Origin of the sequence: Leisingera sp. ANG-S5 (genome assembly GCF_000813925.1) — a bacterium.
GTDB lineage: Bacteria > Pseudomonadota > Alphaproteobacteria > Rhodobacterales > Rhodobacteraceae > Leisingera.
The window spans coordinates 1-57671 of the sequence record NZ_JWLH01000006.1; the positions used below are offsets into that span (position 1 = coordinate 1).

50 protein-coding genes (1 of these 50 running past the window's edge) are annotated in these 57671 nt (G+C 63.9%); 32 read left to right on the forward strand and 18 right to left on the reverse strand.

The window, feature by feature from the left end:
• Positions 1-137: 137 nt before the first annotated feature.
• From RA25_RS11520 to RA25_RS11545, 6 genes are all read left to right on the forward strand, one after another.
• The gene (locus tag RA25_RS11520; protein ID WP_052254223.1) at positions 138-1082 is read left to right on the forward strand and encodes a CheB methylesterase domain-containing protein; all 945 of its coding nucleotides are present in this window, start codon (positions 138-140) and stop codon (positions 1080-1082) included.
• A gap of 24 nt (positions 1083-1106) precedes the next feature.
• Positions 1107-1676 carry a chemotaxis protein CheD gene (locus tag RA25_RS11525; protein WP_019294499.1) on the forward strand — a complete coding sequence of 190 codons (570 nt, stop codon included), beginning with the start codon at positions 1107-1109 and terminating at the stop codon, positions 1674-1676.
• A 105-nt stretch (positions 1677-1781) separates the two neighbouring features.
• Entirely contained in the window at positions 1782-2585 is an 804-nt protein-coding gene (modA, locus tag RA25_RS11530; RefSeq protein ID WP_039172426.1) for a molybdate ABC transporter substrate-binding protein, read from the forward strand.
• Positions 2582-3286, forward strand: a complete 705-nt coding sequence (gene modB / locus RA25_RS11535; RefSeq protein ID WP_039152384.1) for a molybdate ABC transporter permease subunit — start codon at positions 2582-2584, stop codon at positions 3284-3286. Before modA ends, modB begins: the two co-directional genes overlap by 4 nt.
• Complete coding sequence (gene modC / locus RA25_RS11540) at positions 3286-4374, forward strand: molybdenum ABC transporter ATP-binding protein (RefSeq protein WP_019294502.1); 1089 nt, start codon at positions 3286-3288, stop codon at positions 4372-4374. The genes modB and modC overlap by 1 nt, the downstream gene beginning before the upstream one ends.
• Before the next feature lie 125 nt (positions 4375-4499).
• Positions 4500-5330, forward strand: coding sequence for a bifunctional allantoicase/(S)-ureidoglycine aminohydrolase (locus RA25_RS11545; RefSeq protein WP_039152381.1), 831 nt, complete (start codon positions 4500-4502; stop codon positions 5328-5330).
• Positions 5331-5402: 72 nt separating this feature from the next.
• On the opposite strand, the gene RA25_RS11550 is transcribed toward RA25_RS11545, so the two are convergent.
• Positions 5403-5771 carry a winged helix-turn-helix transcriptional regulator gene (locus RA25_RS11550; protein ID WP_039172429.1) on the reverse strand — a complete coding sequence of 123 codons (369 nt, stop codon included), beginning with the start codon at positions 5769-5771 and terminating at the stop codon, positions 5403-5405.
• Positions 5772-5981: 210 nt separating this feature from the next.
• Here RA25_RS11550 and RA25_RS22355 point away from each other — a divergent pair, with 210 nt between their 5' ends.
• Complete coding sequence (locus tag RA25_RS22355; RefSeq protein WP_241477400.1) at positions 5982-7145, forward strand: glutathione S-transferase N-terminal domain-containing protein; 1164 nt, start codon at positions 5982-5984, stop codon at positions 7143-7145.
• 13 nt (positions 7146-7158) lie between these two features.
• Here RA25_RS22355 and bhcR read toward each other — a convergent pair whose 3' ends face one another.
• Positions 7159-7974 (reverse strand): HTH-type transcriptional regulator BhcR, encoded by an 816-nt coding sequence (bhcR, locus tag RA25_RS11560; protein WP_019294506.1) that lies wholly within the window; start codon positions 7972-7974, stop codon positions 7159-7161.
• Positions 7975-8172: 198 nt separating this feature from the next.
• Here bhcR and bhcA point away from each other — a divergent pair, with 198 nt between their 5' ends.
• From bhcA to RA25_RS11585, 5 genes are all read left to right on the forward strand, one after another.
• Positions 8173-9363, forward strand: a complete 1191-nt coding sequence (gene bhcA / locus RA25_RS11565) for an L-aspartate--glyoxylate aminotransferase BhcA (RefSeq protein WP_039152395.1) — start codon at positions 8173-8175, stop codon at positions 9361-9363.
• Positions 9363-10331: a beta-hydroxyaspartate dehydratase BhcB gene (bhcB, locus tag RA25_RS11570; RefSeq protein WP_039172432.1), complete on the forward strand. Its 969-nt coding sequence runs from the start codon at positions 9363-9365 to the stop codon at positions 10329-10331. Before bhcA ends, bhcB begins: the two co-directional genes overlap by 1 nt.
• Before the next feature lie 16 nt (positions 10332-10347).
• The gene (gene bhcC / locus RA25_RS11575; RefSeq protein ID WP_039152374.1) at positions 10348-11511 is read left to right on the forward strand and encodes a 3-hydroxy-D-aspartate aldolase BhcC; all 1164 of its coding nucleotides are present in this window, start codon (positions 10348-10350) and stop codon (positions 11509-11511) included.
• A 72-nt stretch (positions 11512-11583) separates the two neighbouring features.
• Positions 11584-12549: an iminosuccinate reductase BhcD gene (gene bhcD / locus RA25_RS11580; protein WP_039152371.1), complete on the forward strand. Its 966-nt coding sequence runs from the start codon at positions 11584-11586 to the stop codon at positions 12547-12549.
• A gap of 95 nt (positions 12550-12644) precedes the next feature.
• A complete protein-coding gene (locus RA25_RS11585; RefSeq protein ID WP_039152369.1) occupies positions 12645-13157 on the forward strand; it encodes an AmiS/UreI family transporter in 513 nt (170 codons plus the stop codon).
• A 62-nt stretch (positions 13158-13219) separates the two neighbouring features.
• Here RA25_RS11585 and RA25_RS11590 read toward each other — a convergent pair whose 3' ends face one another.
• From RA25_RS11590 to puuE, 3 genes are all read right to left on the reverse strand, one after another.
• Complete coding sequence (locus RA25_RS11590; protein WP_039172434.1) at positions 13220-14656, reverse strand: uracil-xanthine permease family protein; 1437 nt, start codon at positions 14654-14656, stop codon at positions 13220-13222.
• 70 nt (positions 14657-14726) lie between these two features.
• Complete coding sequence (locus tag RA25_RS11595; protein ID WP_039172437.1) at positions 14727-15218, reverse strand: ureidoglycolate lyase; 492 nt, start codon at positions 15216-15218, stop codon at positions 14727-14729.
• On the reverse strand, positions 15215-16630 hold the full coding sequence (gene puuE / locus RA25_RS11600; protein ID WP_039152363.1) for an allantoinase PuuE: 1416 nt from the start codon (positions 16628-16630) through the stop codon (positions 15215-15217). The genes RA25_RS11595 and puuE overlap by 4 nt, the downstream gene beginning before the upstream one ends.
• 149 nt (positions 16631-16779) lie before the next feature.
• Here puuE and uraH point away from each other — a divergent pair, with 149 nt between their 5' ends.
• A complete protein-coding gene (gene uraH, locus RA25_RS11605) occupies positions 16780-17136 on the forward strand; it encodes a hydroxyisourate hydrolase (protein ID WP_027233834.1) in 357 nt (118 codons plus the stop codon).
• A gap of 79 nt (positions 17137-17215) precedes the next feature.
• On the opposite strand, the gene RA25_RS11610 is transcribed toward uraH, so the two are convergent.
• Positions 17216-18124, reverse strand: a complete 909-nt coding sequence (locus RA25_RS11610) for a LysR family transcriptional regulator (protein WP_039172440.1) — start codon at positions 18122-18124, stop codon at positions 17216-17218.
• A 104-nt stretch (positions 18125-18228) separates the two neighbouring features.
• Here RA25_RS11610 and RA25_RS11615 point away from each other — a divergent pair, with 104 nt between their 5' ends.
• Together RA25_RS11615 and RA25_RS11620 are read left to right on the forward strand one after the other, a co-directional pair.
• Positions 18229-19488: a urate hydroxylase PuuD gene (locus RA25_RS11615; protein ID WP_039152354.1), complete on the forward strand. Its 1260-nt coding sequence runs from the start codon at positions 18229-18231 to the stop codon at positions 19486-19488.
• A gap of 362 nt (positions 19489-19850) precedes the next feature.
• A complete protein-coding gene (locus tag RA25_RS11620; protein ID WP_019294497.1) occupies positions 19851-20054 on the forward strand; it encodes a hypothetical protein in 204 nt (67 codons plus the stop codon).
• 58 nt (positions 20055-20112) lie between these two features.
• Here RA25_RS11620 and RA25_RS11625 read toward each other — a convergent pair whose 3' ends face one another.
• The gene (locus RA25_RS11625; RefSeq protein WP_039152352.1) at positions 20113-21030 is read right to left on the reverse strand and encodes a LysR family transcriptional regulator; all 918 of its coding nucleotides are present in this window, start codon (positions 21028-21030) and stop codon (positions 20113-20115) included.
• Positions 21031-21237: 207 nt separating this feature from the next.
• On the opposite strand from RA25_RS11625, the gene xdhA reads away from it, so the two are divergent.
• The 6 genes from xdhA (at position 21238) to RA25_RS11655 (ending at position 31644) form a co-directional block, all read left to right on the forward strand.
• Complete coding sequence (gene xdhA, locus RA25_RS11630) at positions 21238-22701, forward strand: xanthine dehydrogenase small subunit (protein WP_039172443.1); 1464 nt, start codon at positions 21238-21240, stop codon at positions 22699-22701.
• 12 nt (positions 22702-22713) lie between these two features.
• The gene (xdhB, locus tag RA25_RS11635) at positions 22714-25032 is read left to right on the forward strand and encodes a xanthine dehydrogenase molybdopterin binding subunit (RefSeq protein WP_039172447.1); all 2319 of its coding nucleotides are present in this window, start codon (positions 22714-22716) and stop codon (positions 25030-25032) included.
• Between the two features lie 3 nt (positions 25033-25035).
• Positions 25036-25929 (forward strand): xanthine dehydrogenase accessory protein XdhC, encoded by an 894-nt coding sequence (xdhC, locus tag RA25_RS11640; RefSeq protein ID WP_039152347.1) that lies wholly within the window; start codon positions 25036-25038, stop codon positions 25927-25929.
• A 31-nt stretch (positions 25930-25960) separates the two neighbouring features.
• The gene (locus RA25_RS11645) at positions 25961-27556 is read left to right on the forward strand and encodes a xanthine/uracil/vitamin C permease (protein ID WP_039172450.1); all 1596 of its coding nucleotides are present in this window, start codon (positions 25961-25963) and stop codon (positions 27554-27556) included.
• 74 nt (positions 27557-27630) lie between these two features.
• Positions 27631-28929: a guanine deaminase gene (gene guaD / locus RA25_RS11650; protein WP_039172534.1), complete on the forward strand. Its 1299-nt coding sequence runs from the start codon at positions 27631-27633 to the stop codon at positions 28927-28929.
• 177 nt (positions 28930-29106) lie between these two features.
• Entirely contained in the window at positions 29107-31644 is a 2538-nt protein-coding gene (locus RA25_RS11655; protein WP_039172453.1) for an AMP-binding protein, read from the forward strand.
• Here RA25_RS11655 and RA25_RS11660 read toward each other — a convergent pair.
• From RA25_RS11660 to RA25_RS11670, 3 genes are all read right to left on the reverse strand, one after another.
• Positions 31641-32849 (reverse strand): pyridoxal phosphate-dependent aminotransferase, encoded by a 1209-nt coding sequence (locus RA25_RS11660; protein ID WP_039172457.1) that lies wholly within the window; start codon positions 32847-32849, stop codon positions 31641-31643. The genes RA25_RS11655 and RA25_RS11660 overlap by 4 nt on opposite strands.
• Positions 32850-32991: 142 nt before the next feature.
• A complete protein-coding gene (locus tag RA25_RS11665) occupies positions 32992-33879 on the reverse strand; it encodes a LysR substrate-binding domain-containing protein (protein WP_039172460.1) in 888 nt (295 codons plus the stop codon).
• Between the two features lies 1 nt (position 33880).
• Positions 33881-34786 (reverse strand): LysR substrate-binding domain-containing protein, encoded by a 906-nt coding sequence (locus RA25_RS11670; RefSeq protein WP_082023063.1) that lies wholly within the window; start codon positions 34784-34786, stop codon positions 33881-33883.
• 138 nt (positions 34787-34924) lie between these two features.
• Between RA25_RS11670 and amaB the strand changes: the two genes are divergently transcribed.
• Entirely contained in the window at positions 34925-36427 is a 1503-nt protein-coding gene (gene amaB / locus RA25_RS11675; protein ID WP_039172462.1) for an L-piperidine-6-carboxylate dehydrogenase, read from the forward strand.
• Positions 36417-37688: an NAD(P)/FAD-dependent oxidoreductase gene (locus RA25_RS11680; protein WP_039172465.1), complete on the forward strand. Its 1272-nt coding sequence runs from the start codon at positions 36417-36419 to the stop codon at positions 37686-37688. The genes amaB and RA25_RS11680 overlap by 11 nt, the downstream gene beginning before the upstream one ends.
• A 182-nt stretch (positions 37689-37870) precedes the next feature.
• On the opposite strand, the gene RA25_RS11685 is transcribed toward RA25_RS11680, so the two are convergent.
• The gene (locus tag RA25_RS11685; protein WP_241477401.1) at positions 37871-39040 is read right to left on the reverse strand and encodes a zinc ABC transporter substrate-binding protein; all 1170 of its coding nucleotides are present in this window, start codon (positions 39038-39040) and stop codon (positions 37871-37873) included.
• Positions 39041-39141: 101 nt separating this feature from the next.
• Here RA25_RS11685 and RA25_RS11690 point away from each other — a divergent pair, with 101 nt between their 5' ends.
• Genes RA25_RS11690 through RA25_RS11700 form a run of 3 tightly spaced genes read left to right on the forward strand, consistent with a single transcriptional unit; the run spans position 39142 to position 41182 of the window.
• Positions 39142-39624 (forward strand): Fur family transcriptional regulator, encoded by a 483-nt coding sequence (locus RA25_RS11690; protein ID WP_039152333.1) that lies wholly within the window; start codon positions 39142-39144, stop codon positions 39622-39624.
• Positions 39621-40379 (forward strand): ATP-binding cassette domain-containing protein, encoded by a 759-nt coding sequence (locus RA25_RS11695; protein ID WP_039172471.1) that lies wholly within the window; start codon positions 39621-39623, stop codon positions 40377-40379. Before RA25_RS11690 ends, RA25_RS11695 begins: the two co-directional genes overlap by 4 nt.
• Entirely contained in the window at positions 40376-41182 is an 807-nt protein-coding gene (locus RA25_RS11700; protein ID WP_039172474.1) for a metal ABC transporter permease, read from the forward strand. Before RA25_RS11695 ends, RA25_RS11700 begins: the two co-directional genes overlap by 4 nt.
• A 77-nt stretch (positions 41183-41259) precedes the next feature.
• Here RA25_RS11700 and RA25_RS11705 read toward each other — a convergent pair whose 3' ends face one another.
• Positions 41260-43545, reverse strand: a complete 2286-nt coding sequence (locus RA25_RS11705) for a response regulator (RefSeq protein WP_039172478.1) — start codon at positions 43543-43545, stop codon at positions 41260-41262.
• Positions 43546-43562: 17 nt separating this feature from the next.
• Positions 43563-44459 carry a PhnD/SsuA/transferrin family substrate-binding protein gene (locus tag RA25_RS11710; protein WP_039152388.1) on the reverse strand — a complete coding sequence of 299 codons (897 nt, stop codon included), beginning with the start codon at positions 44457-44459 and terminating at the stop codon, positions 43563-43565.
• Positions 44460-44707: 248 nt separating this feature from the next.
• Between RA25_RS11710 and RA25_RS11715 the strand changes: the two genes are divergently transcribed.
• Complete coding sequence (locus tag RA25_RS11715) at positions 44708-48727, forward strand: PEP/pyruvate-binding domain-containing protein (RefSeq protein ID WP_039172482.1); 4020 nt, start codon at positions 44708-44710, stop codon at positions 48725-48727.
• Here the strand turns inward: RA25_RS11715 and RA25_RS22995 are convergent.
• A complete protein-coding gene (locus RA25_RS22995; RefSeq protein ID WP_156131910.1) occupies positions 48708-48884 on the reverse strand; it encodes a hypothetical protein in 177 nt (58 codons plus the stop codon). The genes RA25_RS11715 and RA25_RS22995 overlap by 20 nt on opposite strands.
• Here RA25_RS22995 and RA25_RS11720 point away from each other — a divergent pair.
• The 3 genes from RA25_RS11720 to RA25_RS11730 are packed head-to-tail and all read left to right on the forward strand — an operon-like array spanning position 48874 to position 50366.
• Positions 48874-49110: a type II toxin-antitoxin system ParD family antitoxin gene (locus tag RA25_RS11720; RefSeq protein ID WP_039172485.1), complete on the forward strand. Its 237-nt coding sequence runs from the start codon at positions 48874-48876 to the stop codon at positions 49108-49110. The genes RA25_RS22995 and RA25_RS11720 overlap by 11 nt on opposite strands.
• Positions 49103-49405 carry a type II toxin-antitoxin system RelE/ParE family toxin gene (locus RA25_RS11725; RefSeq protein WP_019294475.1) on the forward strand — a complete coding sequence of 101 codons (303 nt, stop codon included), beginning with the start codon at positions 49103-49105 and terminating at the stop codon, positions 49403-49405. The genes RA25_RS11720 and RA25_RS11725 overlap by 8 nt, the downstream gene beginning before the upstream one ends.
• Before the next feature lie 49 nt (positions 49406-49454).
• Positions 49455-50366 (forward strand): MurR/RpiR family transcriptional regulator, encoded by a 912-nt coding sequence (locus RA25_RS11730; RefSeq protein ID WP_039172487.1) that lies wholly within the window; start codon positions 49455-49457, stop codon positions 50364-50366.
• 299 nt (positions 50367-50665) lie between these two features.
• On the opposite strand, the gene RA25_RS11735 is transcribed toward RA25_RS11730, so the two are convergent.
• The 3 genes from RA25_RS11735 to RA25_RS11745 form a co-directional block, all read right to left on the reverse strand.
• The gene (locus RA25_RS11735; RefSeq protein ID WP_039172489.1) at positions 50666-51100 is read right to left on the reverse strand and encodes a GFA family protein; all 435 of its coding nucleotides are present in this window, start codon (positions 51098-51100) and stop codon (positions 50666-50668) included.
• Positions 51101-51164: 64 nt separating this feature from the next.
• Complete coding sequence (tviB, locus tag RA25_RS11740; protein ID WP_039172492.1) at positions 51165-52439, reverse strand: Vi polysaccharide biosynthesis UDP-N-acetylglucosamine C-6 dehydrogenase TviB; 1275 nt, start codon at positions 52437-52439, stop codon at positions 51165-51167.
• 105 nt (positions 52440-52544) lie between these two features.
• The gene (locus RA25_RS11745; RefSeq protein WP_039172496.1) at positions 52545-53228 is read right to left on the reverse strand and encodes a hypothetical protein; all 684 of its coding nucleotides are present in this window, start codon (positions 53226-53228) and stop codon (positions 52545-52547) included.
• A gap of 553 nt (positions 53229-53781) precedes the next feature.
• On the opposite strand from RA25_RS11745, the gene RA25_RS11750 reads away from it, so the two are divergent.
• Together RA25_RS11750 and RA25_RS11755 are read left to right on the forward strand one after the other, a co-directional pair.
• Positions 53782-55086 (forward strand): AAA family ATPase, encoded by a 1305-nt coding sequence (locus RA25_RS11750; RefSeq protein WP_019294470.1) that lies wholly within the window; start codon positions 53782-53784, stop codon positions 55084-55086.
• Positions 55083-56210: a ParB/RepB/Spo0J family partition protein gene (locus RA25_RS11755; protein ID WP_039172499.1), complete on the forward strand. Its 1128-nt coding sequence runs from the start codon at positions 55083-55085 to the stop codon at positions 56208-56210. Before RA25_RS11750 ends, RA25_RS11755 begins: the two co-directional genes overlap by 4 nt.
• Before the next feature lie 708 nt (positions 56211-56918).
• On the opposite strand, the gene RA25_RS11760 is transcribed toward RA25_RS11755, so the two are convergent.
• Positions 56919-57671 carry the 3' portion of an OmpA family protein gene (locus RA25_RS11760; RefSeq protein ID WP_039172503.1) on the reverse strand. Its footprint extends 288 nt past the window's final position, so the window shows 753 of its 1041 coding nt (coding positions 289-1041); its start codon lies off the right edge, out of view; its stop codon occupies positions 56919-56921.

The window sequence follows — 57671 nt, forward strand, 5'->3', positions numbered from 1 at the left end:
TGCGGCGCCTTCAGACTATGGCAACCTGTGCCTGCAATTCTTAGGGCACTGCAACTTGACTGGGGAACCCATTGTCTTCGCGTAACTTATTGATCATTACCACGGACCGTAACTTTGCCCGCACGTTGCAGGGCTATATGGAGTCCGCCTATCCCGGCATGAAAGTGCTTTTGGCCAACAACCTGATGATGGCTTACAATCAGGCGGAGGCCGCACAGCCGGTGTTTGCCTTCGTTGAGGACGGGTTCACCAAGCTGCCTGAGTTTGAGATGATGATGGCGCTGTTTTCCGCCATGGACACCCGCTGGGTCTCCGTGATGGACACTCAGGGCGCCACGCCGGCCCGCAAGTCCTCACCGCTGCTTGATGTCGGCGCCGGTATCTTCGAGCTGACCAAATCAGACCACCCAAGCCAGTTTGCGCAGTATTTCGATATGATGCTCAACGCGCCGCGCCGCAGCCCCCGGGCTGCCGCAGGTGCCTCGGCCGCCCGGCCGGCCGCTGCTGCTGGCGGCAGCAAGAAACTTATCCTGATCGGATCCTCAACGGGTGGCGTGGAGGCGCTGCGCAGCGTGCTGGTCGGCTTCCCCTTCGACTGCCCTCCGACCCTGATTGTGCAGCACACCGGCAAGAATTTCGGCTCCGGGCTGGTGTCACTGCTGGACCGCATCTGCCCTGCCCGCGTGCGCCCGGCAGAAGACGGCACCACGCTGGAGCCGGGCCATGTTTACATCGCCGCAGGCCAGCGCCGCCACATGGGGATCACCAGCCGCAAGCCGCTGCGCCTGCGGATGAAGGAAGGCCCCGATATTTCCGGCCACACACCCTCTGTTGACGCTCTGTTCACCTCTGCCGTGCCATATGGAAAGGACGTTGTAGCCACCATCCTGACCGGCATGGGCCAGGATGGGGCCAGGGGGCTCCTGGAACTGCGCAAGGCCGGCGCCAAGACCTTTGCCCAGGATGAGAAATCCTCAGTGGTCTACGGCATGCCACGGGTGGCCTGGGAAATGGGGGCTGCCCAGCAGCAGGTGCCTCTGGCCCGGATGGCCAATACACTACTACAGGCCAGCAAGGTCTGATCGAACCGCAGGAAGGACCTGACTTTGACTACTGTTTTCGCCAATTCGAAATCCGTTACGGTTCTGCAGGGGGAATACCGGGTGAGCACGGATCAGAAGATCATGTTCTCCACGGTCCTTGGCTCATGCATCGCGGCCTGCATTTACGATCCGGAAAATGGTGTGGGCGGGATGAATCATTTCCTGCTCGCCAACGCCCGCCAGGGCGGGGCGGCCAACGCCCGCTACGGCATCCACGCAATGGAGCTGCTGATCAACGGCATCCTCAAGAAAGGTGCCAGCCGCTCCAACCTGAAAGCCAAGGTGTTCGGCGGCGCCAAAATGTCGGCAAACCTGTCGGATATCGGGGCTGCAAATGCCGATTTCGTGCAGCGGTTCCTGCGCGACGAAGGCATTCCCGTGATTTCTTCCAGCGTCGGAGGCACTTCGGCACGCCGGGTACGGTTCCACGCCTGTTCCGGCGCAGCCCAGCAGACACATGTCAAGGACGACCGCAAACTCGGCGAACTGGAACAGCGCGCCGCCGCACGTCCGGCTCCGGTCCCTGCACCGGCAGCGGCAGGCGCTGGCGCTGGCGTGGTGGATCTGTTCTGACCGGCCGCCACCTTCGGCACGCCGCCTAGTCTGCAAGGCCGCTGAGCACAGTGCGTGAAATACCGTTTGCCCGCACCGGCCGGCACAGGTAGTCCCTTAGGGGTCATGAGCGCATACCTGGCTTCATTCTTGAATTCATTGGCTTCGCCGGTTTTCTGGCGGAGCCTTGCTGCAGCAGGGGCGCTGATCTCCGGCTTGGCCGGGCAGCTGCAGGCCGAAGTCACCGTGTTTGCGGCCGCCAGCGCCAAAACCGCGCTGGATGAGGCAGCGGCATCCTACCGGGACAGCACCGGTCAAAACGTAACACTCTCATATGCAGGCTCTCCAGCCCTGGCCCGGCAGATCCAGCTGGGCGCACCGGCAGACCTGTTCATCTCAGCCAACCCCGGTTGGATGGACGTGCTTCAGCAAGAAGGCCTGATCGACGAAACCTCACGTCTGGACTTGCTTGCGAACAGTCTGGTTTTGATCGCGCATGGACCAGGTGCTCTGCCGCTGGACTTAGAGGCCGCGGATCTGGCAGGCCGGCTTGGCGAAAGCCGCCTGGCCATGGCGCTGGTGGATGCGGTGCCTGCAGGCCTCTACGGCAAGGCAGCGCTGATGGCACTGGGGCAATGGAATGAGCTTGCCCCCAAGGTGGCTCAGACCGCCAATGTGCGCGCCGCGCTGGCGCTTGTTGCCTCCGGTGAGGCGTCAATGGGTGTTGTCTATGCCACCGATGCCAAAGCGGAAGATGGAGTCACGGTGATTGCAGCCTTTCCGGCAGACAGCCATCCTCCGGTCATCTACCCGGCTGCTGTCGTCACCGGCGGCAATATGGCTGAGGCAAAGGCGTTTCTGGATTTTCTTAACGGCCCCGCGGCCCGGAGCATTTTTCTGCATCACGGTTTTGGAGAACCCGAAGAGTGAGCGCTGAATCTGCATGGCTGGGTCCCGAGGAATGGCAAGCGGTGATGCTGTCGCTTCAGGTCTCGATCTGGGCAACGCTGGCGGCACTTCCGCCGGCGGTCTTCACCGCCTACGCGCTGGCACGCTGGCAGTTTCCAGGTAAGCAGATCGTCAACAGCCTGGTGCACCTGCCGCTGATCCTGCCTCCGGTGGTCACCGGCTACCTGCTGCTCATGCTGTTCGGCACAAAAGGACCGGTTGGCGGCGCATTGCAGCAGATCGGCATCGTCTTTGCCTTCCGCTGGACCGGGGCAGCGCTGGCCGCCGGTATCATGGCCTTTCCGCTGATGGTGCGGGCCATCCGCCTGTCGGTGGAGGCGGTGGACCCCAAGCTGGAACAGGCCGCCGCCACCCTGGGCGCATCGCGCATCATGTGTTTTGCTACCATCACCCTGCCGATGATCCTGCCCGGGCTGATTGCCGGCGTGGTGCTGGGCTTTGCCAAGGCCATGGGCGAATTCGGCGCCACCATCACCTTTGTCTCCAGCATTCCCGGACAGACCCAGACGCTGCCTTCGGCGATCTACACCTTCCTGCAGGTGCCCGGCGGCGAGACCGCGGCGCTGCGGCTGACCCTGGTGTCGATTGCAATCGCCTTGACCGCGCTGCTGCTGTCGGAACTGCTGGCGCGCCGGGCGGCTGACCGGGCCGGGGGGCGCTGATGCTGACCGTTTCGCTGCAACATGCGCTGCCAGGGTTCGGGTTGGACGTGCAGTTTGAGGCGCCGCCAGGGGTCACCGTGCTGTTTGGCCGCTCCGGCACCGGCAAAACGACGGTGATCCAGGCGGTGGCCGGGCTGCTGCGGCCGGATCAGGGCCGGGTGGCGCTGCAGGGCGAGGTGCTGTGCGACACCAGCCGGGGGCAATGGCTGCCGCCGCACAAGCGCCGGATGGGCTGTGTCTTTCAAGAGGGGCGGCTGTTCCCGCATCTGACGGTGCGCCAGAACCTGGCTTTCGGCCAATGGTTCGCGCCCCGGAATGCAAAGCGAGAAAACCTGGACCGGGTGGTGGAGCTCTTGGGCATCGGCCCGCTTCTGCAGCGCCGGCCCGGACATTTGTCAGGCGGCGAAAAGCAGCGCGTTGCCATTGGCCGGGCGCTGCTATCCGCGCCGCGGATGATCCTGGCGGATGAACCGCTGTCGGCTCTGGATGAGGCCCGCAAGGCAGAGATCCTGCCCTATTTCGAGCGGCTGAGGGACGAGATCGGCATTCCGATGCTCTACGTCAGCCATTCGGCGGCTGAAGTCGCCCGGCTGGCGACCACCGTGGTTGTGCTGCAGGACGGCCAGGTTCAGCGGCAAGGCTCCGCGGCAGAGGTTCTGGGTGATCCCGCGGTTATGCCCGCAGGCGTCCGCGCGGCAGGCGCATTGCTGCAGGCACGGGTGGCGCGGCATCACGGCGACGGGCTGACAGAGCTGGATGCAGGCGGCGTGCCGCTGTACCTGCCGCAGATCGCCAGGGCGCCCGGCAGCATGGTCCGGGTGCGGGTTTCGGCGCATGAGGTGATCCTGTCGCGCCAGCGCCCCGAAGGGCTGTCGGCGCTTAACATCCTGCCGGGCACTGTGGAACATGTCCGCACCGGCGGCGGGCCCGGCGCTATGGTCTCGCTGACCACGCCGGCGGGCCGGGTTCTGGCCCGTGTCACCCGACGCTCCGCCCAGGCCCTGGGATTGGAGCCTGGTGCAGAATGCCATGCAGTGGTCAAAACCGTCTCCATTGCGCCGGAAGATATCGGCGGCGGCGGTGGATAGGGCCGCCAGTCACGTCTTCAAAAATACCAAGACAATCCTTCAGGTATTCTTGATACGGAAATAAGTTCGGTTGCGCCGGACAGGCGGGTATCAATGGAGCAGCACTTCAGCAGGAAAGGCAGCCGATGACCAAACGATCCTATTACGCTCCGGAAGGCGGGCTGCCGCCGCAGACCCAGCTGCTGACCGACCGCGCCATGTTCACCGAGGCTTATGCGGTGATCCCCAAGGGCACCATGAGCGATATCGTGGCCAGCCTGCTGCCGTTCTGGGACAAGGCGCGCTTCTGGGTGCTGTCGCGGCCCCTGTCCGGATTTGCCGAGACCTTTTCGCAGTATATCGCCGAGGTGCAGCCCGGCGGCGGCAGCGACCGTCCGGAAACGGAAGCAGGCACCGAGGCGGTGCTGTTCGTGGTGCAAGGATCAATGACCCTGACCATCGACGGAACCGCGCATGAAATGGAGGAGGGCGGCTATGCCTTCCTGCCGCCGCAAGCGGTCTGGAGCCTGCGCAATAACGGTGACGCACCGGTCCGCTTCCACTGGATCCGCAAGGCTTATCAGCCGGTTGCAGGGCTGGACGCGCCTGAGGCCTTTGTCACCAGCGACAAACACGTCGACCCGACCCCGATGCCGGAAACCGAGGGCAAGTGGGCGACCACCCGTTTCGTGGACCCCAACGACCTGCGCCACGACATGCATGTGACCATCGTCACCTTCGAGCCCGGCGCGGTGATCCCCTTTGCCGAGACCCATGTGATGGAGCATGGCCTCTATGTACTGGAGGGCAAGGCGGTCTACCGGCTGAACCAGGACTGGGTCGAGGTCGAGGCCGGCGATTACATGTGGCTGCGCGCCTTCTGCCCGCAAGCCTGTTATGCAGGCGGCCCGGGCAAGTTCCGCTACCTGCTCTACAAGGACGTGAACCGTCACATGCCGCTGGCGCCGCTGCGCTGACGGGCAGGTCAGGGGAACACAAGCCGTTTTCCGGCATCGGGCTGCTCATACTCAGGCTGGCTGACTCTCAGGTCAGCTGGCCTGTTCGCTGTTATGAAGCACCCACCATTTATGCATTGCATGGAACATATCCGTTAGCGCTATCGCCTTGGCGGTTGCCGTATACTCCACCCTCGGCGGAACCTCGGGAAAGATCTCCCGGCTGACAAGGCCGTCTTTCTCCAGCGCCCTCAGCTGGCTGGTGAGCATGGTCTGGGTGATGCCTTCAACGTCACGCCTCAGCTCGCCAAACCGTTTGGTTCCCTGAAAAATCAGCACTTGAAGGATGATCAGCTTCCACTTGCCGCCAATGAGCTGTGCGATGTCCGGCATCGGACAGCGCTTGCCAAATGCCCCGCCAGATTGCGTCGTCTGGAAATTTTTCGGCGGCTCGGCATTCATTGCAAATCCTCCATGGTACAAAAATCATACTAACATGAATTCGGGGAGTTTCGCAGAAAATCAGAGTTGAGGATGCTATTCAGCCGGTACTTGTTATTGGAAGCAGCCGGGCAATAGTATCATTTACCTGACTAAGTAAGAAAATTCTGCCTACTTTTCAATTAATTACCAACCTCTATCCTCCTCAGAGACACCTGAAGGAGGTTCAGCATGACACTCACTATTCACACAATCAGCGGCGCACCTCGCGCCTGGCGTGTTCTCGCGGGCCTGGCACTCAAGGGGCTGAGCTGGGAGCAGAACGTGCTGTCAGCGTCAGACGGCGAGCACAAGAAGGAACCCTTCCTTTCGCTCAATCCGCGCGGCACGGTCCCGGTGCTGGAAGCAGGCGGCTGCGTCATACGGGATTCCATCGCGGCTCTTGCCTGGCTCGACAGGGCCTTTCCGAAGCGTCCGCTGTTTGGCGCAACCCCGGAAGAAGCCGCAGAAATCTGGCAGATCACGATGGAGGCCAGCAGCTATCTGAGGGATGCCTGCCATTCGGTGCTGGCGCCTGTGCTGGTTCAGCGTATCTCTCCGGCCTCCGGCAGCCCTGAAGAAGCCGCGCTGAAGACCGCGGCGGAGACCCTGCACCAGGAATGCCGCTGGCTGGAGGGGCTGCTGGACAGCAGACCTTATCTGGCCGGGAATGCCCCCAGCGCGTCTGACGCAGTGGCATTTCCGGAAATCCGCCTGATCCAAAGGGCGGTCGAAACGCGCCATGAGGTGATGGACAGGCTCGGGTTCGGCTTTCCTCCGGATCTCTACCCCCGTCTGGCGGACTGGAAGGACCGGATGAGCGTGCTGCCCGGCATGGCCGAAACCCTTCCGCTGCACTGGGACGAGCATACCAGACGCCCAGCTGCACGGAATTACAAGCGCAGCATCTCTACCGCAGCCACACCGGACCAGGCATTTCACGCTCTAACCCAAGGGTTCGGGGATTGGTGGACGGAGCCGGATAATCCCATTCTGCAGCCCGGCGACCGCGCCAAATTCACCTTCCCTCCGGGACGCTCCTTCTGGATCTTTGAGGCCAAGCGCCTTGTTCCCGGCGAACTTGTCGAGCTCGAATGCGTCGAGGCGCTGCATCTGCACGAAGGGCAGCCCAGCGAAATCGAAACCGAATGGCTCGGCACGCGCGCTATTTGGCGGATTTCTCCGGATCCGCAGGGCTGCCGCATCCGGTTTGAGCATGAAGGCCTCAGGCCCAGCCTGCTCTGCTATGATGTATGCGAGGCTGGCTGGGACCATTTCTTCGCTTCCAGCCTGAAGGCCTATCTCGACACCGGTCAGGGCAGGCCGCACCGCACCGCGGAGGAATTGCAGCACTAGGCGCAGGGGGGCGTCAGGCGGCCGGCGCCCCCATTCCTTGCGACAGTTTCTGCGCGGCGTCCTTGACCAGGGTGCCGATGCCATAGATGCCGCCGTCCGGCATCCGTGCGGTGGGGCCGGAGATCGAAATTCCAGCCAGGACCTCGCCCTGCATGCCAAAAACGGGCGCCGCGACGCAACGCATGCCCGGCGCCTTTTCCTCATCGTCGAATGACCAGCCGCGGTTGCGGATTTGCGCCAGGTCTGCGCGCAAAGTCTCTGCCGAGGTCAGGGTTTTCTCCGTAAACCGCTCCAGCGTGCGCCCGCGCAGGAAACGGGCCAGCTGATCCTCACCGAAACAGCTGAGCAGCGCCTTGCCGATGCCGGAAGCATGCATGGGAGAAGTGGTTCCAGGCGGAAAGAAAGCCCGGATCGATTCATGGGTTTCCACCTGGCTCACGAACATCACATCGCCGCCGCGTTCGATGCCGAGGTTAGAGGTCTCGCCGGTAGCCTCCATCAGCTCCCGCATCACCGGCCGCGCCCGTTCGATCACACTGGAGCGGCGCAGGAAGGCGGAGCCGAGACGGAACGCCATCGCGCCGATGTGCCAGGTCTGCGACTGCGGCTCCATCTCGACAATCCGGCGCGCCTCCAGCGTTGCCAGCACCCGGTACATAGTGGCCGCCGACTGATCGAGCGCGGAGGAAAGCTCCGTCAGCGTCATGCCACTGGCGCCAGCTAGCGCGTCCAGCACATCCAGCGCCCGGTCCAGCGATTGGATCGTGGCCGGCTGACTGGCGGAATCAAAGCTTTTGGGGCGGCCCTTGCGGCGCGGCGGCTGGGACATTTTCAGGTCTTTCTTGGCAATTCAAGCAGCTGCTTATCGATAAAACTGAAAATACCTTCTGTACAGTGAAAAAACTAAACCCATTGAAAATATGGATAAATAACTCGTTTCTCCCATTTTTGAAATCTTTTTTCAAAAAAGTATCCCTGCGGGCAGCTGCCCCTTACATTGGAGGAAATCGCCACAGGAGGGCACGACATGAGCTTTCAAAACCCAGTTTTCATTCCCGGTCCGACCAATATGCCCGAAGCACTCCGCAAGGCAGTGGACATGCCGACGCTGGACCACCGCTCGCCGCTGTTCGGCCAGATCCTGCACCCGGCACTGGCCGGTGTGAAGAAGGTTCTGAAAAGCGAAACCGCCGAGATCTTCGTCTTCCCGTCGACCGGCACCGGAGGCTGGGAAACCGCGATCACCAACACGCTGAATTCGGGCGACAAGATCCTGGCGGCGCGCAACGGCATGTTCAGCCACCGCTGGATCGACATGTGCCAGCGTCACGGTCTGGACGTCCAGGTTGTTGAAACCCCCTGGGGCGAGGGCCTGCCCGCGGACCGGTATGAGGAAATCCTGACCGCTGACACTTCCCACCAGATCAAGGCCGTCCTGGCAACCCACAACGAGACCGCAACCGGCGTCAAATCCGACATCGCCGCCGTCCGCCGCGCGCTGGACGCCGCGGGCCACCCGGCGCTGCTGTTTGTCGACGGTGTGTCCTCCATCGCCTCGATGGACTTCCGGATGGACGAATGGGGCGTCGATATTGCCGTCACCGGCTCGCAAAAGGGTTTCATGCTGCCGCCGGGCCTGGCCATCGTTGGCTTCTCGCCCAAGGCCATGAAAGCTGCCGAGACCGCGACCCTGCCGCGCACCTTCTTTGATATCAAGGACATGGCCAACGGCTATGCCAACAGCGCCTATCCCTACACGCCTTCTGTCGGCCTTCTGAACGGTCTGAACATGGCCTGTGGTATGCTGCTGGACGAAGGGCTGGAGAATGTATTTGCCCGCCACCACCGGATTGCCGAGGGCGTCCGCGCCGCGGTCCGCGCCTGGGGGCTGGAACTGTGCGCCGTGTCGCCGGACGTCTACTCCGACAGCGTCAGCGCCATCCGCACGCCGGACGGCTTTGACGCCAACAAGTTCGTCAGCCTGGCGGCCGAGAAATACGGCGTCGCCTTTGGCACCGGCCTGGGCGAAGTCGCGGGCAAGGTGTTCCGCATCGGCCACCTGGGCAGCCTGACCGATGTGATGGCCCTGTCGGGGATTGCCACCGCCGAAATGGTTATGGCCGACCTCGGCCTCAACATCCAGCTGGGCTCCGGCGTGGCAGCGGCGCAGGACTACTACCGCGGCAACACCGCCTCCAGCACCAAGGCTGCCGCCTGATGAAGGATACCGCGATGTATATCCCGACCTATGAGGACATGCTGGCTGCGCACGTTCGCATCCAGCCCCATATCCGCCGCACCCCGGTGCGCACCTCTGCTTATCTGAATGAACTGACCGGGGCCGAGCTGTTCTTCAAGTGCGAGAACTTCCAGGAGCCGGGCGCCTTCAAGGTGCGCGGCGCCACCAACGCGGTGTTCGGGCTGGATGAGGCGCAGGCCGCCAAGGGCGTCGCCACGCACTCCTCGGGCAACCATGCCTCCTGCCTGTCTTATGCGGCAATGCTGCGCGGCATCCCGTGCAACGTGGTCATGCCGCGCACCGCGCCGCAGGCCAAGAAGGACACCGTGCGCCGCTATGGCGGCAAGATCACCGAATGCGAGCCTTCGACCAGCTCGCGCGAGGAGACCTTTGCCAAGGTGCAGGCCGAGACCGGCGGCGACTTCGTGCATCCTTACAACGACCCGCGCGTGATTGCGGGGCAGGGCACCTGTGCCAAGGAGTTTGTGGAGCAGACCGACGGTCTCGACATGGTGGTGGCCCCGATCGGCGGCGGCGGCATGATTTCGGGCACCTGCCTGACGCTGTCGACGCTGGCACCGGAAACCCAGGTGATCGCGGCAGAGCCGGAGCAGGCCGATGACGCCTACCGCAGCTTCAAGGCGGGCTACATCATCGCCGACGATGCGCCCAAAACCATCGCCGACGGGTTGCTGGTACCGCTGAAGGATCTGACCTGGCACTTTGTCAGCAACCACGTCAGCGAGATCTACACCGCGTCGGATGCGGAAATCATCGATGCGATGAAGCTGATCTGGAAGCACCTGCGCATCGTGATGGAGCCGTCCTCCGCGGTGCCGCTCGCCACCATTCTGAAAAACAAAGACGCCTTCGCGGGTAAACGCGTGGGCCTGATCGTCACCGGCGGCAATGTCGACCTCGACAAGCTGCCCTGGATGAACAGCTAAACTGGGGAATTAAACCATGAACGCACAGACCAAATTTGAAGAGCTTGAAGTCGGCTATGACGTCCCGGCGATCCCGGGCATGGACGAAGCTGACATCCAGACCCCGGCGCTGGTCCTCGACCTGGACGCGCTGGAGCGCAACATCAAGAAGATGGGCGACTATGCCAAGGCACACGGCATGCGCCACCGGGTGCACGGCAAGATGCACAAGTCGGTGGATGTGGCCAAGCTGCAGGAACGCCTTGGCGGCGCCGTTGGCGTCTGCTGCCAGAAGGTGTCGGAGGCTGAGGTCTTTGCCCGCGGCGGCATCAAGGACGTGCTGGTCTCCAACCAGGTGCGCGACCCGCAAAAGATCGACCGCCTGGCCCGCCTGCCCAAACTGGGCGCCCGCACCATCGTCTGCGTCGATGATCTGGACAACGTGGCCGACCTGTCGGCAGCAGCACAAAAGCACGGCACCGAGCTGGAAGTCTTTGTCGAGATCGACTGCGGCGCAGGCCGCTGCGGCGTGACCACCACCGAAGCCGTGGTTGAGATTGCCAAAGCGGTGAACGCGGCAGAGAACCTCAAGTTCTCCGGCATCCAGGCCTATCAGGGCGCTATGCAGCACATGGACAGCTACGAGGACCGCAAAGCCAAGCTGGACATCGCCATCGCGCAGGTTGCCGATGCGGTCGAAGGCTTAAAGAAGGAAGGCATCGAGTGCGAGCTGGTCTCCGGCGGCGGCACCGGCTCCTACTACTTCGAATCGAACTCCGGCGTGTACAACGAACTGCAGTGCGGCTCCTACGCCTTCATGGACGCCGATTACGGCCGCATCCTGGACAAGGACGGCAACCGGATCGACCAGGGCGAGTGGGAAAACGCCTTCTTCCTGCTGACCCAGGTGATGAGCCACGCCAAGGCCGACAAGGCCATCGTGGATGCCGGCCTCAAGGCGCAATCGGTCGACAGCGGCCTGCCCTTCATCTTTGGCCGCGACGACGTGGAATACATCAAATGCTCGGACGAGCACGGTGTGGTCTCTGATCCCTCCGGCGCGCTGAAAGTGGGCGACAAGCTGCGGCTGGTGCCCGGCCACTGCGACCCGACCGCCAACGTGCATGACTGGTACGTCGGTGTCCGGAACGGCAAGGTCGAAACCGTCTGGCCCGTCTCGGCCCGCGGCAAGGCCTACTAAGCAAACGATCCCCGAACTGGCGGAGGTGCGCATGCCGCCCTCCGCCGGCTTTTTTGTTGAGGAGAAACAGACATGTATATCGTTCCGGAAAAGGCGATTGCGGATCTTGTGACCCGCGAAGCCTCGTTCGATGCGGTCGAGAAGGTCTTTGCCGCGATGGCCGCAGGCGATGCCTACAACTTCCCCGTGGTGCGCGAGGCGATCGGCCACGAGGACGCGCTCTACGGCTTCAAGGGCGGCTTTGACCGCGCGGGCCTGACGCTGGGCCTCAAGGCCGGCGGCTACTGGCCGAACAACCTGGAAAAGCGCGGGCTGATCAACCACCAGTCCACCGTCTTCCTGTTCGACCCGGACACCGGCAAGGTGAAGGCGATGGTGGGCGGCAACCTCTTGACTGCGCTGCGCACCGCAGCGGCGTCCTCGGTGTCGATCAAGCATCTGGCCCGCCAGGACGCCAAGGTGATCGGCATGATCGGCGCCGGCCACCAGGCCACCTTCCAACTGCGCGCCGCCCTGGAGCAGCGCCAGTTCGAGAAGGTTATCGGCTGGAACTACCACCCGGAAATGCTGCCCAACATCGAAAAGGTCGCCGCGGAAGCAGGCCTACCGTTTGAAGCAGTGGACCTCCCCGGCATGACAGAGGCGGATGTGATCATCTCCATCACCTCGGCCTTTGCACCGTCCCTGATGGCAGATCACGTCAGCCCCGGCACCCATATCGCATGCATGGGCACCGACACCAAGGGCAAGCAGGAGGTCGAGGCCGAACTTCTGGTCAAGGCATCCGTGTTTACCGACGAAGTGGCGCAATCCATCTCCATCGGCGAGGCGCAGCACGCGGTGGCGCAGGGCCTGATCCAGGAGTCTGATGTTGCCCAGATCGGCGCGGTCATCAACGGCACCAATCCGGGCCGCACCTCGGACGATCAGATCACCCTGTTCGATGGCACCGGCGTCGGCCTGCAGGATCTGGCCGTCGCGGCCTCTGTTGTGGAAGTGGCGGTTGAAAAGGGCATCGCCATCGAGGTCGATTTCTAAGCCCCGGCCAGAAACACATTCTGCAAATATCCGCATAGCGGAACGGCAGGAGAGAGGTGTACCTCTCTCCTGTTTTCTTTTGGGGGACTGAAAAAATGTTTCTGGGATTGAGCCTGCTGGTGGTCGGCGTGGTGCTGTGCCTGAACGGCATCTGGCAGATGGGCCGGATACAGGACCGCGAGATTATCCTGATCAACGCAGTCGCCGCGCTGGTGTTCTTTGCCGTGGTGCTGCTGATCGCGCTGGCGGCGCGGCAACCTGCGGACCTGCTGGATGCGGGCATGACGCTGTTGTTCGGCTCCACCTATCTGTGGGTGGCCTACAACCGCACTTTCGCCTCCAGCGGCGAGGGGTTGGGATGGTTCAGCGGCTTTGTGGCCCTCACCGCCGCGCCGATGGTGCTGCGGGTACTGGCGCAGGCGGACGGTCTGTTCGATGTCTGGCTGGCAGGTTGCTGGGCGGCATGGTCCGGGCTGTGGTTCCTCTATTTCCTGAACCTTGCCCTCAAACGCGGCAGCCCCCGGCTAACTGCCATTGCAACGCTGTTGTGCGGCATCTTCACCGGCTGGCTGCCGGGTCTGGCAGTGCTGCACGGGCTGGCTGGCTGAAACGAAAAGAACCGGCCCATTGCGGGCCGGCTCGTATTGTCATTTCATTGCATCTGCCTGCGTCAGGCGTGGTCCTCATGCGGCAATGACCCGCGGCCGTGGCCGCTCATCCCGCCGGAGACTTCCTCGGTGGCCTCCCCCGCCAGTTCCTGCGGCAGCACCAGATTCAACACGATGGCAATCAGCGCTGCAGGCAGCAGACCGCTGGTCAGCAGGATGCGTGCGGTGTCCGGCATGTGCTGTAGCGCGCCCGGTTCCAGCTGCAGGCCCAGGCCGATGGACAGGGAGATCGCAAAGATCACCATGTTGCGGCGGTTCCAGTCCACGTCCGACAGCATCGAAACGCCTGCCGCAACCACCATGCCGAACATCACGATCACACCGCCGCCCAGCACCTCGATCGGCACCGTGCGGATCACCGCGCCCACCTTGGGGATCAGCCCGCACACGATCAGGAAGATGGCACCGCAGGTCACCACGTGGCGGCTCATCACCCCGGTCATCGCGATCAGGCCGACGTTCTGGGAAAACGACGTGTTGGGGAAGGCGCCGAAGAATCCCGCCACAGCTGTACCCACACCATCGGCATAGGTCGCACCTGCGATCTCCTCCTCGGTGGCCTCGCGGCCCGCGCCGCCCTTGGTCACGCCGGAAACGTCACCGACGGTCTCAACCGCGGAAACAAAGCTCATCAGGCAGAAGCCGATGATTGCTGCGGCGGAGAACTCAATCCCGTATTTGAACGGCTGCGGCAGGGCAAAGGCAGCGGCCCGCTCCCAAGAGCCGGAAACGGCTTCAAACGTCAGCATGCCCGTCATCAGCGCATAGATGTAGCCGACGATCAGGCCCAGCAGCACGGCAGAGACAGACAGCATCCCCTTGGTGAAGAACTTGAGGCCAAGGGTGACGAAAATCACTACCAGCGCCGCCGACCAGTTCAGCAAGGAACCGTACTCCGGCGTGCCGATGGCCGGAACACCGCCCGCGGCGTACTGGATGCCGACCTTCACCAGCGCCAAACCGATCATGGTGACCACCAGTCCGGTAACCAGCGGCGGCAGCGCAAAGCGGATCTTGCCGATCACCGTGCCAAGCAGCCCGTGGAAGATACCGCCGACAATGACACCGGTAAACAGGGCCGCCAGCCCGTCCACGCCCTTGCCCGCAACCAGCGGGATCATGATTGGCAGAAAGGCAAAAGACGTGCCCTGTACAATCGGCAGCGCCGAGCCGATGGGCCCAAGGGTGATAGTCTGCAGCAGAGTGGCGATGCCAGCAAACAGCATCGACATCTGGATCAGATAGAGCAGTTCGGGGAAATCGGGCGAATTGGAACCGAAGCCGAAACCGGCTGCACCAGCCACGATAATGGCAGGCGTCACGTTTGAAACGAACATCGCCAGCACATGCTGGATGCCCAGCGGCACCGCCTTGTGCAAGGGCGGCGTATAGTTGGGGTCACGCAGCTGTGCTGGCGTCCCGATGGAAGTGTCAGCCATGAATGTCTCCTGTCGGTCATGGGGATCTCGCCGCTTCTTGTTTTTGTTGGCGGCTTTCTGGGGTTAGCGGTCAGTCTGCGACCACGGTAAAAGGCTCCTTGAACCAGTGTTCTTCGAGGTTGGGGGAGGTGCCGATCCGGTCGACAACAATGTATTGGCCGGGCGCGCCAAGGGGCGCGAGCACCCCGTGCCAGGTGCCCCGGTGCAGGTTGATGGACTGGCCCGGCTGGCTGATGAAGGCCTGCAGGTTGACCGGCACGCCGCAGTTGTCATCGGCCACCACAACCAGCATCGGCACGCCGCTCACTGGCACAAAGGCCTGGCTGCCCTCCGGGTGGCGTTCCACCATGTCCACCTTGTGCGGCAGATGGCGGGCCTTGGCGTCAAACAGGCTGATCCCGGCCCGTCCGTCCGGACCGAAATCCAGCGCCGCGCGGTCGTGGTGACGCCCGCACATGCCCTGATTGATGATCTTGTCCGGCGCGCCCGCAACCTCGATCACATCGCCATAGGGTGCAAAAGCCGCTGCGGTCAGCGGCTTCGCTATCAGCCGCCCGCTCACGGCAGCAGGTCCTGCAGCCGGAACTGGGCGATGCGCTCGACCTGGCGGCAAGCCTCATCGAACTCGGTGGCCCGGTCATTGTGGATACGCCGGTGGAAGGCCTCCATGATCGACGCCTTGTTGTGGTCGCGCACCGCAATGATGAAGGGGAAGCCGTGCTTTTCCACATACTCGGTGTTGAGCCGGGTGAAGGTCTCGCGCTCCTCATCAGTCAGCATGTCGAGACCAGCACTGGACTGTTCCGAGGTGCTCTCCGCGGTCAGCCGTCCTGCCGCAGCCAGCTTGCCCGCCAGATCAGGGTGCGCGGTCAGCACGCCCAGGCGCTCGTCCTCAGATGCGGTGCGGAAAATCCGGCACAGCGCGTTGTGGACGCCGGCGGCGCAGTCATGCGCGGGCCCCAGCTCCAGATCAAAGGCACGGTCGGCGATCCAGGGCGAATGCTCGAAGATCGAGCCGAACTTGGCGACAAACGCCTCGCGCTCCATTTGGCTGGGGCGCTCGCGCTTCACCGGCGGGTGGGTTTCTGCCCAATGCTCAGCAATGTCGATGCGGCGCGGGCACCAGACACCCTCGAAGCCCTGGATATAGTCGATGAACCGCTTGAGCCCGGCGATCTTGCCCGGACGGCCCACCAGACGGCAGTGCAGGCCGATGGTCATCATCTTCGCAGCACCCGCCTCGCCCTCGGCATAGATCACGTCAAAGGCATCCTTCAGATACTGGAAGAAATGCTCGCCCGTGATCCAGCCCGGCGAATTGGAAAACCGCATATCGTTGGCTTCCAGCGTGTAGGGAATGATCAGCTGATCACGGCCGCCGGACTCCAGCCAATAGGGCAGGTCGTCGTCATAGGTGTCGGAGATGTAGTCAAACCCGCCTTCCTCGGCCACCAGCCGCACCGTATTGGCGCTGCAGCGCCCGGTGTACCAGCCGCGCGGGCGGGTGCCGGTGACCTCAGTGTGCAGGCGCACCGCCTCGGCAATCGCCGCGCGTTCCTCCTCCTCGGCCATGTCCTTGTGCTCGACCCATTTCAGGCCGTGGCTGGCGATCTCCCAGTCCGCGTCCTTCATCGCCTGCACCTGTTCCGGGCTGCGGGCCAGGGCGGTGGCAACGCCATAGATGGTCAGCGGAATGCCCGCGCCGGTGAACAGCCGGTGCAGCCGCCAGAACCCGGCGCGCGACCCGTATTCATAGATCGACTCCATGTTCCAGTGGCGCTGGCCGGGCCATTGCGCGGCACCTGGAATGTCGGACAAGAAAGCTTCCGAGGCCGCATCCCCGTGCAGGATGCAGTTCTCGCCGCCTTCTTCGTAGTTCAGAACAAATTGCACGGCGGCTTTGGCCCCATTGGGCCACTGCGGGTCGGGTGCGGCAGCACCGTATCCGCGCAAGTCACGGGGATAGCGCGTCACGTCAGGTCTCCTGTCTTTTTATTATGTATAGAACAGATAATCCGCTTCGGCTTTCAGTATATTTTTGAAAGAACTTTTTGACTCTTCCTTCTGTATGCATTGGCCTGATGCGCGCATACCTAGGGAAACGGAATTGAAAGGAGGCTGGCATGGCCGGATTTCTGACCACCCATGTGCTGGACACCGCCCGCGGCTGCCCGGCGGAAGGGCTGAAGATCGATCTCTACCGGATCGAAGGCAAAGAGCGCATCCATCTGCGCAGCCTGACCACCAATGATGACGGGCGCACAGATGAGCAGATCCTGCCTGCAGGCGAATTTGCCACCGGCACCTATGAACTGGTGTTCCACGCCGGCGGCTATCTGCGCGCCACCGGCCAGGCCGGCGCCGACCCGCTGTTCCTGGACGAGGTGCCGCTGCGCTTTGGCATGAGCGAGGCTGACAGCCACTACCACGTGCCGCTCTTGCTGTCGCCCTACGGCTACTCCACCTACCGCGGCAGCTGAGCCGCACGCCCCAAGATACCTCTCCTCCCGCTTGGCATCTGCCGGCGGTTCCCGTCCCAGGCAACTGGGGCGGGCTTTTTCATTCTGAGGGGGGGGGCGCCTGAATGTGGTCCACCATGAAATCCATGAACAGCCGCACCTTGGGGTCCTGGTGGCGGCGGTGAACATAGAGGCACGCCATCTGGATCGGAATCGGCGGCTCCTCTGCCAGCACCGGCACCAGCCTGCCGGAGGCCAGGTGTTCCGAAATCTCGAATACCGGTTTCAGGATAATGCCGTGCCCGTCCAGCGCCCAGCTGGTCAGCACATCGCCATGGTCCGATTCAAACGGCCCGGTGACCGTCACCCGCTTGACCCCGTCCTGACTGCGCAGCGGCCATTGGAACTCCGGCGCACCGGGATAGCGCAGGTTCAGGCAGTCATGCGCCTCCGTCTTCAGCTCATCGCTGTTCTTCGGCTGGCCGCGCTGCCTGATGTACTCTGGCGCCGCACACAGCACCCGCGGGCAATCGGCGATCTTGCGGATGCGCAGGTTTGAATCCTCCGGCACGCCCAGGAAAAACGCCGCATCCAGCCCCTCTGCCGCCAAGTCCAGCTTGCGGTCCGACAGCCGCAGCCGGATCGAGATCAGCGGATAAGCTTCCTTGAACTTCGGCACCGCCGGCGCAATCAGCCGCTGCCCCAGCCCCAGCGGTGCGGCCACATACAAGGTACCGCGCGGGGTTTGGGTGACGCTGCTAATGTCAGCCTCAGCCTCATCCACCGCTTCCAGAATCTTGACCGCGCCGTGATAGAACAAGTTGCCCTGTTCGGTCGGATTGAGCAGCCGGGTGGTGCGCTGGAACAGCCGCACATTCAGGTGATCCTCCAGCTGCGAAATCCGCGACGACGCCACCGCCGCTGAGATCCGCATGTCACGTGCGGCGGCAGACATGTTGCCAAGTTCATAGACGCGGACAAAGGTGCGGATATTGTCGAGATAGGCCATTCACGTATTCTTTGTGTTATTTTGAAACAGCTTGGATTTTTTACCTAATACATGAAAATAACGCCATGCTCTAGTCTCGGGTCAAAGCTTATGAGGAGAGAACAATGGAAGAGCTCGTGATCATGTGGGACTGGCTGGGCTTTGCGGTCCGCTGGCTTCATGTCATCACCGCCATTGCCTGGATCGGATCGTCCTTCTACTTCGTCGCGCTGGACCTTGGCCTGCGGAAGGTTCCGCATCTGCCGGTCGGCGCGCACGGCGAGGAATGGCAGGTCCACGGCGGCGGTTTTTATCACATCCAGAAGTATCTGGTGGCACCGGAGAACATGCCGGACCACCTGATCTGGTTCAAATGGGAAAGCTACGCCACCTGGCTGTCAGGCGCGGGCCTGCTGATGATCGTCTACTGGGCGGGCGGGGAGCTGTACCTGATCGACTCCGCCAAGGCCGACCTGGCCCTGTGGCAGGGCATCCTGATTTCCGGCGCATCGCTGACCATCGGCTGGATCGTCTATGACTTCCTGTGCAAATCGCCGCTGGGGGAAAAACCGACCTTCCTGATGGTGCTGCTATTCGTGCTGCTGGTCGCCATGGGCTGGGGCTACAACCAGATCTTCACCGGCCGCGCGGTGATGCTGCACCTGGGCGCCTTTACGGCTACCATCATGACTGCAAACGTCTTTTTCATCATCATGCCGAACCAGCGCATCGTGGTGAAGGACCTGCAGGAAGGCCGCACGCCGGACGCCAAATACGGCAAGATCGCCAAGCTGCGTTCGACCCATAACAACTATCTGACGCTGCCGGTGGTGTTCCTGATGCTGTCGAACCACTACCCGCTGGCCTTTGCCACCGAGTACAACTGGCTGATCGCGGCGCTGGTGTTCCTGATGGGCGTGACCATCCGCCACTACTTCAACAGCAACCACGCGGGCACCAGCAACCCGACCTGGACCTGGCCGGTGACCGCCATCCTGTTCATCGGCATCATGATCCTGAGCCAGGCGCCGCTGCAGCAGGACACCTACGAGGAATCCGAGGCGCGGGAGCTGACCAAATCCGAGCAAGTGTTTGCCAGCAATCAGCATTTCGAGGACGTGATGAATGTGGTGCCGGGCCGCTGCGCCATGTGCCACGCGCGGGAGCCCTACTATGACGGCATCCGCCGCGCGCCCAAGAACGTGCTGCTGGAGACCCCGGCCGATGTGGCGAAATACGCCAAGGATATCTACCTCCAGGCAGGTGCTACCCATGCGATGCCGCCCGCCAACGTCACCTTCATGGAGGACGAGGAGCGCGCCCTGATCCGCCGCTGGTACGGCAGCGCCTCCAAGGATCTGCCGCTGACACTGGCCGCGAACTGACGCTGTCAGACACTTTCAAACCGGATGGCTCCGCCCCTGTGGCGGGGCCATTTTTTTTCCGGCACCCCGCATGCACCCCCCGTACACCCCCCCTGCACCCCCAAAGCAGCAAAAAACCCGGGAACNNTACACCCCCTGTGCACCGCCAATGCAGCAAAAACCCGGGAACCAATTGCCCAAGCTGCGCGTTACCTCGGCATAGGGTTTGCCCAACTGCGCCGGATCTCCGGGGCTTCCGGCCTGTTCAGCCACAGCGCCACTCCGTTGCGGGCACCCTTCGCTTGGGCGGCACCAGCCGGGGGTGGCCGCCCGGAAATGCGGCAACACTGCCGGGGGGAGTGGACGTTGAAGGAGGAAACACGATGCTTAGGAAACCCATCGCAATCGGATTTGCACTCTGCACCGTTTTGGCCGCCTGTGGCGACACCACCGGCGAGCGGCTGGTCTACGGCGCCGGTGCCGGCGCGGCCGGCGCCGCCGTTCTGGACGGCAATCCGGTGACAGGGGCGGCTGTCGGGGCCGCGGCAAACCTGCTCTACTGCCAGGAAAATCCGCACCGCTGCTAAGGCGAGAACCCTGGTCATTCAAAAGGCGGGCAAGCGGTGCCCGCCTTTTCCTTTGCCTCTAGCCGCCCGCTTCGCTGCGCCGGAAAGCGGCGAGGCCCTGTTTTACCGCATAGTCCACAAACAGGCGGATCTTGGGGTCCTGCAGTTTCCGGTGCGGATAGAGACAGCCGAAAATGGTCGCCTCAGGCGGGGTGTCCGGCAGCACCTCGACCAGCGCGCCGCTCTTCAAATGCGCGGCGACGTCAAAGCGCGGCTTGTTGACGATGCCGCGCCCGTCCAGCGCCCAATTGGTCAGCACGTCGCTGTCATCGGCGTCGTATTTTCCCGAAACCTCCAGCTTGCGCGGCCCCTCAGGCGTGGTCAGCGTCCAGTAATATTCAGGTGAGCGCGGATAACGCAGCAGCAGGCAATTGTGGCCGCTCAGCAGATCCTCCGGCACCTGCGGGGTGCCGTGGCGCTCCAGATACTCCGGCGCCGCACATAGCACCCGGGCGCAATCGGCGATCTTGCGCATCTTCAGGGTGGAATCATGCGGGGTGCCGATAAAGAAAGCCACATCCAGCCCGTCGGCCAGAATATCGACCTTGCGGTCCGACATCCGCATGCGGATTTCGGTGGCCGGATACTCCTCGACAAACCCCGGCACCAGCGGCGCGATGATGCGGCGGCCAACGCCCAGCGGCGCGGTCACCCGGATCACCCCGCGCGGCGCGGCGGAAAACTGCGAGACCACCGCCTCGGCGTCCTCAATCGATTCGAGCACCTTCTTGGCTTCGGTATAAAACAACTGCCCGGCCTCTGTCGGGGTCAGCGATCTCGTGGTACGGTTGAACAGCCGCACTCCAAGGTGCTTTTCAAGCTCCTTGATCCGCTTGCTGGCCACGGCGGGAGTCAGCCGCAGATCCCGCCCGCCAGAGGTGATGCTGCCCAGTTCGACGACTCGGGTAAAGACCCGCAGGGATTCCAGATAAGACATGGTTCACAGACCTTTACGGGGCGCGTTTCCCGCTTGCCCTGATGAGCAGAGGTCGGCAAACGCACCGGTTCCGGCACCTATTAGCCTAACCATTTTCAACAGGGTGTTGAAAGCCTTTCGCGATTGCAGCCGTTAACCGAGGCAGTCAGACAAGGTAAAAATGACATAAGCGGGCCAGCTCGGCCCAAGAGACATTCGGGAGGCCCCATGGCACATCAAACCGGCATACGCTTTCTTCTGAACGGCAAGGACATTGTGCTGGAGGACGTGAAGGCGACCACCACTCTGCTGGATTTCCTGAGGCTGGAGCAGCGCCTGACCGGCACCAAGGAAGGCTGCGCCGAGGGCGACTGCGGCGCCTGCACCGTGCTGGTGGGCCGTCTGCATAATGGCGCCCTGCGTTATGAGGCGGTGAACGCCTGCATCCGTTTCCTGGCGTCGCTCAATGGTTGCCACGTTGTGACGGTTGAGCATTTGTCCGGCCCGAACGGCCGTCTGCACCCGGTGCAGCAGGCGATGGTCGAATACCACGGCAGCCAGTGCGGCTTCTGCACCCCCGGCTTCGTGATGTCGCTTTATGCGCTGTGGATGGAAAACCCGCAGCCGAACGAGGCTGAGGTGGAAACCGCCGTGCAGGGCAACCTGTGCCGCTGCACCGGCTATGAGCCGATCGTGAAGGCCGCACTTGCAGTGAACCAGTACGGTACCCCGGCCAATGACTACCTGACCACCGAACGCGACAGTCTGACCGCCAAGCTGAAGGCGATCCAGCCGGAGGCCCGCGTCGTGACCGGCCCCGAGGATGACCGTGCCATCCTGCCGCTGAATGCGGCGGATCTGGCAGAGGTGCTGGCCGAGAACCCCAAGGCAACTATCGTCGCGGGCTCCACCGATGTCGGCCTGTGGGTCACCAAGTTTATGAAGCCAATCTCTCCGGTGGTGTTTGTTGCCCACCTGGAGGAGCTGAAGGCGGTTGAGCTGACCGACGACGCGCTGACCATCGGTGCCGGCGTCACCTATACCGAGAGCGAAGCGGCGATCCGCGATGCCTTCCCGCACCTGAGCGCATATTGGGACCGAATCGCCGGCTGGCAGGTACGCAACATGGGCACCATCGGCGGCAATATCGCCAACGGCTCCCCCATCGGGGACACCCCGCCGGTGCTGATCTCGCTGGGTGCCGAGGTGACGCTGCAGAAGAAGGGCAGTTCTCGCACGCTGCCGCTGGAGGAGTTCTTTATCGACTACGGCAAGCAGGACCGCGAGCCGGGCGATTTCGTCGCCTCGATCCGTATTCCGCGCCCGGCGGCAGGGCAGATTGATGCCGCCTACAAAATTTCCAAGCGCCGGGACGAGGATATCTCCTCGGTTGCCGCCGGGGTCAGCGTCACCGTGAAGGACGGTGTGATCACAGCTGCGCGGATCGCATTCGGCGGCATGGCAGCAACGCCCAAGCGCGCTGCGGGCGCTGAGGCCGCGCTGGTGGGCCAGCCCTGGGGCGAGGCCGCGTTCGACGCAGCGGCCGAAGCGGTGAAGCAGGACTTCACCCCCTTGAGCGACTGGCGCGCCTCCGCGGAGTACCGCGCGCTGACGGCCAGCAACCTGCTGCGCCGCTTCTACCTGGAACATGATGCGGGAACCGCCGGTGCTGTCCGGCTGGCCGTCGCCTGAGGAGATTTTGAGATGAAAGACCATCAGACCATCAGCGGCGCCGTGCACCATGACCGCCAGCACGACAGTGCCATCAAGCATGTCACAGGGCGCGCCGAATACACCGACGACATCGCCGAGCCCTATGGCACGCTGCACGCTTACCTGGGTGTCTCCACCGTGGCGCACGCCAATATCAAAAGCATCGACCTGTCTGCCGTGCGCGCCGCGCCCGGCGTGGTGGACGTGCTGACCGCCGATGACATTCCCGGCGTCAACGACATCAGCCCCACCGGCAAACATGACGAGCCGGTGTTCCCGACAGAGAAGGTCGAATTCCACGGCCAGCCGATGTTTGCGGTGATTGCCGAGACCCGCGATGCCGCCCGCCGTGCGGCGGAGCTGGCAGAGGTGGACTACGAGGTGCTGCCCCACGCCCTGGACCCGGTTCAGGCGCAGGAGGCGGGCTATCCGATGATCACCGATCCGCTGAAGCTGGAGCGCGGCGACGTTGAGGCCGGGCGCAAGGGTGCTCCGCACCGCATCCAGGCGCAGATGACCGTTGGCGGACAGGACCACATGTATCTGGAGGGGCACATCGCTTTTGCCGTCCCCGGCGAAGATGAGGATGTGACCGTGCATTGCTCCACCCAGCACCCCAGCGAAGCGCAGCATATGGTGGCGCATGTTCTGGGCGTCGCGAACAACGCGGTCACCGTCAACGTGCGCCGCATGGGCGGCGGCTTTGGCGGCAAGGAAAGCCAGATGAACCTGTTCTGCGCGGTGGCTGCAATCGCCGCGAAGAAGCATAACCGCCCCGTGAAGATCCGCCCGGACCGCGATCAGGACATGACCGCCACCGGCAAGCGCCATGACTTCGTGATCGACTATGACGTGGCCTTTGACGGCGACGGCCGCATCCAGGCGGTCGAGGGCGGCTTTGCCGCGCGCTGCGGCTACTCCTCGGACCTGTCCGGGCCGGTCACCGACCGTGCACTGTTCCATGCGGACAACGCCTATTTCTATCCGAACGTGCTTCTGAAAAGCCGCCCGATGAAGACCAACACCGTCTCCAACACCGCTTTCCGCGGCTTTGGCGGCCCGCAAGGTGTGGTTGCGGCGGAGCGGATGATAGAAGAAATCGCCTATGCCCTTGGCAAGGATCCGCTGGATGTGCGCAAGGTCAACTTTTATGGCGAAGAAGGCCGGGATCTGACGCCCTACCATCAGAAGGTGGAGGACAACATCCTCGACCGGCTGATAGGGGAGCTGGAGGAAAACGCCGAATACCGCAAGCGCCGGGAAGAGATCATCGCCTTCAACAAGGAGTCGAAGATCATCAAGAAGGGCATCGCCCTGACGCCAGTGAAATTCGGCATTTCCTTCACCGCGACCTGGTACAATCAGGCGGGCTCGCTGATCCACGTCTATAACGACGGCTCGATCCACCTGAACCATGGCGGCACCGAGATGGGGCAGGGCCTCAACACCAAGGTGGCGCAGGTTGTGGCCGACGCCTTCCAGGTGGATTTCGAGCGCATCAAGATCACCAAAACCACCACCGAGAAGGTGCCGAACACCTCCGCCACCGCGGCCTCGTCCGGGTCAGACCTCAACGGCATGGCGGCGCTGGATGCGGCGGAGCAGATCATTGCCCGCCTGACCAAGTTCGCGGCTGAGAAGTATGAAGTCTCCGAGGCGGAGGTCGAATTCCTGCCCAACCGTGTACGCGTTGGCAGCGAGGAGATCCCCTTTGATACGCTGGTGAAAGAGGCCTATATGGCCCGCGTCCACCTGTCGGCGGCGGGCTTCTACAAGACGCCGGAAATCCACTGGGACCGCGCGGCGGGCAAGGGGCAGCCGTTCTTCTACTACGCCTATGGCGCGTCTTGCTCCGAAGTGTCTGTCGATACGCTGACCGGCGAATACCGGGTGGAGCGCACCGACATCCTGCATGACGTGGGCCGCTCGCTGAACCCGATCCTGGACAAAGGTCAGGTGGAGGGCGCCTTCATCCAGGGCATGGGCTGGCTCACCACCGAGGAGCTGTGGTGGGACGGCGAAGGCCGCCTGCGCACCCATGCGCCCTCGACCTACAAGATCCCTCTGGCCTCTGACCGGCCGCGCATCTTCAACACGCAGCTGGCCCAGTGGTCGGTGAACAAGAAGCGCACCATCAAGCGGTCCAAGGCCGTGGGCGAGCCGCCGTTCATGCTGGGCATCTCGGTGTTCGAGGCGCTGTCGATGGCGGTTGCCAGCACCGCGGACTACAAGGTCTGCCCCCGTCTGGATGCGCCAGCCACGCCGGAGCGCGTGCTGATGGCGATCGAAACCCTCAAAGCGCAGGGCTGAGCCATGACCCGCCGCCCTTCCCTCCAGGACTTTCTGGCCAGCCACAAACATGTGGTGCAGGTCGCGCTGACCCGCGTTCGCGGTTCCTCCCCGCGCGAAACCGGCACCTGCATGTTTGTGGCGCCAGGCGGCCTTTGGGGGACCATTGGCGGCGGTCAGCTGGAATATATCGCCATCGACCACGCCCGGCGGATGCTGAAGCAGGATGTGATCAGCGACACGCTGGATGTGCCGCTGGGGCCGGAAATCGGCCAGTGCTGCGGCGGCCGGGTTGAAATGTCACTGGCGCAGATGCGCCAGGCCGACCGCGACGATGCCATTGCCCGCCAGCAGGCCGAGGAGCAGGCCCTGCCGCATGTCTATGTGATGGGGGCAGGACATGTTGGCCGGGCCCTGGCGGATCTGTTCCAGCACATGCCGTTGCGCTGCATCCTGATCGACCAGCGCGCCGAAGAACTTGCCTTGTGCAACGCGGACGTGGAAATCCGCCAAAGCGCAATTCCTGAGATCGACATCGCCACCGCGCCCGCGGGCAGCGCCTTTGTTGTTCTCACCCATGATCACGCGCTCGACTTCCTGCTTGCCTCCGCTGCCCTGCAGCGCGGCGATGCGGGCTATGTCGGCCTGATCGGATCGGCCACCAAGCGGGAGAAGTTCCGCCGCTGGTGCCGGGACCATTGCGACGGTCTGGGAACCGACCGTCTCATCTGCCCCATCGGGGCAAGCGGTAGCCGCGACAAGCGGCCCAGCGTCATCGCGGCCTTCGTGGCAGCGGAAGTGATTGCTGATTTGACCTCTGAAACTGCCGCGTCCGCTCCATCACGGAGCACTGACCTGCCCCAAGCGGGTAAGCAACCGGACGCAGAGGGAGACACGGCTGGAGCAATCAGCCGGTAAGGACTGCGTCCTCTGATAGGAGGAGGCCGCCATGACCACAGGGCGGAGCTATACGTACAAACTGTTCGCGCGGAATGACTTCAGTGCATTCTGGGCGCTGTTCACAGACAACCTGATCAACCTGATCGTGCTTTCGGGCATCTGTCAGTTTGTCTTCAACATGCCTGCCGACATCGTGTTCGGCCGCATCGTGCCCGGCGCCGCAGTGGCGATCCTGGCCGGTATCGCGGTCTACACCTGGCTGGCCAAGCACACCGCCGAGAAAGAGGGCCGCGATGTGACCGCGCTGCCTTATGGCATCTCGACCCCGGTGATGTTCGTCTATCTGTTCGGCGTGATCGGGCCGATTTACTGGTCCACCAATGACGCCATGCTGGCCTGGCAGGTGGGCATCGGCGCGGGCTTCATGGGCGGTATCGTTGCCGGTCTTGGCGCCATTGTCGGCCCCTGGCTCAAGCGGGTGACCCCGCGTGCCGGCATGCTCGGCACGCTCTGCGGTATTGCGCTGGTGTTCATCGGCACCGTGCCGCTGGCGACGATTTTCGAGAACCCGTTCATCGGCTTTGCCTCGATGATCATCATCCTGTGGGGCCTGGTCGGCCGCCACCGGCTGCCGTTCAACATCCCGGCAGGCCTGTTGGCGCTGATTGTCGGTACCGTTGTGGCGCTTGGCATGGGCGAGGCTTCGGTGTCTCTCGATGGCGTTGGCGTTTACTTGCCGGTTCCTTACATCGGCGACCTGATTGCCGGTATCCAGCATCTGTTTGCCAACCCGGAGCTGTTCCTGGTCCTGGTGCCGGTGCAGATCTACAACTTCATCGAAACCATGAACAACGTCGAAAGCGCCGAAGCGGCGGGCGACCACTATCCGGTCGGCCTGTGCCAGGTGACCGACGGCGTTGGCACCATGATCGGTGCGGTCTTCGGCTCGCCGTTCCCGACCACCGCCTACATCGGCCACCCGGCCTACAAGCGGATGGGCGCGCGCTCTGGCTATATCATCGGCGTCGGCATCGTGATCCCCTTTGCCGCCTTCTTTGGCCTGCTGGCGTTCCTCAACAACCTGATCCCAGTGGCCGCGGCCGCGCCAGTGCTGGTATTCGTGGCGCTGAGCCTGGTGACCAATACTGCGCATTCGGTCAAGACCGACCACATCGCTGCGGTGACGATTGCAATGATGCCGCATGTCTCGGCCTTCCTGGTGATCAAATGGGGTGCACTGGCAGGCGCGTTGGGCGCACTGGGTGCCACCGGCATGGCCCAGATGGGCGATCCTGAGCTGACAGCAGCGCTGCTGCAGCAGGGCGCCCATTACGAAGGCCATCTGGCCCTCAGCCAGGGTGCGATCCTAACCGGCCTGATCTGGGGCGCCATCGTGGCCAGCGTGATCGACGGCGACTTCCGCAACGCGGGCGGTTTTGCCCTGGCAGCGGCAGTGATGTCGCTGGTCGGCGTGATCCACTCTGCCAGCCTGCATTGGCCGGAGTTCAGCGGTGTTGCCATGGGCTACCTGATCGCTGCGGCCTTCCTGTTCATCTACCCGATCTTCCACAAGGCGGATGAGCATGAGGAAACCGAAGAGGACGGTGTGAAGCCCCATGTGCCGCATCTGCCGGCGGGCGAATAATCCAACATGACACCCAAATGACAATGGGCAGGGGGCTGCGCGCTCCCTGCCTGCGAACCAAGGACAACACAGATATGACATCGAAACAGACGCTGCTGCGCGGCCGGGTGCTTTCCTTCACCGCCGAGCCGCAAGACCCCCAGGACACCAGCGCCTATGAGTTCATCGAGGACGGCGCGCTGCTGGTCGAGGACGGCATGATCCTGGCCAAGGGCAGCTATGATGCGCTGGCCCGGCAGGCGGCAGAGGCGGAGGTGATCGACCACCGCCCGAACATCCTGATGGCCGGCTTCATCGACACCCACCTGCATTTCCCGCAGGTGCAGGTGATCGCCTCCTGGGGCTCGCAGCTGCTGGAATGGCTGAACAACTACACCTTCCCTGAGGAGGTCCGTTTTGCCGATGCCGGCCACAGTGCTGAGATGGCCGGGCATTTCTTTGACCTGCTTACCAGCCACGGCACCACCACCGCCGTTGCCTATTGCTCAGTCCACAAAACCTCCGCCGAGGCCTATTTCACCGAGGCCGCACGCCGCAACATGCGGATGATCGGCGGCAAGGTCATGATGGACCGCAACGCTCCAGAGGGCCTGCTGGACACGCCCGTAAGCAGCTATGACGACACCAAGGCGCTGATTGAAAAATACCACGGCAAGGGCCGCGGCATGTACGCGATCACCCCGCGGTTCGCCATCACCTCCACCCCCGATCAGATGGAAATGGCCGGCGCCCTGGTGCAGGAGCATCCGGATTGCTACGTCCAGACCCACCTGTCGGAAAACCACGACGAGATCGCCTTTACCGCGGAACTCTATCCGCAGGCGCGGGATTATCTGGACGTCTACCAGTCCTACGGGCTGCTGACCGAAAAGATGCTGCTGGGCCATTCGATCCACCTGCAGCCGCGCGAGATCGATGCGCTGGCCGAGACCCAGGCCAAGCCGGTGTTCTGCCCGACCTCCAACCTGTTCCTGGGCAGTGGATTGTTTGACGACGCGGGCCTGCGCGGGCGCGGCATCACCAATGCCATCGCCACCGACATCGGCGCCGGCACCAGCTATTCGATGCTGCAGACCCTGAACGAGGGCTACAAAGTCCTGCAATTGCAGAACCAGAGCCTGCACCCCTTGCGCGCCTTCCACTGGATCACCCGCGGCAACGCCGTGGCGCTGGGGCTGGAGGACAAGATCGGCACGCTGGAAGCAGGCACCGAGGCCGACATCGTGGTGCTCGATTCCCGCGCCACCCACGCGATGGACCTGCGGATGCAGCGGGCGGAGACCTTGTCCGAAGAGCTGTTCATCCTGCAGACCCTGGGTGACGACCGTTCGATCGCGCAAACCTATGTGGCCGGTCAGCCGATGAAGGCCTGACACGGAAGCCGCGGGCCAACGCCCGCGGCACTTCTACCTCAATTCTTACCATAATCCCTATTACAATCATTTTTCATACCGCTCTGACGCACATGCAAAAAGGCGGCGACAAGCCGCCCAGGAATAATTGACAAAATTAGTAAATTATAATACCCGCCGCGCTCGAAGGAGTTGCGGATGTTTTACGACCTGGCCAAATTGCGCGCGTTCGGCGCCCGTCCCTGCCTGATTGCGGCGGATGGATCACAGCTGACCTATGCCGCTTTGGCAGATGCCGCGGAACAGTTTTCCCGCCAGCTGCCGCAGGACCGGCGGCTGATTGCGATTGAGGCCACCAGCGCTCCGCAAGCCATCACCGCCTATCTCGGCGCGCTGGCCGCAGGCCATGCCGTCATGCCGCTGCCCGCCGGGGATCAGGCCACCGCCGAAAGCCTGACAGACCGCTTCCGCCCCGCCGCCAGCTTCCGCTGCACCGGCGGCACCTGGCAGCTGCTGACCCATGCGCACGAAGCGGCGGAGATCCACCCGGACCTTGCCCTGCTGCTGCAAACCTCCGGCAGCACCGGCCACGGGCGCGGTGTGCGCCTGTCCGCCAATGCCGTGGACAGCAACGCCCGCGCCATTGCGCAATATCTGGAGATCCAGCCCCAGGACCGCGCCGCGCTGATCCTGCCGCTGCACTATTCCTACGGCCTGTCGGTGCTGCACTCGCATCTGGCCACCGGGGCCAGCCTGTGGCTCGCACCCGGTTCGGTCTTGGATGCCGGTTTTGCAGGTGCGCTGACGGCTTCCGGCGCCACCAGCCTCGCAGGCGTGCCGCATCACTTCCGGCTGCTGGACAGCGCGGGCCTGTCCCAGGCGCTGCCGGAAACCATCAAGACCCTGACCGTTGCAGGCGGCGCGATGGAGGCGGATCAAGTCCGAACCTGGGCCGCCCGGATGCAGGCCCGCGCCGGCCGGTTCATTGTGATGTACGGCCAGACCGAAGCGACCGCGCGGATCAGCTACTTGCCGCCGGAGCAGGCATTGGTCCACCCCGGCGCCGCAGGCCGCGCCATTCCCGGCGGCCACTTGCTGCTGCGCGATGCGGGCGGCAATGAAATCACCGCGCCGGAGGGCGAGGGCGAACTGGTCTACAAAGGCCCGAACGTGATGATGGGCTACGCCGAGGGCCATACCGATCTGGCCAAAGGCGCGGAGCTGTCTGAGCTTGCCACCGGCGACCTTGCCCGGCGCGATGCCGATGGGCTGTACCATATCACCGGGCGGCTGTCGCGGATGTCCAAGATCGCGGGCCTGCGCATCGGCCATGACGCCATCGAACGCGCACTGGCTGCCCAGGGGCATGAGGCCGCGGTCTGGGGCGATGACACCCGCATCTCCATCGCCATCTGCGGGCCAGAGGACGGCATCGCCGCGCTGGCCGCCGGGCTAACCGGCGTCGGCCAGCAGCATTTCACGGTAGTACCGCGCAAATCCCTGCCGCGCCGCGCCAATGGCAAGATCGACTATCCGGCGCTCAAGGCGCAGTCTGCCAACCCTGCGCGGTCCAAGGGCGTGCTGGCCGCCTATCAGGCCGCCTTTGCGCCGCAGACCGTTGGCCGCAATGACAGTTTTGCCTCGCTTGGCGGCGATTCCCTGCGCCATGTGGAGCTGTCGCTGGCGCTGGACGAGGCTCTGGGCGGCGCCCCGGCCGGCTGGGAAACCATGCCGATCAAGGAGCTGGAGACCACCGCCCCCGCCCGCGGCAGCAGCCTGCCGTTTGAGCTGGTCGCGCGGGTGATTGCGATCCTCGCAGTGGTCATAGCGCATCAGACCCATTGGCCCACCTACGGCGGCGCCGCCGCGATGGTGATCCTGATGGGGATGAGCCTCGCAGGCTACCGCTGGGAGGCGCTGAGTACTGGCGACATGCGCAGCTTCTTCAAGCCCGTCGCCGCGGTGCTGATCCCCTATTACCTGGTGCTGGCCGGCTATGCCGTGGCCTGGGAGCAGGTGCCCTGGGTCTCTGTCTTCCTGGCCGGGAATTTTGCCCTGACCACGCCGGAAACCCATCTGATGCTGCCCTATCTTTATTGGTTCGTGGAGGCCTACTGGCAGATCACCCTGCTGATTGCGCTGCCCTTTTCCCTTCCGCCGGTGCGGCGTTGGCTGGCGCACCAGGGCGCCTACCGAGCGGGCCTGTGCCTGCTGGGGTTTGCCGTGGCCATCCGCCTGGTCGCGCCGGAGGTCTGGCACATCGGCGGACGGGCGCAGTTCACCGTGCCTTGGGTCCTGTACCTGTTTGCCATTGGCTGGTGCATCACCGCCGCCCGCGGGCTGCGCCAGCAGCTGGTGCTGCTGGGCGCCGCCTGCGTAATCATGCCCGCGGCGGCCTATCTCGGCGGCAACTGGTACGGCGGCTGGATCAAATACATGTGGCTCTTGGCCCTGATTGCCGGGCTGATCTTTATCCAGCGGGTGCCACTGCCGCGCCCCGTTTCCCGCGCCGTCATGCGGCTGGCGCAGGCGGCCTTCCCGATCTACCTGCTGCATCGGCTGGTGCCGGAGGTCCTGATGCCGATGATCGGGCTGGAGGGGCGCAGCGCGCTGGTCAACACCCTCGGCATCCTCGGCGGCATCATCCTGGGGCTGGTTGTGGCCTCAGGGCAGCGGCAGCTGGTGCGCGCTTGGGCCAACGCCCGCGCCCGCCAGCCTGCACTGGCCGAAGCTTAAGCCAGCGCCGCCACGGCTTTGCCAATCCGGCTCAGCGCCTCGCGCAGCTCCGTCTCGGATGTGGCATAGGAAATCCGGAAATAAGGAGAGATGCCAAAGGCGCGGCCCGGCACCACCGCCACATGGTGCTGGTCCAATAGGTGGGCGCAGAAATCCGCGTCCGTTTCCAGCACCTGGCCCTCCGGCGTGCGTTTGCCCAGCACGCCGGCGCAATTGGCAAATGTATAAAACGCCCCCTCTGGCACCGGACAGGTGATCCCCTCCATGCCGTTCAAGGCTGCGACCACCAGATCACGCCGCGCCTGGAAACTGACCCGCCGCTCTGCCAGCACCTCCTGCGCGCCGTTCAGCGCCGCCGCCGCCGCCGCCTGCGAAATGGACGAGGGATGCGAGGTCGATTGCGACTGCACCACCTTCATCGCGTCAATCAGATCCTTCGGCCCGCCTGCGTAGCCCAGCCGCCAGCCGGTCATCGCATAGGCCTTGGAGACGCCGTTGATGGTCAGAACCCGGTCCTTCAGCAGCGGCTCCACCTGCGCCGGCGTTGCAAATTCAAAGCCGCCATAGGTGATGTGCTCATACATGTCATCAGCCATCAGCCAGACGTCCGGATGCCGCAGCAGCACCTCCAACAGCGGTTTGTAGTCATCCGCGCTGTAGCCCGCGCCCGCCGGGTTCGACGGCGAGTTCAGCAGCAGCCAGCGTGCGCGCGGAGTAATCGCTTCCTCCAGCTTCTCCGCGGTCAGCCGGAAGCCAGTGTCATCCCCGCAGGGCACCAGCACCGGCTCGCCGCCGGCAATGCGAATGATATCGGAATAGGAGGTCCAGTAAGGTGTCGGCACGATCACTTCATCGCCGGGGTTGAGGCTGGCCATGAAGGCATCGAACAGGATCTCCTTGGCGCCCGCGCCAGCGATGATCTCGTCCAGCGCATAGTCCAGCCCATTGTCTCGCTTGAACTTGGCCTGGATTGCCTGCCGCAGCGCCAGCGTGCCGCCGAGCGGGGTGTATTTCGTCTCCCCTGCCCGCATTGCGGCGGCAGCGGCCTCCTTGATGTGGTCCGGCGTGTCGAAATCCGGCTCGCCCGCGCCCAGGATGATCACCGGTGCGCCCTGCCGTTTCATCTCTGCCGCCTTGGCGCCGATGGTGAGGATTTCCGAGACCTCAAGCGGATCAAGACGGGCGGCGCGGCGGAACTGGGCCATGGCAAAGACTCCCTGCTAGTTGTTTCCGCTAGATTGAAGCGAAAAACGCACTTCAAAAAAACCGACCCTTTAGGACAGAAACCATTCCAGATTGGCATTTGTCGCGAAGGGCAGCGCCCGCCCCGGTGGGGAGCGGAACACCTTAATCCCGCCTGCCCTTCAACTGCTTGCGCAGCCAGGCTTCCAGTTTCTGCACCGCCTCCGGCACCACCCCGTGCGGGCGCACCAGGAAATAGCGCTTGCGCGACTCCAGCGCCGGCCCCGGTATCCGCATCAGATCGCCTGCCGCAATCTCCCGCGCCACCATGTCATAAGGCACAATCGCCGCGCCCAGCCCCGCTGTGGCGGCTGCAATCACCATCGAGTGCTGGTCGAAGTAACGCCCGTCCTGACGCGGCGCGCCCGCCAGCCCTGCGCGCTCGAACCACTCCGCCCAGGAGCCCGCGCGGCTTTCCAGATGCAGCAGCGGCGCCTGCGCCAGATTTTCCGACCGGTCCAGCTGATAGGCGGCATGAAACCCCGGCGCGCAGACCGGCACCATTTCCTCGCCGAACAGCGGCGCCATATGGGTGCCGGGCCAGTTATCCAGCCCGTAATGCACCGCCAGGTCAAAGTTCTCGCGGGCAAAATCAAACGGCTCCAGCCGGGTGGAGAAGCTCAGCTCCACCTCCGGGTGGCGGGCAAAGAAATCCGGCAGCCGCGGGATCAGCCAGAGGTTGGCGAATGCCGGCAGCACCGCAATTCGCAGGGCCGATCGCCCCGCCCCGGCGGCGGCGGCCTTTTGCAGGGTGGCGCGCAGCCCGGCCAGATCCAGCTCCAGATCGGCGGCCAGCCCCTGCCCCGCCGGCGTCAGCACCACACCGCGGCCTGCCCGCTGGAACAGGTCGAAGCCCAAGTCGCCTTCCAGCTCCTTCACCTTCTTGCTGACCGCGCTCTGGGTCAGCCCCAGCTCCTCGCCGGCAGCAGTGAAACTTTGATGCCGCGCCGCACTTTCAAAACAGCGCAGATGGGTCAGGCTTGGCAAGCGCATCTCAAATCTCCTCCAGCTGCATCAGCAGCCACTCGCGGAACTTGATCAGCGGATAGTCCTCTGCCTGATCCGCAGGCCAGACCAGGAAATACTCGCCCAGGCTCACCGCAGCCCCCTCCATCGCCAGCGCCAGCCGCCCCTGCGCTATCTCATTCTCCGCCAGGAAATCCGGAAGCAGCGCCACCCCCAGCCCATGCACCGCCCCCTGCGTCATGGCGGAGGACTGGTCAAACAGCATCCCCCGCAGCTTTGCCGCGGGCACATCATGCAGGTGAAACCATTGCTCCCAGCAATCAGGGTGGGTTTCCAAATGCAGCAGCGGATAGTTCAGCAGCTCCGCCGGGCTGGCCACCGGCCCCGCCAACAGACCCGGCGCGCAGACCGGCAGCACGTGTTTCGGCATCAGGGGCAGATACTCCACCCCCGGCCAGTCGCGCGTGCCGTAGTGGATCGCCGCCTGCGCGGTGCCCGCGTCAAAGCTGAACGGCAGATTGTGGGTGTGCAGGTTCACCGTGATGCCGGGATGCGAGGCGGCAAATTCCTTGAGCCGCGGCGCCAGCCAATGGAGGCCAAAGGACGGCAGGATTGACAGGGTGAAGCTGCCGCCGTCCGGATTGGCCCTGAGCTTGACCGAAGCCTGCGCCAGCCGGGTCAGGATCATCCTCGCCTCCTTGGCAAAACCGGTGCCCGCCGGCGTCAGCTGCATCCGCATCTGGTCGCGGGCAATCAGGTCCACCCCCATCTGCTCCTCCAGCTGCTTCAGCTGGCGGCTGATGGCGCTTTGCGTCAGCGACAGATCTTCTGCCGCGGCCGAGGCGCTGCCGAGCCGGTCCACGGCCTCCAGCGCCAGCAGCGACGGGATCGAGGGCAGAAAGCGGCGCGGGGCAATCATATGATCTTTGCTCATGGCTTCAGGATTTAGTTTCAATAGCAATCCGCGCCGGAGGGTGCAATTTCTATATCAGACCGACGCCCGGCGGGACATCCGCGCAAAGCAAGCTAAAGTTTTGCTCATGCCCTGCCCTCGCATCATAAGGACACCGACATGCCCCATTCCGACATCCTCGCCGCTGCAGGCCTGACCGAGGCCGAACTGACCGGCGGCAGCCTGACTGTCACCACGCCGGTGGACGGCAGCGAAATCGCCCGCCTGAAAACCCACACCGCGGCAGAGGCCGAAGCGCAGATCGCTGCTGCCAAGGCTGCTTTCAAATCCTGGCGCCTGGTTCCAGCCCCGCGCCGTGGCGAGCTGGTGCGCCTGCTGGGGGACGAACTGCGCAAGGAAAAAGAAAACCTGGGCCGCCTCGTCACCCTGGAATGCGGCAAGATCTACCAGGAGGGCCTGGGCGAAGTGCAGGAGATGATCGACATCTGCGACTTCGCGGTGGGTCTTTCACGCCAGCTCTACGGCCTCACCATCGCGTCTGAGCGCCCCGGCCACGCGATGCGCGAGAGCTGGCACCCGATGGGCACCTGCGGCATCATCACCGCCTTCAACTTCCCCGTCGCGCCTTGGTGCTGGAACGCGGCGCTGGCGCTGGTCTGCGGCGATCCGGTGATCTGGAAACCGTCGGAGAAAACCCCGCTCACCGCCCTTGCCGTGCAGAAAATCTGCGACCGCGCCATGGCGGGTTTTGGCGGGGACGCGCCCGAGGGCCTGATCCAGGTGCTGATCGGCGAACGCGACCTGGGCGAGGCGCTGACCGCCTCCAAGGACGTCGCCATCATCTCCGCTACCGGCTCTGTCCCGATGGGCAAGGCGGTGTCCGCCGATATGTCGAAACGCCTAGGCCGCACCATTCTGGAGCTGGGCGGCAACAACGCGATGATCGTGGCGCCCTCCGCCGATCTGGAAATGGCCCTGCGCGCCATCGTGTTCTCTGCCGTCGGCACCGCCGGCCAGCGCTGCACGTCGCTCCGCCGCCTGATTGTGCACGAGGACATCTATGACCAGCTGATCCCGCGCCTGATCAAGGCCTACGAGGGCCTGCCCATCGGCGACCCGCTGGCCGACGGCACCCTGGTCGGCCCGCTGATCGACGGCGGCGCAATGGACGCCATGGCCAGCGCGCTGGAACGGGCGCAGGCGGAAGGTGGAACTGTGCACGGCGGCGGCCAGGCCCTGACGGGAACCCACGGCGATGCGGCCTATGTGCATCCGGCCATTGCCGAAATGCCAGCCCAGACCGGCATCATGCACACCGAAACCTTTGCCCCGATCCTTTATGTGGTGAAATACTCAGATCTCGACCAAGCCGTTGAAATGCAGAACGAAGTGCCCCAGGGCCTCAGCTCCTGCATCTTCTCCACCGACGTGCGCGAAACCGAATATTTCCTCTCGGCAGCAGGCTCCGACTGCGGTATTGCCAATGTGAACATCGGCCCCTCCGGCGCGGAAATCGGCGGCGCGTTCGGGGGCGAGAAGGAGACGGGCGGCGGCCGCGAAAGCGGCTCCGACGCCTGGAAAGGGTACATGCGCCGGCAGACCAACACCGTGAACTATTCGCGCGAGCTGCCGCTTGCTCAGGGGATCAAATTTGACATCTGATCTGGCGTCCTGCCTCTGGCACCAAACCTGCCAGGAAAACCCCGCCTTCCTGGAGCTTTCCGGGGAGGCTGAAGCGGATCTGGTGGTGATCGGAGGCGGCTATACCGGCTGCTCCGCCGCGCTTAAAGCCGCGGAACTGGGCGCCTCGGTCCACCTGATCGAGGCGGACGTGATCGGCTGCGGCGGCTCCGGCCGCAATGTGGGGCTGGCCAATGCGGGCCTCTGGCTGCCGCCCGAGGACATCAACGCCGCACTGGGCGCAGGGACCGGCAGCCGCCTTTCCCAGCTTCTGGCCGGCGCACCGGCAATGGTGTTTTCGCTGATCGCCAAACACGCCATTCAATGCGAGCCGGAAAACAACGGCACCCTGCACTGCGCCCATGCGCCTTCAGGCCTGAAGGACTTGCAGCGCCGCCACGCCCAGCTCACCGCCATCGGCGCACCGGTGGAGCTGCTGTCGCGCGAAGACGCCATTCAGCGCACCGGATCCGACGCTGTGCACGGCGCGCTGTTCGACCCGCGCGCGGGCACCATCCAGCCGCTGGCCTATGTGCGAGGCCTTGCCCGCGCTGCCGCCACGGCGGGCGCGCAGCTGCACCCCCATTCCCCTGCCACGGCCATCAGCCGCGACGGCTCTGCCTGGCATGTGGCAACGCCCAAGGGCAGCCTCCGCGCCAAGCATCTGATCATGGCCACAAACGCCTATGCCCGCGAGATCTCCGGCTACACCGCGCCGCAGGTTATCCCGGTGCATTACTTCCAGGCCGCCACCGATCCGCTGCCCGGCCCGCTGCTGGACAAGATCCTGCCATTCAAGGAGGGCTGCTGGGACACCGCGCTGGTGATGTCATCCTGGAGGCTGGATCAGGCCGGGCGTCTGGTGATCGGCGGCATGGGCGCGCTCAACCATTTCGGCAGCGCCCTGCACCGCAGCTGGCTGCCGCGCAAGCTGGCAGCGCTCTATCCTGAGCTGAAGGATGTGAAACTGCACGGCCATTGGCACGGCCGTATCGCCATGACCACCGAACACCTGCCCAAGATCCTGGACCTGCAGGGCGGCTATGCCTGTTTCGGCTACTCCGGCCGCGGCATTGGCCCCGGCACCCTGTTCGGGACTGCCATGGCCGAGGCGCTGCTGAATGGTGACTCAGCCTGCCTGCCGGTGCCGCCCGCCAAGGGTCACAGCCTGCCGTTCGCAGGTCTGCGCAGCGCCTATTACGAGACCGGCGCCACGCTCACCCATCTGGTCAGCGACAGATAAGGGGCAACTCCTTGCGCGGAACAAGGCCGAAGGCCGCCGCGCATCGCCGGCGCGCGCCCACGCGGCGGCGATTTGGCTGAGCCAGGCGTTTCGCCGGCAGGTTCTACGGATTTGGCCGGCATAAACTGCCAGACACAACCGCCGGGATCGCCCCCGCGCGCGCCGTCAATACGCGGCTTGCTTCACTTGCAGCCGGCAATCGCCGCGCCAATCTCTTGCAACAGCGCCGGATAGAACTGCGGCCCCGGTTCCAGCCCCGCCCCCAGCGGATCCAGCACAGCGGTGCCGACCGCGGTGCCGTCCAGCACGGTGGCAACCAGCCCCGGGTTGAACTGCGGTTCCGAGAACACGCAAGCCACTTTCAGCTCCGTCACCACATCCCGGATTTCAGCAACCCGTGCCGGGCTGGGCTTCACTGCGTCGCTCAGCGAGATCGCCCCGGCCGCGCTCAGGCCAAAGCCTTGCTCGAAATACTGATAGGCGTCATGGAACACGATGAACGGCTTGGCCCGGAAAGGTTCCAGCGTGGCCGAAACGCTTGCCACGGTTTCCGCGATTTCCTGCTTGCCGGCCTCAGCATTCGCCCGGTAGGCGGCAGCGTTGTCCGGGTCGTGCTCTGCCAGCTCCTCTGCGATCACATCCAGCCAGGCCTGCGCATTGGCCGGCAGCAGCCAGGCATGCGGGTCGGCACCCTCATGGTGATGTCCGTGGGCATCAGCGTGATCTTCATGGCCGTGCTCTCCGGCATGTTCCTCGTGATCATGCCCTTCGTGGCCATCATGACCCGCATGGTCGTCATGGCCTTCAGCGTGGTCTTCATGCCCGTGGTCTTCGTGATCATCATGGCCCGCATGCGCAGCTGCTTCAGCATGCTCCGCATGACCATGATCGCCGTGGCCGTCATGATCTGCATGATCCTCATGCCCGCTGTGGTCATCGTGATCGCCATGCTCCTCCTGATCATCATGCGCATGTGCCTCAAACCGGGCTCCTTCACGGAACGGCAGCACCGTGGTGCCTTCGCTTTCCAGCAGCTCGATCCGGTGCGCATCACCGGCCAGTTCCTCCAGCGGGCCTTCCAGCCAAGGGGTCAGAGCTTCCCCCAGCCAAAACACCACATCCGCCTGGTCCAACGCCCGCGCCTCGGAGGGGCGCATCGCATAGCCATGCGGCGAAGCGCCCGGCGGCACCACAAGGGCCGGCTCGCCCAGACCCTGCATCACCCGCGCCACCAGCCCGTGCACCGGCGCGATATCCGCCGCCACTTGCGGCACCTCTGCCACCGCGGCCCCTGCCCCCGCCAGCAAAGCCACCACCGCTGCACCGCATTTCAAAACGCCAGATTTCCGCATGTCGCGCCCCATGTAATCTTATAACATCACGCCGCTTGATAAACGTCATAACATAACATATCAAGAGGCAAATCCGCCGCCGCGCAGAAGGACCCCCGCATATGGATTCCATCGGCTTTGCCCCGCACGACCACACGAGCTGCATCCAGGACGGGATTGCCGCTGTGGACGCCCAATGCCGGGCAGAAGGCCTGCAGTTCACCCCGGTCCGGCGCCGGGTACTGGAAATCCTGCTGCAGGAGCACCGCGCGCTGGGGGCTTATGAAATCCTCGACCGGCTGCGCGAGGAGGGGCTTGGCTCGCAGCCGCCCGTCGCCTACCGCGCGCTGGATTTCCTGGTGAAAAACGGCTTTGCCCATAAGATCGAGCGGCTGAATGCCTTCATCGCCTGCACCCATCCGGGCGAGAGCCACGCGCCTGTGTTCCTGATCTGCCGCGCCTGCGACGCGGTGGCGGAGGCACAGCGCGAGCCGACCCAGGGCCAGCTCGGCCAGGCCGCCCGCGACGCCGGTTTCGTGATCGAACGCGCGGTGATCGAGGCCGAGGGCCTGTGCCCGAAATGCCAAGAGAAGCCCGCCGCATGAGCAGCCTGATTTCCCTCGACGGCCTCACGGTCGCGCATGGCGGCAACACGGTTCTGTCCGGTGTCAGCCTGTCGATTGCTGCTGGCGAGATCGTCACCGTGGTCGGCCCCAACGGCTCCGGCAAGTCCACTCTCTTGCGCAGCGTGATCGGCGCACAGAAGCCTGCGCGCGGCACCGTCACCCGGACGCCGGGGCTGCGGATCGGCTATGTGCCGCAGAAACTGCATATCGACCCCACCCTGCCGCTGACCGTGCGCCGCTTCCTAAGCCTGCCGGATCGGGTATCTGACACCCGTGCCGCGGAGGCATTGGAGCAGGCCGGCGCCGGAAATCTGGCAGCGCGGCAGATGTCCGGCCTGTCCGGCGGCCAGTTCCAGCGGGTGCTGCTGGCCCGCGCGCTGCTGTGCAATCCGCAGCTGCTGATCCTGGACGAGGCCACCCAAGGGCTGGACCAGCCCGGCTCCGCCGCCTTTTACCAGCGCATCGAAAAGGTCCGGCAGGAGCTGGGCTGCGCGGTGCTGATGGTCAGCCACGAGCTGCATGTGGTGATGGCGGCCTCCGACCGGGTGATCTGCCTCAACGGCCACGTCTGCTGCGAGGGCGCGCCAGAGCATGTCGCCTCCGCCCCGGAATACCGGGCGCTGTTCGGCACCGGCACCCAGGGCGCGCTGGCGCTGTACCGGCATGAGCACAATCACAGCCATGATCAAGGCTGCGAACATGATCACGGGCATCATCACGAGGCTGCCGAATGACCTTGCTGGACGATTTCCTGATCCGAGCCGCGCTGGCGGGCATCGGCGTGGCGCTGGCCGCAGCGCCTCTGGGCTGTTTTGTGGTCTGGCGCCGGATGGCCTATTTCGGCGACGCCACCGCCCATGCCTCGATCCTCGGCGTGGCGCTGGCGCTCAGTTTTGACGTCTCGGTCTTTGCCGGGGTGCTGGCGACCGCGCTGGCAATGGCTACTACGGTTTCGGCTTTGGCGGGGCGCGGCTATGCCATGGACACCCTGCTGGGTGTGCTGGCGCACTCCTCGCTCGCCTTCGGCCTGGTCGCGGTCTCCTTTCTGCAGGGGGTGCGGATCGACCTGATGGCTTATCTGTTCGGCGATATTCTGGCGGTAGGCCGGGCCGATCTGGCTGTGATCTGGGGCGGCGCGGTGCTGGTTCTGGCACTGTTGTGGTGGCGGTGGTCTGCACTGCTGACGGCGACCCTGAACCCGGACCTGGCCCATGCCGCCGGCATTGACCCCCGGCGCGAGCAGATGGTGCTGACCATTGCGCTGGCGCTGGTGGTGGCGGTTGCGATCAAGGTCGTCGGCGTGCTGCTGATTGCAGCGATGCTGCTGATCCCGGCCGCTGCAGCGCGCCCCTTTGCCGCCACGCCGGAACGCATGGCACTGATCGCGGCGCTGCTGGGCATGCTGTCGGCTGCCGGCGGCTTGCAGCTGGCCTTTGCGCTGGACACTCCCGCTGGACCCAGCATCGTCTGTCTGGCCGCCGCCCTGTTTGCCGCTTCCAGCCTCGCTGGTCTGCTGCTGCGGCGCAGCAGCGGCTGATGTTTCTAGCTGCTGGCGCGGCTTGACCGGGCGCCAGGACCGGCCCACGGCAATCCGCCTGCCTGCAAGCCGCAGCCTCAGCTGCCGGTGCGCTGCAGGTCCGGAGCGCCGGTCCATTTGCTGATCGCCTCGGTCAGCGCTTTCTTGTTGATCGGCTTGCTCAGGAAATCATCCATCCCGGCCTGCAGGCACTTTTCCCGGTGCGACTGCAGCGCATTGGCCGTAAGCGCCACAATCGGGCATTTGCTGCCGCCGTTCTCGGCCTCGATCCGGCGCATCTCTGCAGTAGCCTCAAGCCCGTCCATCTCCGGCATCATCATGTCCATCAGAACGATGTCGGGCCGCGCAGCCTCAAACTGGGCAACGGCCTCAAGACCGTTCCTGGCGATGCTGATGTCCAGCGGCGCGTTTTTCAGCATCTTGGTCACAACCAGCTGATTGGTGCGGTTGTCCTCTGCCAGCAGCAGTTTCAGCCGCTGCTCCGGCGGCTCGCTGCCGCGTTCCTGGCTTGCATCAGGTTCCGCCGTCTGGAGAGGCAGGCTCAGCACCCGGTCCAGCACCTGCCGCAGCTGCACAGACCGCACCGGTTTCAAAGCAAACTCACAGGCGCCGATGGCCTCGCAATCCGACCGGCTCAGCGCATGCTCAACCGACGACAGGATAATCAGCGGCACGGTTTCAAATCCCGGCATCGCCCGGATCCGCGCCGCCAGCGCGCGCCCGTCCATGGCCGGCATCTGGAAATCCAGAATCACAAAATCAAAACGTCGGCCGTCCAGCTGCGCATCGGCCAGGATCTCCAACCCCTCATGCGCCGAGGCCGCCAGCGTGCAGGACACACCCCAGGCGCTCAGCCGTTCGGACAGGATCACCCGGTTCAGCTCCAGATCGTCGACCAGCAGCCCGTGCAGCCCGGCAAAGTTCTGCGGGCTGCCCTGCGGAACCGCAGCCGCCTGGCTGCCGGGCCGCAAGGGGAGCTCGATGGTAAAGACCGATCCTTCGCCCGGAACTGACTCCACCTGCACCGATCCGCCCATCAGCGAAAGCAGCTGCGACGAAATCGCCAGCCCCAGTCCGGTGCCCTCAAAGTTGCGGGTGGCGGCGTTGTCGGCCTGCTCGAAGGCCCGGAAAATCTTGCCGATGCGGTCCGCCTCAATGCCGACCCCGGTGTCACGCACCCGCAGCTGCAGCAGATGGCTGCCGGACTCCTGCGCCTTCCCGGTCACCTCGATATAGACATAGCCTTCGCGGGTGAACTTGACCGCATTGCCCGCCACATTGGTAATCACCTGCCGGATCCGGCCCGCGTCGCCCTCAAAGACCTCAGGCAGCGCCGGGTCATAACGCATGGTGATCTCGACGCCCTTTTCCGCCGCCTTTGGCGACAGCAGGGTCACCACATCCTCCACCGCGGTCTGCAGATTGAAGGGCTCGATGGCGAACTCGACCTTGCCGGCCTCGATCTTGGAGAAATTCAGAATGTCATTGATGATCGTCAGCAGCGCCGAGCCGGACTTGGCAATGGTCTCTGCATACATCTGCTGATCATCATCCAGCTCGGTTTCCTGCAGCAGTTCCGCCATGCCGATCACCCCGTTCATCGGGGTGCGGATCTCATGGCTCATATTAGCAAGAAACTCTGACTTCGCCCGGTTGGCGATATCCGCCGATTCCCGCGCCTGCTCCATCGCAAACTCACGCTCGTCGCGCTCGGCAAAGGTTTCTTCCAGTACGCCGACCGAGAAATCCAGCGCCCGGAACTCGCGCGAAGCGTACCACGGCAGCCTTTGCGCCGGGCTGCGCAAGCCGGAGATCGCGTCCGACATCCGCTTGTGGATCATCTGCAGCGGACGCAGTGCCAGCCCGTGCACCAGCAGCAGAACCAGCAGCGACAACACCAGCACCGGCACCACCGTCCAGATAATGATCTGACGCACCGAAGCCGCCACCAGCGCCTCGCCTTCCTGGGTCGACCATTCGACCACCATGGTGCCAAAAACCGCGCCTTCCAGCTCGATCGGGCGTTCATACATCACCCGGCCGCCTTCGGGCGGAGCACCGGCGGCTTCCGCCGACGCCAGCATCTTGCCTGCCGGGCTGCGGATCTGGATGGAGACGATCTGCGGCTTGCGGGTGACGGCCTCAATGAGGCCGGTTTCCAGAACCGGCACATCCTCGACAATGATCGATTCCAGCATCAGCCCGCTCAGCAGCGACACCGTCAGGTCCGCCTGCTCCGCCAGCTGTTCTTCCAGCCGCTGCGCCTCCTGGCGCTGCGCCAGATCGCCGACCACAAAGCCGACCGCCGAGGCCGCCAGCAAGAGCGACAGCACGATCTGGAAAAGGATGCTTGTACGTTTCATAATCTCAACGCGGCGCCCTAAAAGGCCAGGCTGCGCTCCATTGCCCGGCGGATAATGTCATAATCCTGATCGTCCCCCAGCAGGAAGCCGTTCTTCGAAATCCGGCGCACGATCTCCTCGTTTTCCGAGGACAGCATCACTTTGCGCATCGCTTCCAGCACGTTCTCCGGCATCTCTGGCGACGCCAGCCAGGGCTTGGTCACATTATCAAAGGAGGCCAGAACCCGGATCGGAACGCCCTTGGCAATCAGCTTTTTGTAGGTGCTTTCCTTCAAAGCGCCCGCAGTGTAGCGGCCCGCGCCCACGGCCTCGCCCACCAGGTCATGGCGGCCAAGATAGGCAAATTCCAGCAGATCGCCGCTGTTGATGCCGGCTTCCAGCAGATGTTCCTGCGCCAGATAGCGGCCGATGGTCGACAGCTCGTCGCCGAAGGCAAAGCTGAGCCCGGCCAGGTCCGCAACCGACTGCACCGTGCTGTCTGCATGCACCACGATCACACCCTTGAACCGCTTCTGGCCGTTCTGGGATTCCATCGCAATGATCCGGATCTCAGGGTTTTCCTTCATCACATGCACATAGGACGCCGGGCCGAACCTGGAGAAATCCACTTCGCCGTTGGCCAGCTGGCGGATGCCTTCCTCGTATTCCTTGGCGATCTTCAGCCGGATCGTCACCGGCTCTCCCAGCTCCTCGCTCATCCGTTTGGAGAGGAAGGAGAGAAAGGGCTGGTATTTTTTGACCGTTGCGGTTGGTTTATCCGCCGCATAAGTGCCGAAAACCAGATCTGTTCCGGCCAGACCGGCCGTGGGCAATATGGCCGCCATACAGGCAGCCAGAACCGCGGCGGCGGCGGCATGCCTCAGCCGTTTCCGGAAAAGCGCAATGATACCAAAGGTCCACTCAAACAGAATCACGGTTCTCGCCTCCTGAGTCGCATCGGCTCGCACGGCAGGAAGGCCGCGCTTCTTCGTTACATGGCACATGGTTAAGAATACAATGTTAACGCACCTGCAATTCTCGGAAAAATTTTGCGGTTCTTTTATTCTTCGGCCTCTATATTAACCCTTCAGTAAGGTTTTCGTAATCTTTTAGGCAAATTCGCCTTAATTTCGGAACGACACACTCAGCTGGCCCGACAGGAACCACCGTGACGCAGACCCCTATGCTCTCCAGGACCACCCGGTCCCTCCGCCGCTCAGCACAAACCATTGTGCTCACGTCCCTTTTATCCGCGCTCCCGGTTGCGGCCTTTGCCATTCCCTCGCCGGAACTGGTGATCGGCTCGGTCTCTTCGCTGTCCCAGGTCCTGGCCGTAGGAATTGCCATGATTTCCGGTTTGGGCGCTGTCATTGCGGCGAAACTGGGTTTTACCCCCAAACCGGGCGCCTCACCGCGGCGCTACCCGGTCAAGCTGATCTCCGTCCTCGTTCTGGCAGCCATGGCTCTGGCTGCAGGCAACTATTGGCAGTATTCCTCGCATGAGCAGGCTGAGCTGGCAAGACTGCAGGCCACTTTGACACGGCCAGCGCAGTTTGACGGCACCACTATCAAGGACGCCTCGCTCAAGGAGACCAGCTTCTCCAAGCAGGAGGACCACCCGCTGGCGATGAGCACCGCAGACGCGGCGGCAGCGCTGGAGGATGGCGCCACCCTGTTCTATGACATCCGCGAAACCGGTGAGAACGCCATGGGCACCCTGCCCGGCGCCACCCATATCCGCTTCCCGGACTTCGTTGAGAGCCAGCCGGTGCAACCCGGCCAGAAGGTCGTTCTGTTCTGCCACAACGGCAACCGCTCCTCGGAAACCTGTGCCAAGCTGGCGGCGATGGGCATTGACTGCAGCTTCATCGCAGGCGGCATCGAGAAGTGGATCGTCGAGGGGCGCGAGTTCTCCGACAAGGACGTGCAATCCCTCTCAGACTTGCGCGCGATCCCGGAATACCCGGGCAAAGACGTGCTGCTCAGCACCGCCGATTTCGAGGCGCTGCTGAGCACCGAGGACCTGCAGATCGTCGACACCCGCTATCCCGGCGACTTTGAAACCGGCCACTTGCCCGGTGCCATCAACATCCCGATCCGCAAGATGACCACCGCGGACCTGATGGAGCGCATTGCACAGCTGGACCCGGCCAAACCCACCATCGCCGCCTGTTATGACCGCCGCAGCTGCTTCATGAGTCAGGTGCTGGGGCTGGAGCTGTCGCAGCAGGGCATCGACTTCCGCGGCCGCTATACCCTGCCGTGGGAATACTTCGTCGCGCCGAAGCCGAAACCGCATGTGCAGGAATGGCTGGCAGGTCAGCAATCCACCCTCTGGGACAAGGCGATCTCGGCGCTGGCAGCCGCCCTTCTGTGGGTGCATGAGCGCAGCCACATCCTGCTGGGCCTGCTGGCGCTGTCCATCGTGACCCGCATCCTGGTGCTGCCGGTGGCGCTGAAATCCGAACGCGACCAGATCATCACCAACGAAACCGCGGATGAGATGAAGGCGCTGAAGGCGAAACTGGCCCATGACCCGGTGCGCAAGGCACGCGCGGTGCAGGCGTTCTACGCCGACAAGGGCCTGACCCCGATGAAGAACCTCACCGCGCTGTTGTTCCTGCCGGTGATGATGCTGGGCGTCTCCGCGGCGCAAGAAGCCAGCGCCTCGCTGCAAACCCCGTTCCTGTGGATGGCTGACCTCGGCCTGCCCGACCCGCTGTTCATCATGCCGGTGCTGTTCTGCGCGCTCGCTGCCGTCTACCTGCTGTGGGCCGTGGCCAAGACCCCGCGCCAGAAAACTCTGTGGATGGTGCTCGGCATGCCGGCGCTCTTTGCGATGGTGTTCACCCTGACAGCCGCCGCAAACGCCTATCTCTGCTTCAGCCTGACGCTGCTGCTGATGCAGCGCGCCTACGTCACCGGCATGCACCGCAAACTGGGCGAAGCACTGTCCCTGCGCGCCCACAAGCGCCGTCTTGCCAAACTGCCGCGCGGCGTGATCCCGATGGGCTACACCGAGGAGCTGGAGCACGCCGGAAACAAGGCCCTGCGCCTGTCGATCCTGCGCAATGCCGGCCTGCCAGTGCCGGGCGGCGTGATCGTGCGCTCCGACGCAATCCACGACTACCGCGAAATGTCCGGCGCCAAGAAAGACGCCTTTGCCGCCAAGGTCTTTGCCCTTGCAGGCGGCAAACCGGTCGCCGTGCGCTCCTCCGCCAGCAATGAGGACGGCCACGACCAAAGCTTTGCCGGCGTCTTTGAATCTGTGCTCGACGTGACCGCGGACACCATGCGCGCCGCCCTGGACGAAGTTGTGACCAGCTTCTCCTCGGAGCGTGCCGCCAGCTACTCCGGCGAGGGCGACAGCACCGATCAGGGCAACATCGTGGTGCAGGAAATGGTGCAGGCGGAATACGCCGGCGTCCTCTTCACCCAGGACCCGATGGCCCCCGGCATGGCAATGATCGAATGGGTCGAGGGCTGCGGCGAGGATCTGGTGTCCGGCCGCGTCACCCCGACCTCCTTGCGCTTTGGCCGCTACACCGGCCTGCCCGCATCCGAAGATCAGGACCAGACGCTGGACATGGCGCCGCTGCTGGCCCTTGGCAAGCAGATCGAGGACACCTTCGGCTGCCCGCAGGACGTCGAATGGGCCTATGCCAACGGCCAGTTCCAGATCGTGCAAAGCCGCGACATCACCACGCTGTCGCTTGGCACCGAACAGGAACAGACCCGTCTGGCCGAATGGCGCGACCTTCTGGACCATTACGCGGACGCGGACCCGGATCAGACCATTCTGGAACAGGACGAGATGTCAGAGGTCCTGCCCCGCCCCACCCCGCTCTCCTTCTCGCTGATGAGCGAGCTGTGGGCGCCGGGCGGCAGCGTTGACCTGGCCTGCCGGGCCCTCGGCGTGCCCTACGGCCTGCCAGAGGGGCGCGACGGCCACCTCGTCAACCTGTTCGGCAAGACCTATGTCGATGTGGCGCTGAAACAGGGCATGACGCTCAAGCTCACCGCCGCCAAGGCCAAGCAGCTGCGCAAGCAGGCGCATCCGATGATCACCCGCTTCCGCAGCGAAGTGATGCCGGAACTGCGCAACAAGCTGGCGATCTGGCAGGCCGTGGACTACACCGTCCTGCCCCAGGACAAGCTGCTGGAGGCGATCTCCACCCTCAAGGACATGTTCATCCAAGAGGTCTATCTGGAAGCGGAGAAGATCAACATCCTGGCAGGCTTCACCATGGGCGAGGCAGGCACGGCGGCGGCCGGCGACCCGGCCTTGCGCGCGCATCTGATGCACGCAGAGCTGCCCAATGCGCCGTCCAGCCTGCTCGCCTCCTGCACCGGCAAGGATGCCCAGGCCCGCGCCATGCAGCTGATGGGCCACCGCTCAATCTTCGATTACGAACTGTCTTCGCCCCGCTATGCCGAGGCCCCGGCGCTGCTGAACTCCCTGCTCGACAGCACGGTGGAGCCGATCGGCGCCGTGCCGGTCCCGGCCAACCTGCCGGATGAACTGGACGATACCATCGGCATCGCCATCGCCTATCAGGACCTCAAGGAACAGGCCAAGCACGAGGCCCTGCGCGTCGTCGCCGAACTGCGCCGTGCCCTCTTGGCACTGGGCCGGACCAGCGGGCTGGAGGATCTGGTGTTCAGCCTGACCTTCGCGGAGGTTCTGGACAGCAACTGGTCCAACCCGGCCCCCCTGCGCGATCTGGCAGAGGCACGGGCAGAGAAAGAAGCGCTGCGCAAGAAATCCGCGCCCACCGACGTCACCCTGACCCTGCGCGACTGCGAACTCCTGTCGCTCGGCGCCCAGGCCCAGGCGGGCGACGGCACCATGGGCGGCACCTGCGTTGCCGGCAGCGGCAGCGCCACCGCCCGGGTGTTCTGGATGGAGGACGACAGCTGCATCGACCCGGCCGCCTTCGCAGACTTCCGCGACGGCGACATCCTGGTTTGCCGCATGGTCAACCCGGCCTGGCTGCCTTGGGTCCAGCGCTCCGGCGCGGTGCTCAGCGAGGTCGGCGGCTGGCTCAGCCACATGGCCATCGTCGCGCGTGAAAAAGACGTGCTGATGCTGGTCGCCTGCAAGGGCCTCGACAGCCTCAGCCACGGCGAGCAGGTGACCGTCAGCGAAGACGGCAGCATCCAGCCGCTGGAGGAAAAGGGCCTCAAGGTGGTTTCCGCCTGATCCAGCTGGACAGGAAGAACAGAAAAGCCCGCAGCATTTGGCTGCGGGCTTTTTGCATCCGGCGGTCAATCTGCCCGCCATATCCCTTCCCCCTTGCACTTTTGGCAAAGATTGCCATATCCTGTTTCAGCGAAAGGAGCCCGCCCATGGCCACCATGAACGTCTCCCTGCCGGAGCAGATGAAAACTTGGGTCGAGGAACAGGCCCGCGCCGGCACCTATGCCAATTCCAGCGACTATGTCCGTGACCTGATCCGCCGCGACCAGGCCCGCACAGCCGCCATTGCCGAACTGCAATCCGCCATTGACGCGGGCCTTGCCAGCGGCCCGGCGGAACAGCTGACAGCCGAAGGTTTCAAGGCCTCCATGCGCCGCAATGGCTGAGCTGCGCTGGCGGATCCGCCCCGCCGCCCGCGCCGACCTTGCCGCGATCTGGCGCTATGGCTTGGAAACTTGGGGCGAAACGCAGGCCGACGCCTATGCCGACAGCCTGTTTGCTCTGTTCGACTTGCTCGCGGACTTTCCCGAAATGGCCCGCGAACGGGCGGAATTCACGCCTCCGGTCCGCATCCACCCCACCGGTGCGCATCTGGTGATCTACCGCATCGAACAAAACTGCCCGGAAATCATCCGCATCCTGCACGCCCGCCAGGACCTGATGGCGTTCCTTTCAGAATAACACCCGTTCCAGCCTTGCCATTTTCCGCACATCTGCTCTGATACGGCACATGGACCCGCATCTCGACCCCCGGAAAACCGCCCGTCTGATCCAGCATCTGAAGGACCAGATGGAGCAACTGCCGCCCAAGCTCAAGGCGGCAGCAAAATACGTGATCGACAACCCCGGCGACTTCGGCCTCGACACCGTGCGCACCTCCGCCGAAAGGACCGGCATCAGCGCCAACGGCTTTGTCCGCCTTGCTCAGCACCTGGGCTATGACACGTTCGAGGCCTTCCGCGCTCCCTTCCGCGCTGCCCTCACCACCACGCATGAGGCCGACCTCGGCCAGGACTGGCTGGACCGGATGCAGGACGAAGGCCCGGCAGCCAAGCTGCAGGCCGCCGCCGCGCACAACCAATTGAACATCACCTCCCGCTCCCTGCGGCTGATGACAGCGGAACGGACACAGGCCATCGTGGACACGCTGCTGACGGCCCGCCGCAGCTATGTCACCGCCACCAGGTCGTCCTACGCGCTGGCCTATTACTTCCACTACGTCGGCCGCATGGCCCTGCCCTCGCTGGACCTCGTCCCCCGCCACATGGGCGCCGCGCTCGACGATCTGCTGGACATAGGCCCCGAGGACTGCCTGATCGCCCTCACCTTCGCCCCCTACTCCGCCGGCACCATCCAGGCGCTGCGGCTGGCGGGCGAGCGCGGCGCATCGGTGATCCTGATCTCCGACAGCGAGGTGATCGCCCCCGGCATCCGCACTAACCATGTTCTGGCGGTGGCCGCCAACGCGCTGCACCCGTTCGGCGCCGTCGGCGGCGCCATGGCCGTGCTGGAATGCCTGCTCACCCATCTGATCGAGGCCGGCGGCGAGGACGCCCGGCGAAGGATCGAAGCCTATGACGCCCTGCGCCAGGACAGCGGCGCCTATTGGAGCGGCCCGAAACTGCCGCGGGTTGGGCGCTGATCAAAGAACCTGTCCACTGTCCGGCAACCAGCTCAAACTGGCCTTTGCCTCACGCTCGCATTCTTCCAAGCTGCCGAAATAGCCAGATATCCCGGAGCAAGCCCAATACCCGTCCCCCAGGACACCCTCGTCCTCATCGCAAGCGGGCCACCAATTACCTACCCAATACCGATAGAGCCTGCTGCCAGCATTGAACTGAAATTCAACCCGGCAGGTTCCGTCTACATTCTCATATGTCCGGCTCACGTCCCAATTATGCAAAACCTGTTCCCTATGCTTGCGGTTCCTGTTTAAAGACCTCAGACATCGCCATCAATAAACGGATTCTGCGCCTCCCACTGGTCCCGGGTGGCCCGTTTGTGATCCCCCTGCAGCCGTACCGCGGCCATCGCCCGGTCGGCATAGATCTCGGACCTCAGCGGCCAGGCCAGCGCGTCATCAAACAGCCCCGGCATCAGGTCATAGGGGCCGCCGTCCTTGTCCACGTCCCGCATCCACAGATGCGAACCGCAGGTGCTGCAGAACGCCCGCTCGGCAAAGGCAGAGGATTGGTAGCGTGCAACCGGCCCCTCCACGTTCACCGCCTCGGTATCAGCCTCGAAACACAAGAACAGCCCGCCGCTCCAGCGCTGGCACATGCGGCAATGGCAGGCCCCGGGATGCGGATCATGCGCCCCTTCAACACGGATTTTCACAGCACCGCACAGGCAGCGGCCTTCCAGAACATCACTCATAGCCGGACTCCTTGCTGACACCGCCAGGATACAGCAAATCAAGCGTCGGCGGGAGTTTCCCGAGTTAGAGCCGCAAATCCGCCTCGTCCGGCGCCAGAACATATTTCAGGTCATAGAGCAGCGCACCTTCGGACCCCAAGGCCCGGATTGCCTGTGCGCCCATCGCGCGGAACTCGGAATGCGCCACCGCCAGAACCACCCCGGCATAGGCCCCCTGCCCCGGCTCGGATACCAGCGGAATGCCGTATTCTTCTTGCGCCTCATCCGGGTCTGCGTGGGGATCATACACATCCACCACCGCGCCGTACTCCTCCAGGCTGCGGACGACATCAATCACCCGCGTGTTGCGCAGGTCCGGGCAGTTTTCCTTGAACGTCAGCCCCATCACCAGCACCCGCGCACCCGCCACCGGCAGGCCGCGCTTCAGCATCGCCTTGACCATCTCACCCGCCACATAGGCGCCCATGCCGTCGTTCAGACGGCGGCCCGCCAGCAGGATCTCCGGGTGATAGCCCAGCTGCTCCGCCTTGTGCGTCAGGTAATAGGGGTCCACACCGATGCAGTGCCCGCCCACCAGACCGGGGCGGAACGGCAGGAAATTCCACTTGGTGCCAGCCGCTTCCAGCACGGCCTGAGTATCAATGCCCATCCTGTTGAAGATCTTGGCCAGCTCATTCACCAGCGCGATGTTGATGTCCCGCTGGCTGTTTTCGATCACCTTGGCGGCCTCCGCCACCCGGATGCTTGCGGCCTTGTGGGTGCCTGCCGTCACCACCTCGCGGTACAGCGCATCCACCCGTTCCGCCACCTCAGACGTGGAGCCTGAGGTCACCTTCACCACATCCTTCAGCCGCCGCTTCTTGTCGCCGGGGTTGATCCGCTCCGGGCTATAGCCGGCAAAGAAATCCGCGTTGAATTTCAGACCCGACCGCGCCTCCAGCACCGGCACGCAATCTTCCTCAGTCGCGCCGGGATAGACGGTGGATTCATAGATCACCAGATCACCGGGTTTCAGCACGCTGCCCACAATGGCCGAGGCCGCCAGCAGCGGCCCCAGGTCCGGGCGGTGGCTGGCATCCACCGGCGTCGGAACGGTGACGATGTAGATGGAGCAGTCCGCAATCTCCGCCGGGTCCGAGGTAAAGCGCAGGAATTCCGCTGCCGCCAGTTCCTCTGACTCCAGCTCCCGGGTACGGTCCTCACCCTTGCGCAACTCAGCAATGCGGGAGGGGTCGATGTCAAACCCCGTGACCGCCCGCTGCTGCCCGAAGGCCGCCGCCAGCGGCAGCCCGACATAGCCGAGGCCAATGACACAGATCTTGTCTTGCGCGCCGCTCATGTCCGGCTGCTCCTTGTTCCGCGGGGCTGGTTACGCCAAGCCCCCTGCCCGCCCACATAATGCCTTGGCCCCAAGGGGTTCAACCGCAGGCGTGCGGTTTCGGCCTCACGCCTCCACAACAATCGCGGAGACGCCGCCGTCCACATCCCGGCAGGCCGCCAGCAGCCGCAGCATCAGATGGGACATCACGTAGTTTGCATGGAACCGGCTCGGCGCCTTCAGCACCAGCCGCCCCCCTGCCCGGCCCGCGCGCTCCAGCCCCTGCACCCAGGAGGCATAATTCGCCGGGTCTTCCGCATGCAGCACCGCCTTGGCAAGGCTCCACTCATGGCCGTCCGACACATCCGGCGCAGGCGGCACCGCACCGGGGCGCAAGGGCACCACGTTCGGCGCAGGCTCATCCGCGCCCTGCATCCGGTGCGCAAAATCCGGCCCCACCGCATCCCAGCGTTCCTGCGTGTCGGCCAGCAGCCGCTCCAGATCAATCCCGTATTCGGTGACCCGCCCGCGCGCACCCTGGCGTTTCACCACCAGCCAGCCCATGCCGCGCAGCTTCGCCATCTCGCGCTTCACCGTGCGCTCGTCGACATCCCACAGCCGGGCAATCTCCCGCTGCCCGACGGCCAGCTCATCGCGCTGCCAGTTGTAGCGTGCCGTCATCAATGTCATGAAACGCAGAACCAGCTTTTGCGCCCCCTTGCCCTGGCCAAGCGCATAAGCCCCCATCGCCGTGAGGATGTCATACTTCAATGCAGAGGCGTTGCGCCCCGCAGGCCGTTTGGCAAGCATTGCTGCCCCCGTTTCTCCCTCCCTGCCCTCCTGGGCCGGGATATGCTGCCTCAAGTGCTCCCGGGGTTTTTGCCAGGAATGGCGCTGGCCGGTTTGCCCTGAACTCAACGCTATTTGTTTGTTGTACCTGATTTGCGTCCGGAATTCCGATTCTGTCAAGCGCTGGCGGGAATTGAATTCAGACCCAATCCCTTTTTCGAAAGAAAAATTGGTATCTATGGTATTGGGTGACAGCTTGGATGTCCCCTATTCGCGCCAAAATGTCCCCCAATCTGCTGTATCCCGGTCCGGGGTGTCCCCCTAAATCTGGCGTCTGAACCCCAGAAAAATCCAGTAAAACGAATCGCTTGGCGCCTGCCTCACGAATCGCCCCTGCCCTTATTTCACTGGGCCTTTTGCAGATGTGTCCCCGCGGGGACAGGACGCTCTTCCCAACCATATTTGCTTTTGCGTTTTTTGCAAATTCGGCGTAAATGGATATTGAGGCTGAATTAGCGTCCTGCAGAAATGGACGCTTTCAAAAAACAACACCGTGTGAGGCTAAGGAGCAGCGATGTTTACGCACGAAGACCTGTCCAAGATGCAGGCCCAATCCTTGAAGATGCAAAGCTGGATCCGCCAGCAGACCTTCTCTCCCGAAATGGAAAAGACCCTGCGCCGGTTCTCCTCCTGGGAAGTGGCGGAGCTGATCTTCCGCGTCAACCAGTCGACCCTGCGGGGACGGCTCGCCACCGACCCCTCCCTGCCCCAGGGCCATGTCGAGGAGGACGGCCGCCAGCGCTGGTATTCGCTGGAGGAGATCAACGAGCTGCGCCGCCGCATCAAGATCAACCGGCAGTCCCTGCTGCCCAAGCGCCCCGCGGGGAAACGGGCGCTGCGGGTGGCGATCTCCAACTTCAAGGGCGGGGCGGGCAAATCCACCGTGGCCCTGCATTTCGCCCATGCCGCGGCGCTGGACGGCTACCGGGTGCTTTGCGTCGACTTCGACCCGCAGGCCACCCTGTCCCACTCCATGGGTCTCAGCGACGTCACCGAGGATTACACCGTCTGGGGCATTATGGCCCGCGACCTGGTGCGCGAGACCACGCGGATGAACGCCTCGCTGCAGGGCGCCGAGTCCGGCACCGCCCTGCCCCAGCGCCAGCTGCCCGAGGCGATCACCGGCATGGGGCTGCAGGACCTGCGGGTCAGCGATTTCGTCAAGCCCACCAGCTGGCCGACCATCGACATCATCCCCTCTTGCGCCAATGCGGCGTTTGTGGAATTCGCCTCCGCCCAGTACCGGCACCTGAACCCGGAGTGGTCGTTCTTCGCGGCCGTGTCCCGCTACCTCGACCAGCTGCCGTCTGAGGATTACGACCTGATGATCTTCGACTGCCCGCCCGCCATCGGCTACCAGTCGATGAACGCGGTCTTTGCCGCCGACATGCTCTATATCCCCTCCGGCCCCGGTTACTGGGAATATGACTCCACCACCTCCTTCATCGGCCAGCTGTCCGAGGCGCTGGAGGATTTGTCGGCATTTAACGGCGTTGTCCCCGCGGGGACATTTGCTTTGCCCAAGGTTTTCCAGGACGTCCGCTTCCTTCTGACCCGTTACGAAAGCGGTAACGATTTGCACCGTGCGATGCGTTCGGCATTTATGAAGGTTTTTGAGGGTAGGATGACGGAGCACCCGATCGAGATGACCCGCGCAGTCGAACAATCGGGCCGCTTCCTAAGTTCCATCTACGAAATCGATTACCGGGACATGACACGCGAAACCTGGCGCCGTGCGCGGGCGTCGTTTGATCAGGCCTATGACGAATTCAAGGCCTACGCGCTGGAAGCCTGGGAAAAACTGGAGGATGAGGCATGAGCAAACGCAGAGTCTTCGACATCGACTTCCCGACTGAACCGAACCAACCCTCTGAAACAAAAACTGCCCCCGCGCAGACCGCCGTCCAGAAGCCGGACCAGCGGATGCGCAAACCGTCTGAACCGCGCCGCGGGCCGATGGCCACCGCGATCTCCGAGAACGCAGATGCGTTGCGCAGCCGGGCAGAGGCGGAGCAGAAAATCCGCGATGAAAACGACCGGCTGGCGCATGAGTTTGTGCGGCTGAAGAAGCTGGGGCTGGTGGTCGACCGGATCCCGATCGGCATGATTTGCACCAAGAAACTGATCCGCGACCGTAAGGAGGAGCGCGATCCGGACCTGGAGGAGCTGAAAGCGTCGATCAAGGCGGTTGGCCTGTCGAACCCGATCCGGGTCGAGCCATTGGAGAACGGCCAGTATGAGCTGATCCAGGGCTACCGCCGGATGAAGGCCTATTGGGAGCTGCTGAACGAAACCGACGATCACTCCTACGCGCATATCCCCGCGGGTTTGGTGGCCAATGGCGACACGCTGCAGACCCTCTACCGCCGGATGGTGGACGAGAACCTGGTGCGCCGCGACATCTCCTTTGCCGAGATGGCTCAGCTGGCACTGCGCTATGCCGAGGACACCCAGACCGGCGCAGAGACCATCGAGGATGCGGTCAATGACCTCTACGCCTCTGCCGGCCGCCAGAAGCGGATCTATATCCGCCATTTCGCCCAGGTGCTGAAGGCGGTGGGCGATCATCTGAAGTTCGCCGAATCGATTCCCCGGGCGCTGGGTCTGGAGCTGAAAAAGCGGCTGGAAGCGGACGCGATGAACGCTCAGGTGTTGCGTGACACGCTGGCGCGGGTGCAGCCCGCAACGGAGGAAGCGGAGCTGGAAGTGTTGCGCAGCTTTGCCGAAGGCAAGCGCAAGAACGCGCCGCGCGCGGCTTCTGCACCGCGCCCCGGTGTGGCCAAGACCACCCTGCGCTGCACTGTCCCCGCGGGGACAGTCCGGTGCCAGGCCCGCGACGGCAAGATCGAAATGGCGATGGAACGCGACTTCTCGGAGATCGACCGGCACAAGCTGGAAGGCGCGATTGCTGCGTTCTTTGCGGCCCTCGAAGAAGACAGCTGACACCTCTGTCCCCGCGGGGACAGCATCGGAAAACGACGGAGGCCCGGCAGAAATGCCGGGCCTTTTTTGTTGTCCGGTGGCGGCGCGAAACGGGTTTTCAGCAGGTGTCCCCGCGGGGACAGGCAGGTCTGATGGGCGGGACGAAGGGATAGATTCAGTGCCTAATCCGCTTGTTTGAGCCTGTTTTCATGATGTGTCCCCGCGGGGACAAGTGTCTGGATACCGGTTGCGGTGGGCGGAAACGCCCACCCTGCGATGACGCCATACCCGTCTGGTTGACCGTTTGGGCCTAGCAACCCGCAGCTGGTTCATGGGCGCTCCGCCTGCCGCAGCGTGTCAGGCGGGTAACCTGTCCCCGCGGGGACAGGCGGGTGAAACCTGATTGCTCCGCCCGGGATTTGCGTTTTGTCCCCGCGGGGACAACGCCGGACAGGGTCAGAAAGGCGAGGCTGGCCGCTGCTGAAACCGCTCGCGGTTTTCTTGGAGAGGTTGTTGGCAGCGGGTGGAAACGCCTGCCTTTCTGTGTGGCAGAGCCGCCGTAGAGTGGGGCATTTTACCCCCTCTGTATTCGTTGATAACCCAGTCTGTCCCCGCGGGGACAGATGCGCAAAACACCTGCGGGATGCAGCGCGGGTCAAAAGAAAGACCCGGCTTGAGGGCCGGGTCCTGCAGGTTTTCAAGTACTGTCCCCGCGGGGACAGCAGTGGTTCAGTTCAGAACCTTGAACTCGATCCGCCGGTTCCTGGCGCGGTTCTGCACCGTGTCGTTGGGCACCAGCGGTGTGGTTTCGCCGTAGCCGACAGCGACTAGGCGCTCTGCCGGGATGCCCATTTGCTGAAGGTACTGGTTCACCGCCGCGGCGCGTTTCTCGCTCAGCGTCATGTTCCAGGCCGCCTTGCCCTGGCTATCGGTGTGGCCGCCGACCTCAACCACCATGCCGGGGCAGCGGCGGATGATGTCCGACAGGCTGTTCAGGAAGTCGCGGGAATTGGCATCGAGCCGGGCAGTGGAGGGCGCGAAGTTGACGCTGCGGCCCTGCGACAGGATTTCAAACCGGCCGGTGCAGGCCTCGCGGCTGAAATCGCCGCTGGCTTCCAGCGCGGCAGAGGCGCCTGCGGTGACTGTCCCCGCGGGGACAGCGGCCGTGGCTGTACCGGTGCGGTCAAACATCAGGTCCATGCTGACAAGCCCCACCGGGGTGATGGTGACGCCTGCGGCTTCCTCCAGTTTTTCCTTCCCTGCAATCAGGTTGAAGTCTTCCAGCTTGAGGATCACCGGCTGCACGGTGGCGACGGCAACCCGGTTTTCACCCAGCAGTGTTACCGCTACCGGGATGATCAGATCGGCGGTGACGCCATGCAGCGACAGGGTGACGGGCAGGTCGATCTGTGTTCGCTGCACTGCGGCAAGGTCGGCGACATGCGCCGGGTCGATCTGCGCTGTGATCACGGCCTCCGGGTA

Coding starts and splice junctions, on each gene's coding strand:
- RA25_RS11750 (WP_019294470.1), top strand. CDS start 53,782: ATGTTTACGCACGAAGACCTGTCCAAGATGCAGGCCCAATCCTTGAAG.
- RA25_RS11610 (WP_039172440.1), bottom strand. CDS start 18,124: ATGGCCTATCTCGACAATATCCGCACCTTTGTCCGCGTCTATGAACTT.
- RA25_RS11725 (WP_019294475.1), top strand. CDS start 49,103: ATGGCTGAGCTGCGCTGGCGGATCCGCCCCGCCGCCCGCGCCGACCTT.
- RA25_RS11715 (WP_039172482.1), top strand. CDS start 44,708: ATGCTCTCCAGGACCACCCGGTCCCTCCGCCGCTCAGCACAAACCATT.
- RA25_RS11730 (WP_039172487.1), top strand. CDS start 49,455: ATGGACCCGCATCTCGACCCCCGGAAAACCGCCCGTCTGATCCAGCAT.
- RA25_RS11720 (WP_039172485.1), top strand. CDS start 48,874: ATGGCCACCATGAACGTCTCCCTGCCGGAGCAGATGAAAACTTGGGTC.
- guaD (WP_039172534.1), top strand. CDS start 27,631: ATGACATCGAAACAGACGCTGCTGCGCGGCCGGGTGCTTTCCTTCACC.
- RA25_RS11660 (WP_039172457.1), bottom strand. CDS start 32,849: ATGGCCCAGTTCCGCCGCGCCGCCCGTCTTGATCCGCTTGAGGTCTCG.
- RA25_RS11735 (WP_039172489.1), bottom strand. CDS start 51,100: ATGAGTGATGTTCTGGAAGGCCGCTGCCTGTGCGGTGCTGTGAAAATC.
- bhcD (WP_039152371.1), top strand. CDS start 11,584: ATGTATATCGTTCCGGAAAAGGCGATTGCGGATCTTGTGACCCGCGAA.
- bhcA (WP_039152395.1), top strand. CDS start 8,173: ATGAGCTTTCAAAACCCAGTTTTCATTCCCGGTCCGACCAATATGCCC.
- xdhA (WP_039172443.1), top strand. CDS start 21,238: ATGGCACATCAAACCGGCATACGCTTTCTTCTGAACGGCAAGGACATT.
- tviB (WP_039172492.1), bottom strand. CDS start 52,439: ATGAGCGGCGCGCAAGACAAGATCTGTGTCATTGGCCTCGGCTATGTC.
- RA25_RS11745 (WP_039172496.1), bottom strand. CDS start 53,228: ATGCTTGCCAAACGGCCTGCGGGGCGCAACGCCTCTGCATTGAAGTAT.
- amaB (WP_039172462.1), top strand. CDS start 34,925: ATGCCCCATTCCGACATCCTCGCCGCTGCAGGCCTGACCGAGGCCGAA.
- RA25_RS11665 (WP_039172460.1), bottom strand. CDS start 33,879: ATGCGCTTGCCAAGCCTGACCCATCTGCGCTGTTTTGAAAGTGCGGCG.
- RA25_RS11585 (WP_039152369.1), top strand. CDS start 12,645: ATGTTTCTGGGATTGAGCCTGCTGGTGGTCGGCGTGGTGCTGTGCCTG.
- RA25_RS11670 (WP_082023063.1), bottom strand. CDS start 34,786: ATGAGCAAAGATCATATGATTGCCCCGCGCCGCTTTCTGCCCTCGATC.
- RA25_RS11625 (WP_039152352.1), bottom strand. CDS start 21,030: ATGTCTTATCTGGAATCCCTGCGGGTCTTTACCCGAGTCGTCGAACTG.
- RA25_RS11620 (WP_019294497.1), top strand. CDS start 19,851: ATGCTTAGGAAACCCATCGCAATCGGATTTGCACTCTGCACCGTTTTG.
- RA25_RS11700 (WP_039172474.1), top strand. CDS start 40,376: ATGACCTTGCTGGACGATTTCCTGATCCGAGCCGCGCTGGCGGGCATC.
- RA25_RS11655 (WP_039172453.1), top strand. CDS start 29,107: ATGTTTTACGACCTGGCCAAATTGCGCGCGTTCGGCGCCCGTCCCTGC.
- xdhC (WP_039152347.1), top strand. CDS start 25,036: ATGACCCGCCGCCCTTCCCTCCAGGACTTTCTGGCCAGCCACAAACAT.
- bhcB (WP_039172432.1), top strand. CDS start 9,363: ATGAAGGATACCGCGATGTATATCCCGACCTATGAGGACATGCTGGCT.
- RA25_RS11685 (WP_241477401.1), bottom strand. CDS start 39,040: ATGCGGAAATCTGGCGTTTTGAAATGCGGTGCAGCGGTGGTGGCTTTG.
- modC (WP_019294502.1), top strand. CDS start 3,286: ATGCTGACCGTTTCGCTGCAACATGCGCTGCCAGGGTTCGGGTTGGAC.
- xdhB (WP_039172447.1), top strand. CDS start 22,714: ATGAAAGACCATCAGACCATCAGCGGCGCCGTGCACCATGACCGCCAG.
- RA25_RS11550 (WP_039172429.1), bottom strand. CDS start 5,771: ATGAATGCCGAGCCGCCGAAAAATTTCCAGACGACGCAATCTGGCGGG.
- RA25_RS11615 (WP_039152354.1), top strand. CDS start 18,229: ATGGAAGAGCTCGTGATCATGTGGGACTGGCTGGGCTTTGCGGTCCGC.
- modA (WP_039172426.1), top strand. CDS start 1,782: ATGAGCGCATACCTGGCTTCATTCTTGAATTCATTGGCTTCGCCGGTT.
- bhcR (WP_019294506.1), bottom strand. CDS start 7,974: ATGTCCCAGCCGCCGCGCCGCAAGGGCCGCCCCAAAAGCTTTGATTCC.
- RA25_RS11590 (WP_039172434.1), bottom strand. CDS start 14,656: ATGGCTGACACTTCCATCGGGACGCCAGCACAGCTGCGTGACCCCAAC.
- RA25_RS11695 (WP_039172471.1), top strand. CDS start 39,621: ATGAGCAGCCTGATTTCCCTCGACGGCCTCACGGTCGCGCATGGCGGC.
- RA25_RS11690 (WP_039152333.1), top strand. CDS start 39,142: ATGGATTCCATCGGCTTTGCCCCGCACGACCACACGAGCTGCATCCAG.
- RA25_RS11520 (WP_052254223.1), top strand. CDS start 138: ATGGAGTCCGCCTATCCCGGCATGAAAGTGCTTTTGGCCAACAACCTG.
- RA25_RS11545 (WP_039152381.1), top strand. CDS start 4,500: ATGACCAAACGATCCTATTACGCTCCGGAAGGCGGGCTGCCGCCGCAG.
- RA25_RS11755 (WP_039172499.1), top strand. CDS start 55,083: ATGAGCAAACGCAGAGTCTTCGACATCGACTTCCCGACTGAACCGAAC.
- RA25_RS11645 (WP_039172450.1), top strand. CDS start 25,961: ATGACCACAGGGCGGAGCTATACGTACAAACTGTTCGCGCGGAATGAC.
- bhcC (WP_039152374.1), top strand. CDS start 10,348: ATGAACGCACAGACCAAATTTGAAGAGCTTGAAGTCGGCTATGACGTC.
- RA25_RS22995 (WP_156131910.1), bottom strand. CDS start 48,884: ATGGTGGCCATGGGCGGGCTCCTTTCGCTGAAACAGGATATGGCAATC.
- RA25_RS22355 (WP_241477400.1), top strand. CDS start 5,982: ATGACACTCACTATTCACACAATCAGCGGCGCACCTCGCGCCTGGCGT.
- RA25_RS11705 (WP_039172478.1), bottom strand. CDS start 43,545: ATGAAACGTACAAGCATCCTTTTCCAGATCGTGCTGTCGCTCTTGCTG.
- uraH (WP_027233834.1), top strand. CDS start 16,780: ATGGCCGGATTTCTGACCACCCATGTGCTGGACACCGCCCGCGGCTGC.